We start from the raw sequence: 56,714 nt of genomic DNA, 5'->3' as shown, positions 1-56,714 counted from the left end.
CTGTTCAAGCAGGTCTCGCGTACCGGTGACATTGATTTTTTCGAGCGCTTCCCAGTGGCTGCCGCCTTTGTAGTTGTCGCGAAAGAACGCTGCCGTATGAAACACCGTATCGCAGCCGCGCAACGAGGGGGCGAACGCGTCGATGTCGGCCATGTCGCCAACCACTAGTTGCACCGTGGGGAGGTCATTGAACTGCTGTTCACCTTTGGCTTTTGAGCGGACAAGCGCTTTGACGGCGTAGCCCCGTGCGACCAGTTCCCGCACCAGGTTGTTTCCCAGCAAGCCGGTTGATCCCGTAACGAATACGTTGCGCATCACCGCGTGTTCTGCGTCATGGTCGAGGCCCTTGGTCATACATGTCATTCCAGTCGTTTCGAAGGGCGGTAGATATACCGCTGAGGCCACGCCTGAAAAACAGCGACTGTTGCATAATGGCTTTGCATATTTGCAGACCATGGAGGATCAGGGGTATGGCGGTGCAGGCAAATTGGGATGATCTTCGTCTGCTGTTGGCCGTCTCGCGGCGTGGCAGTTTTCTGCAGGCGGGCCAGTTGCTGGGTATCGCGGCGTCCACCGTGTCCCGTCGCCTGACCCAGCTGGAAGCGGCCCTCGGTGAGCCGCTGGTGGAGCGAGGTGTTGAAGGGTGTTGGTTGACTTCGCGTGGCCAATCCCTGGTGGAAGTCGCCCTGGCTGCGGAGGAGGGCTTGCGGCGTCAAACGGCGGTGGACCTGTCCGGGGCGCACACAGCGCTACAGGGCAGTGTCCTGGTCAGTGCCGGTGAAGGGTTTTCTGCCGGTGTGCTGGAGGCCGCACGGCGTTTTACGGCCCTGCATCCGCGCTGCTCCGTGGAGTTACAGGTCACCGCCGAGTTTCACAAGATCGTCCGTGGCGTGGCGGATATCGCGATCCGCACCGTGCACCTGGGCGAGCCATCGCTGATCTATCGGCCCATCGGCAAGCTTGCCTACGGCGTCTTCGCGGATGCCGGCTACCTGAAGCGATCGCCACCGGTGACCCTGGAGACGGCGGTCAATATCGCCTTGCTGCCTCCGCTGGATATGTTGCCGCAAATGCGTGCCGCAAAGGCGGCGGGCCTGGACCGTGCGCAAATCAGCGTGAACTCGTTTGCCGTACAGCTGGAGTCGGTGCGCCAGGGGATGGGTGTGGCTGTCCTGCCGCGTATCCTGGCCAAAGACCTGACCGAGTTGTTCCCCGAGCTAGAACTTCCCGATATGGAGGTTTATCTGGTCACCCGGCCCCAGGCGTTGAAGCAGGCGCAGATCCGATGTTTCTTCGGCATCCTGGAGCAGGTATTGCTCGAGCTTTTTCGTGATTTGCCGCAGCAAAGCGGCCCACCAGGGCCGCGAACATCGACCTACCAGAGCGCGATGTCATAGGTGAGGTAGAGGCGGTTGCTGTCGCGGCCCCGGGAGAATTCAGAGCGATAGACGTAGTTGCGCAGGCGCACCCCCAATCCCTTGAACGTGCCGGCTTGCACCACGTAGGCCAGCTCGGTATCACGCTCCCACTCCTTGACCGTCGTCGTGGACTTGCCGTCGTCGCCGCTCAGGTAGCGTGTCGAGAAGGTCAGGCCGGGCACCCCGGCGGCGGCGAAGTTGTAGCCGTAGCTGAGCATCCAGGTCTTCTCGTCTTCCTCGATGAATTTGCCGATACCGGCGTTGCTGAACGAGTACACGGTTGCGCCGCTGATGTAGGGCAACCCGGCATCCCCGTGTAGGGCCTGATAGCCGCCGCCGAGTGTATGGCCGGCGATGGCGTAGGATAACTGGCCGCTGAGCATGTCATTGTCGATTTTGCCGGCGTAGGCAGAGCCGCTATCAACGCTATTGAAGTAGCGCAGGTCGCTGGTCAGCACGCCACCGGCCAATGGCAGGTCGTACTGGATGCCCGCGAAGTTCTGCCGGTAGAAGTTCTCGAGTTCCCCGTAGAAATAGCTCAAGCGAATGTTTTTACCCCATTTGTACTCGGCCCCGGCGTAGTTGAAATCCCCCGATTTTGCCCCGCTGTAGCCATCCGGCACGATCGGCACGCTGTTGGTGGAGTCGCGTAGTTTGAAGCGGTCCAGGTGCCCGCCGGTGACGCTCAGGTTCTCGATGTCGTTACTGCTCACTTGAGTGCCCTGGTAGGTCTGGGGCAGCAAGCGTGCATCGTTGTAAATCAGCACCGGGGTTTTGGGGAGCAAGGTGCCGTACTTGACGGTGGTTTTGGCGAACCGGGCTTTTGCGGTCGCGCCGGCGCTGGCAAATTCGCCGGCCGCCCGCCCGTCATCGTGCACCGGCATCAGCCCGGTGCCGCTGCGGCCGCGGCCTGAATCGAGCCTTACGCCATACAGCCCCAGGGCATCCACGCCGAAGCCGAGGGTGCCGGCGGTAAACCCGGACTGATAATCCAGCAGGAAGCCCTGGGCCCACTCCGTGCGTTCGCTTTTTGCGGTTCTTGCAGCGCGTGCGCTCATGCCGTGCTCGTCACGAAAGTTCTCGTTGAAATACACATTGCGCAGCTGCAACTTGAGCTTGCTTTCATCAATAAAGCCTTCGGCGTTGGCACCGGTGAAGGGCACCAGGCCCAACGCGCAAAACAGAGCCCGACGGGTATACACAGGGTTCATGGCAACTCTCTCATTGTTGTTATTGGGGTGCAGGGCAGCACGCGCCCCTTGAGCGAGGCGCGTTGGACGGCAGCAGTGGCGGTGGGGTCTCAGATGAACAGGCTGATGGCGCCGGTCAGCAGGGCCAGCGCGGTGACGACTAGGGAGGTCAGCACAGCCCACTTGACGGTGGCTTTCTGGAAGTCACCGATATCGCGATCCACCATGCCCACCAGCAGCAGGGTCGAGGCCACCAATGGGCTCATCAGGTGCACGGGTTGCCCCAGGATCGAGGCGCGTGCGATTTCGACCGGGTCGATGCCATAAGCCGCGGCGGCATTGGCCAGGATCGGCACCACGCCAAAATAGTAGGCGTCATTGGACAGTACGAAGGTCAGCGGCATGCTGGTGATTGCCACCACCAGTGGGAACAGGTGGCCCCAGGACGGCGGGATCCAGTCGACCAGTGTCTGGGCCAGGGCGTCGACCATCTTGGTGCCGGAAAAGATCCCGGCAAAAATCCCGGCGGCGAATACCAGCAGCACCACCGTCATGGCGTTGCCCGAGTGCGCCAGGATGCGTTCTTTCTGAATGTCCAATTGCGGGTAGTTGATCATCAGTGCGAGCACAAAACCGATCAGAAACAGGATCGCAGAGTGCATCAGCCCCATCACCAGGGCCGCCATCACCGCAATCACCAAGGCCAGGTTGACGTACGCCAGCTTCGGGCGCTTGTGCGGCGTGTCCTCAAGAATCGCGTTGATATAGCAATTGCCGCCACCGCTTTGCAGTTGCACGTTACCGATGCGCTTGCGCTCGGCTCGCCCGAGTAGAAAGGCCGTGAACACCACCCACAGGGCGCCGCCGATCATGGTCGGCAGCAACGGCACGAAGTATTCGCCGGCATCCAGGCCCAGCGCGGCGATCGCCCGTGTTGCGGGGCCGCCCCAGGGTGTCATGCCGCTCATGATGCTCAGCGACAGCATGGAGATGGTCGCCAGGATCATCGGGTTCATGCCGATGCGTTTGTACAGGGGCAGCATGGCCGCGCAGGTAATCATGTAGGTCGTGGTGCCGTCGCCGTCGAGTGCCACCAGCAACGACAGCAGGGCGGTGCCCACCGCGATTTTCATCGGGTCTCCATTGACCCGCTTGAGGATCTTGCGGATCAGCGGGTCAAACAGGCCCGCATCGATCATCAGGCCGAAAAACAGGATCGCAAACAGCAGCAAGGCGGCAGACGGTGCGACCATTTTCAGGCCATCGAGCATCATCTTGCCGGTGGTGCCGCCGAAACCGCCGATCACCGCGAAGACGATAGGTACCACGGTGAGCGCGACGATCGGCGACAAGCGCTTCGTCATGATGAGGACGGTGAATACGACCACCATGGCCAAGCCAAGGAAAGCAAGCATAGGACGATTCTCTTGTTGTTATCGTAATAATGGCTGACGCCGAGGCGCACGAGCCCTGGCCCGCCGGGCGGGCAAAGGCGCCTGGCGGGGGAGGGAGTCAAGTCAGGAGGGGCGTTGCCCGGGGGAGTACTAAGCGCGTTTGGGGACTTTCAAGTCTTCCCAGGCTTCTACCGGTGCCGCAGAGGGTTTGGCGTCGAGCATCCGGTGCAGCGTTTCGCGATCGCAGGCATTTTCCGATAGCGACATCACCACCGTCGCGACGGCGTTGCTGGCCAGGCTGGTCAGGGCCCGCGCTTCAGACATGAAGCGGTCGATGCCGATCAGCAACGCCAGGCCGGCCAATGGGATGTCGTGAATGACCGTCAGGGTCGAGGCCAGTGCGACGAACCCGCTGCCGGTGACGCCCGCAGCGCCCTTGGAGGACAGCAGCATGATTGCCAGCATGGTGATGATCTGCGTCAGGCTCAGGTCGATATTGCAGGCCTGGGCAATGAAGATCGCCGCCAGCGACAAGTAGATCGCGGTGCCGTCCAGGTTGAACGAGTAGCCGGTGGGCAATACCAGGCCCACGACGCCTTTTTTGCAACCCAGCGCTTCGAGCTTCTCCAGCATGCGCGGCATGACCGGCTCGGTGGAGGAGGTGCCCAGCACCACCAGGAACTCTTCGCGGCAGTAGCGCAGCAGTTTCCACAGGCTGAAACCGTTGGCGCGGCAAATGCTGCCCAGTACCACGAACACGAAGAAACCGCAGGCGATGTACAAGGTCATGATCAGCTTGGCCAGCGAGCCCAGCGACGTGATGCCGTACTGGCCGACGGTGAACGCCAAGGCACCGAAGGCGCCGATCGGAGCGAAACGCATCAGGTAGGCGAAGATCTTGAACACCATCTGCGAGGCGGCCTCGAGCACATCGAGCACCGGCTTGCCACGCTCGCCCAGTGATGACAAGGCAAAGCCGGACAACACCGCAATAAACAGCACCGGCAGCACTTCACCCTTGCTGAAGGCGCCGATAAACGTCTCCGGGATGATATGCATGAAAAATTCCACCACCCCAAGCTTGGCGGCCGACTCGGTGTATTGGGTCAAGCCTTTGGTGCTCAGTTGGCTGGGATCGATGTTCATGCCCGCGCCCGGCTGGAACACAAATACCGCCACCAGGCCGATCAGCAGGCTGATCACCGTCAAGCCCAGGAACAACAGCAGGGTCTTGCTGAGCAGGCGTCCGAGCGAGCGTTTATCGCTCATCCCGGCGATGCCCGTGACGATGGTGCAGAACACCACGGGCGCAATCATCATCTTGATCAGCTTGATGAATGCATCACCCAGCGGTTTGAGTGCAATGGCTTGCTGAGCCCAGAAATGCCCGACCACGATGCCCAGTACCACGGCGCAGAGAATCTGGAAGTAGAGCGATTTAACAACTTTCATGGCATCACCCATTTTTAGAATTGTGCGGATGCAAAAAATGCCAACGACCGCCGGAATTATCCGGCGAGGCGCTGTGAATCTGTGGCGTAGACGTAGCCGGAAAAAAGCCTGCGCGCAGTACGAACGACGGATGCCTGGATTGTCTCACTGTTAAGCCCGGTGTAGGACAATACGACATCAATCCCGCCGCTGGGGTGCTCGATACGCACCGCTTGAGGGCGCGGCGTACTGATCCCGCCGAGCATCTGCGCAACGATGCTGCCTTCTATCACGCACGCGGTGGCCAAGCCAATCGAGCCGGTAATGGCCAGGGCCCGGTGGCAGTTGTGCGGCATGAAATAGCGAACCTGGATCGTACCGCCGGCTTTGGCAGGCGAGACCAGTACCGGCTTGGGAATCACTTTGTGGCTGACATCGCCCAGGCCCATGGCCTTGCCGGCCTGCAGCCGCAATGACTCAAGCCGCCGCAGGAAGTCTTTGTCGGCGTCCAGTTCCGCCGGGCTTTCATCACCGCGCTTGCCCAGTTGGCCAGCCTCGATCAGCACCATCGGCATCGCCATATCGATGCAGGTGACGGCAATACCGTCGATCACATCCTGCGTGTTGCCGGTGGGGAAGAGCTTGCCAGTCTTGCTGCCGGCCGCATCGAGGAACGTCAGTTGCACCGGTGCTGCGGTGCCCGGCACGCCGTCGATGGCGGTGTCGCCCTCGTAACTGACGTTGCCATCCGGTGTGTACACCTGCGAATGGATAAGGGTCCCGGTGTTCACATTGCGAATACGTACCCGGGTACGCCCTGGCGTGCCTTTGACCAGGCCCTGTTCGATGGCGAAAGGGCCGACGGCGCACAGCATGTTGCCGCAGTTGGGTGCGCTGTCGACGCGGCGTTGCGAAACCATGACTTGAACGAACAGGTAGTCAACGTCCGCATCGGGATGCAGTGAGGGGCTGACAATCGCGACCTTGCTGGTTTGCGGGCTGCCGCCACCAATGCCATCGATCTCCAGCTCGTGGCCGGAACCCATCAGGTTGAGCAGCAGCTCGTCACGGGCCTCAATCGCTGCCGGCAAATCCCAGGCTAGAAATACCGGGCCTTTGGAGGTGCCACCACGCATCAGCACACAGGGAATTCTTTGCATGATACTGACTCTTGTTGATCAATCGAGTTAATTGATGCTCTGCGAACAAGAGTCTCAAGCTTTAAAAGATCTATCAAATGCAAAAATTGACGAGATTGTTGCGTTTTACGAATGATAAATTTACGCTGGATGTTCTTTTCAAACCTTGCAGCGGATGAGGCATAACGTGGACTATGAGCTTAACGACATTCGATCTTTCGTGAAGATCGCCGAACTTGGCAGTTTTCACGAAGCTGCCGATGCCCTGCACCTGTCTCAGCCCGCACTCAGCCGCCGGATCAAAAAACTTGAAGAGGGCTTGGGCACCGCGTTGCTCGATCGCACCACGCGCAAGGTCAGCCTCACCAGCGTCGGCCGCGATTTTCTGCCCAAGGCACGCCGCCTGCTGGACGACTTCGACGAGTCCATTCTCAATATCCGTGAACTCGCCGAACGCCAGATCGGCCGGGTCACCCTGGCGTGCATCCCGACGGCGGCGTTCTATTTCCTGCCCTCGGTGATTCGTCTGTACAACGAACGCTACCCCAAAATCCGCATCCGCCTGCTGGACTTGAGTGCCAACGAGGGGCTTGAAGCGGTCCTGCGTGGGGAAGCTGATTTCGGTATCAACATGATGAGTGGGCAGCACCCGGACATCGAGTTCGTGCCCTTGGTCAGCGAACCGTTTGTGTTGGCCTGCCGGCGTGATCATGAGTTGGCCAAGCGCAGTGCGGTCACCTGGTCTGAACTGAGCGATTACCGCCTGATCGGCGTCGGGCGCCTGAGCGGCAACCGCATGCTGCTCGATCATGCCTTGTCTGGCTTGAGCTGGCGGCCGCAGTGGTTCTACGAAGTCCAGCATCTCTCGACCTCGCTGGGCCTGGTGGAGGCTGGGTTGGGGGTGTCGGCGATGCCGAGCCTGGCCATGCCGGCCGAGGACCATCCCACCTTGGTCAGCGTCCCGTTGATCGAGCCGGTGGTGAACCGCTCGTTGGGTCTGGTCTACCGCCGTGGGGCATCGCTTTCGCCGGCGGCGGAAAAATTCGTGTCGATATTGCTTGAGCAATGGCCGCAATAAGCCATTGACCGTCTGGTCGGCCGGCGTGGTGTTAATAAGAATGTTTTTTGATTGCACCGCGCCGTTGTGGAATAGTACCCGCCGTTTTCCCCGGCCTGCCTGGGCGGGGTGTGTCAACGCCGAGGTGCTTCATGCGATTACTGCGCTCCATTGCGACCCTTGCCGCCTGTCTCCTGGCGTTCTCTTCAAGCGTGTTATGCGCCGCTCCCATCGACCTCAATGACGGCCAGCACGCCGTGCATCTGCCGGATGCGCCCAAGCGCGTGGTGGTACTGGAGTTTTCCTTTCTCGACAGCCTGGCGGCAGTCGACGTCACGCCTGTCGGGGCGGCGGATGATGGCGACGCCAACCGCGTGTTGCCCAAGGTGCGCCAGGCGATCGGCCAGTGGACGTCCGTGGGCTTGCGCTCGCAGCCGAGCATCGAGGAAATCGCCAGGCTCAAGCCTGACCTGATCGTCGCCGACCTGAACCGCCACCAGGCGCTGTATAGCGACCTCTCCAGTATCGCACCGACCTTGCTGCTGCCCTCGCGCGGTGAGGATTACCAGGGCAGCCTCAAGTCCGCCGAACTGATCGGCAAGGCGTTGGGCAAGAGCCCGCAGATGGAGGCGCGTATCGCGCAAAACCGTGAGCACCTGAAGGCGATTGCACAGCAGATCCCCGCAGGTGCCAGTGTGCTGTTCGGCGTTGCGCGTGAAGACAGTTTTTCCGTGCACGGCCCGGACTCCTATGCCGGCAGCGTATTGCAAGCCATCGGCCTGAAAGTGCCGTCGGTACGTGCCAAGGCGGCGCCGACGGAGTTTGTCAGCCTGGAGCAACTGCTGGCGCTGGATCCGGGCTGGTTGCTGGTCGGCCATTACCGCCGCCCGAGCATCGTCGACGCCTGGAGCAAGCAACCGCTGTGGCAGGTGCTTGGCGCGGTGCGCAACCAGCATGTGGCTGAAGTGGACGGTGACAGTTGGGCGCGCAATCGAGGGGTATTGGCCTCCGAGCAAATCGCCGAAGACGCCCTGGCGATTCTCAAGGGCGGCAAAGCCGTACTGAGCCAATAACCGTGCAGCGCAGTTTAGCCGCCGCCGGCATCGTGCTGTTGGGAGGCGGGTTGTTCTGGCTTTCGCTGTATAGCTGGTCGCCGTTTGTGATCACCCCGGCGGATGCGTGGAATGGCCTGGTGCACCAAGGTCACTCGGGCGGCAACATGGCTTATATCGTCGCCCAGCTGCGGGTGCCGCGTGCGGTGTGCGCGGCGTTGGTGGGCGCCTGCCTGGGCCTGGCGGGGGCATTGATGCAAGGCATCACGCGTAACCGCCTGGCCTCGCCGTCTCTGTTCGGCGTAACCGCCGGGGCGGCGCTGGGCCTGGCGTTGTTTTCCACCGGCCTGGTGGCGCTGCCCTTTGCCGGTGGCGCCTTGTTGATGACGTGCGTGGGGGGCGCGCTGGCCTGGGTCACGGTGTTCAGCCTCGGCGGCGCCTGGTCGCCCACCACGTCCCAAGGGCGCCTGGTGTTGGCCGGAGTGGCCGTGGCGGCGTTATGCGCGGCGTTGACGCGGCTCACGGTGATTCTGGTCGAGGCCCAGGCGCAAAGTGTCCTCAACTGGCTGGCCGGCTCCCTGGCCAACGTGGGCGCCGCGCAGGTGCAACTGCTCTGGCCCTGCACCCTGGTCGGCGGTCTGTGGGCGTTGTGGTGCGCGCCGCGCTTGAACTTGATCAACCTGGGCGAGGAGGCCGCCCGCTCGTTGGGCGTGGGCATCGCCAGCCTGCGCCTGCAGGTCTTCGTCGCCAGTCTGTTGTTGGTGGGCGCCAGTGTCTGTGCCGTCGGCCCCATCGGGTTCGTCGGGCTGATTGCGCCCAATATCGTGCGGCAGTTTCTCGGTAACGACTATCGCTGGCTGATCCCGCTGAGTGCCGCCTTGGGCGCCGTGATTGTGCTCGGCGCCGACCTGCTCAGCCGCGCCGTGGCGTTCCCCGTGGAAACCCCCGCCGGGGTCGTCACCGCCTTGATCGGTGCGCCATTCTTTCTCTTTCTCGCCAGGCGCGCCTTATGACTCGGCCACGCTTTCGCCTTTGGCTGCTGGCGGGCCTGTTGCTGCTGGTGACGTTTGTCAGCCTCAGCGCCGGCACCCTGTGGCTCACGCCCGAAACGGTAGTGGAGCGCCTGTTGGCCCACGACGCCGTCGATTTTGAAGTGTGGAACCACCGCCTGCCGCGCAGCCTGATCGCGATCTTTGCCGGCTGCGCTTTCGGCCTGGCAGGCGCGATAGTGCAGGGTGTGATACGCAACCCGCTGGCCTCGCCGGAGATTCTCGGGGTGACCCAGGGCGCAGGGTTGGCGCTCACCGTGGCGATCATCACCTGGCCGCAATTGCCGATTGCCTGGCTGCCACTGGTGGCGTGCCTGGGTGGAGCGGCCGGGGCTTTGCTGTTGGCGTTGTACAACAGCGGGGTGAGTTTTTCCGGGGTGCGCTTTGCGCTGTCCGGGGTGGCGATTGCGGTGACCCTGTCCAGCATTACCGAGTTCCTGATCCTGTCCCACCCGCTGGATATCAACACCGCATTGCTCGCGCTCACCGGCAGCCTGTGGAGCCGCAACTGGCACCATGTGGGGTTGGTGCTGCCATTTCTCGTTTTGATCCCACTGGGGTTGTGCCTGGCCAAGCCACTGAACCTGATCGCGCTCGGTGATGAGGCGGCGCATAGCCTGGGCACCGCGTTGAACCGCACGCGCGGGTGGGCGATGGCCTGCGCAGTGATGCTCACCAGCCTGGGCGTCGGCGTGATCGGGCCGATCGGTTTCATTGGGCTGGTGGCGCCGCATATGGCGCGGCGCCTGGTGGGCGGGCATCACCACTACCTGATGCCGGCGGCGATGTTGATCGGCGCGTTGCTGCTGGTGCTCGCCGATACCCTCGGGCGCACCTTGATCGCACCCAGCGAGATCCCGGCAGGGGTGCTCACGGCGGTGATCGGCGCGCCCTATTTTCTTTGGTTACTGGCACGCTTCAAGGGCTGATGACATGAGTATTCTGAAGGCACACCAGCTCGATATCGGTTATGGCGCAACGCGCATCGTGCAGGGCTTGTCGTTCGCGCCGCCGACGGGCAAGGTCACGGCGTTGATCGGTCCTAACGGCTGCGGCAAGTCCACCTTGCTCAAAGCCTTCGCGCGTATCCTCAAGCCAACCCAGGGCGAACTGACCCTGGAGGGGCAGCCCTATGCCAGCTTGTCCGCGCGGCAACTGGCGCGGCAGATCGCGTTCCTGCCACAGGTGTTGCCCGTGCCGGAGGGGCTCAGCGTGCGCCAGTTGGTTGCCTATGGTCGCAGCCCACATAACTCGCTGTGGGGGCGCCTGAGCGGCAATGACCAGTCCCACGTGACCCAGGCCCTGCAGCGCCTGGAGCTGGACACCCTGGCCGAGCGTGCCTTGGCCGACTTGTCGGGCGGCCAACGCCAACGCGCCTGGCTGGCGATGGTGCTGGCACAGAATGCGCCGGTGGTGCTGCTCGACGAACCCACCACCTATCTCGACATCAGCCATCAAGTCGAACTGCTGGACTTGATGGGCGAACTGGCTGCCGAAGGCAAGACCGTCATCACCGTGCTGCACGACATCAACCAGGCCTGTCGCTACGCCGATCACCTGGCGGTGATGCACGGCGGCAGGTTGGTGGCCGATGGCGCGCCAGCGGCGGTAATCAGTGCCGAGTTGATGCACCAGGTGTTCGATGTGCATGTGCAGATCATCAATGAGCCGGTGGCAGGTACACCCATGTGCGTGGTGCAGAGGAGCGCACGCACGCATTGATGCTCGGCCCCCTCAACCGGCCGGGGGCTTGCACACCAGCGCCTGGCGCTCATAGTTCAGCGCCTTGTTCTGCGGTGGCAGCGCGTAGCTCGCAGTGCATTGCTGTTCACCCCACTTGATGATCAAGGTGCCGTGATCCTGCTCCACCAATGCCAGGGCGTTGCCGTTCGGATCGGCGATCGCCAGTTGCTTGCCTTGGGTATCTTCCAGTGACGCGCCAAACGCCAGCGGTTGGTGCTGGGCATCGAACAACTCGAACAGTACTCGCCGTCCGGTGGTGCCGCTGTAATGCGCCACGACGATGGCGCCACGGCGCGGCACCAATTGTTGCGTGGCATTGCTGATTTCGACATCGCCACCCAGGTTCCGGGTGTCCAGGCTCACCCAGTTCACCCGGTAGGGTTGGGCCGTGGGGATCACCGCATAGCCGTTGTAGCCGGTTTCGACGCCGCTGTAGCTGCCGATTTTTGCCCCGCTGATACCGGGCACTTCGGCCAGCGCGAAGGTTTCACTGACGGTCTGCCCCAGGTTGATCCCGCCCGCGTGGGCCACCACGGAGCCTGCGAGGTTGAGGTTCTGCGAGTTGTAGCCCTGGCCCTGGCTGTAACCCAGGCTGACGTCCGCTACCGAGGTCCGGCTGTTGATGTTCACCGAGCCCGAATCGCCGCTGGTGTCGCTGTGGCCGGCTTGCACCGAATAAAAGGTGTCGCTGGTGTCGGCGACGTAGCCGTTGATACCGGCTTGGGTGGTGGTGTCGCCGCGGTTGCTGCTGGTGGTGACGAACGCTCGTGGCGCACGCGGCTGGCTGCCCAGCGGGAAGGAGATGGACAGGTTCACTTGGGTGTCATCGCTGGGTTCGCCCCAGGTGACGATTTGCTTGGTACGCGTGACGCCGAGGTTGTAAGTCACATCGCCCCAGTTGCTGGTATAGCCGGCGGAAAAACTCTGGGAGCCGCCACGGTTCCAATAACGCTGATCGCTGGCGTTCACGTAGAGGCTGCCGTATTCACGATGACGCCCGAGGCTTTGGTTGATCGTCAGGTCGGTACGGGTCTTGGAGTGGCCGGTGCGTACACGCGCGCCTTCGCTGATGTCTTCGACGTGGTCGGTGAAACTGCGGTAGCCCTCGGTGGAGTAGCGGTAGGCTGCCAAGGTGAAGTTGGTGTCGGTGCCGGCAAAGGTCTTGGCATACAGCGCACGCACGCTGTTGCCCTGGGTGGTTTGCCCCCGGGCCTTGCTCGATGAGTGCGTGACATCCAGCGATACCGCACCCAGTGCGGTATTTTTACCGGCTCCCAGAGACAGCGCGTTATACGCCTCGCTGGCTTGTACACCGACGATGCCGCTCAGGCTGCTGGTCAAGCCATACGCCACGGTGCTGCTGACAAATCGGGGGCTCGCCAGGCCCTCGGCATTGCTCTTGAATGTGCCCGCCGAGACGCTGTACTTGACCTGGCCTTCACGCACCATGATCGGCAGGCTGGAAAACGCCTGCATCGTCACGCGGCGGCTGCCGTCGGCTTCGATCACGGTGATTTGTAAATCACCGTTGGAGCCGCTGGGGTAGATGTCGTTGATCTCGAACGGGCCTGGCGCTACGTTGGCGGTGTAGAGGATGTAGTCGTTCTGGCGGATTTCCACGGTCGCGTTGGTCTGGGCCACGCCACGGATCACCGGCGCATAGCCGCGCTCGCTGTCGGCGCGCATGCCTTCATCCGAGGCCAGTTTCACGCCGCGATAGCGCACGCTGTCGAACAGGTCGGTATCGGAGAAGATCTCACCGGCGCTGAACTGGCCTTTGATCGCCGTCACGTCATGCTGCACATAGGTACGGTTGCTGGTGAAGGTGTTCGAGCGCGCGGTGCCACCACTGAAATTCGACTCGTTGCGCAGGCGCCAGGCACCCAGGTTGATGCCGTTGCGCAAGCCCAGGTTATGGTTGACGCGGGTTTGATAGTCGCCGGCCGTGCGGCTGCTGTTGAGTTGGTAGTTGATGAACGCCGCCGGCACGCCGTCATCCCATAACTGCGGGTCGACATAGCCACGCAGGCCACGTTGCATAGCTATTTGTGGAATGCTCGCCATCAGGCGCAGGCGGCTGCTGTCGTACCGCACGCTGGCGTCTTCGATCAACTGCGCCAGTGAGTAGCAGGGCGCGGGATGTTCAGGGTCGATTTTGCCTTGAGCCTGCAGGCGAGCCATGTCGATTCCCAGTTGCTTGAGCAGGTCGAGGGTCAGGCAGGCTTCGACCTGGCCGTTTTGCGGGTTGCGCAGGAAGTCGATATCACGCCGCCCGACCAGCACTTCGTTGCTGAACAGGTCCACCCGGTAATTGCCCGGAAGCACACTGTTGGCCGCGAGCAATTGCTGCAGGTCGACCGCCTGCCCACCTTGTAAAAACGTGGTATTGAAGGCTTCGGTGGCCTCATCGGCCATCACCCAGGCCGGCAAGCTGGCGGCGATCGCCAACGACAGTGTCTTGAATTTCAGTGCGCAACGCACGGGCCTGTTGCTGGAAAGAGAAGACATGCGAAGACCTTTGACGTCCCCCGGCAGCGAACAGGCAGGCACGCAAATGCGCACCCGGCATTCGCCTGGGGGTTAGAGAACAGGCTTAAGGGGCCAGTCGTGATTCAGTGGCGTGTGCAGGGGCCGAAACGCCGCTTGAAAGGGCCGTGGTGTAGTGATTCTGCGCGCCGTAGTCATTGATGCTGTAGAACGACAATTGCACCGGGCCGCTGGTGGGCAGGGCACCGAGCGCAAATTGCTTGTGCTCGCCGGGCGCGATCATGGTGGAGTCGCTCGCCAGTTGCGCCTGCACTTTGATGTCGGCCATCGACACGTGATACAGCGTCGGGTTTTTCACGCTCAGCAGCGTCTGCGCGCCTTGTCGGACCAATGTCCATTCAAGCTGTGCCGGGGCTTGCAAGGCACTGCCGGGCAGCCCGGCAGGCCGGTAAAAAATCTTGATGCGTTGGCGGATGGCCAACTGCAAGGTGTTCTCGGCCTCACTGGCCTTGGGGATTTCCTGGACGTTGAGCCACACCACCGACTCGCGGTCCGTGGGCATACCGGTGCCTTCATACAGCACGCGCAGCAGTTGCTGTTCCTTGGCAAACACGCGGGCCAGGGGCGGCGTGACCGCAAAGGGCGCACGGCTGGCGCCGGCGTCATTCATGTCGACCCAGGATTGCACCAATACATCCTGGTTACCGTTACGCACAGTGATGTTGGCTTCCTTGTGGTCGCCATCGAAGACGATGCGGGTGGCGTTCAGTGAAATGCTGGCGCCGGCCTGGGTCGCCATAAGCATGCCCAGCAGCCCCAGGCATGCGGCAATCGAACGAGGCAGCATGAGGTTTATCCAGTGTGATCAGAAGGAATGGCGAGGCCGCGGGGCCTCGCACGTCGGGTGCCAGAGCGCCGATTATTCGTATTGCAGGATGAACGGCAGGGTCGCATCACCACGACCGGCAACCGCCGAGCCGGCGGCTGCGGTGGTCACGTAGGCGGCTGCGAAGCTCAAGGTGGCGTCGCCGCCTTCGGTACCCTGGCCGTGAATGGTGCTTTCAATGCGCGCCGTGGACGGCGAGCTGAGGTCGATCAGCGCGCCGTTGCTGTCGAGCAGGGCGATACCGACGTTTTTCGCCGAAGCGGAGCCGGCGTTCAGCGCCAGGACTTTCTTGCCGGTGACCAGGCCCGAACCGCCGTTGTTGGCGTCAAAGATCATCGCGACCTTGGTGCCTGCGTTGCAGTTGACGTTCAGGTTGAAGTCTTTGGCGGTCACGCGACCGGCAGCCGGGTTTTCTGCGGTGCCCATGTCCTTGATCGAAACGTTGCCCATGTCGACCGAAATGGTGCGGTCGGAGTTGGCGCCGTCCACCGAGCATGCATCGTTGTTGATCACGCCGGTGAAGGTGATTTTGCCGCTGCCACCCAGGGTTGGAGTGGGGGTTACCGGGTCTGCGGCGAATGCACTGCCGGAAGCGGCGATAATGGCCGAGGCGATAACAGCCAGGGAAAACTTCTTCATGATGATGTCCGTAAGTGTTAGTTGGAAAATGCTGTTGTTGAACTGCCCGCAAAGAGTAAGGGGCAGTGGCAGGCGGGCAAATAAGACGATTCTTATAAGTGGCACGAGGGGCGGCAAGGTTGCGCGGGTTGAACAGCTTTTAGGCCTGTAAATAAAGGGCAAAGCCATTATCCAGGAATGGCTTGCAAGTGCTTGTTAGTTGAAAATGTTGCGGGCCAGGCAATAAGCCAACAAGTCTTGGTCGCTGCTCACTTCAAGTTTGCGCATGGCTGAAATCTTTTGCGCGCTGATGGTTTTGGAACTTCGGTTCTGGCAGCGTGCAATATCACTCACGCTCATGCCGGCAATAAATAAGCGCAAGATTTCGAACTCTTTGGGTGACAACGTGGAAACGCGCTCGTCGATCGCCGTCAGCGTCTCGATCACCGAGGTCTTCGGCGGCTCCAGGCTGTGATAGGCGCCTTGTTGCGCAATGGCTTTGAGCGCCAGTTGAATCTCGGTGTGCAATTGGCTTTTCTGGATGATGCCGACCACGCCCAGTTCCTGCAGGCGGGTGAGGATCAGGTGATTGGAAATCATCGTCAGGATCAGAATCTGCACCTGCGGGAAATGCCGTTTCAGGTACTCCACCAGTTTCAGCCCGTCACCGTAGGGCGAGTCGCCCGGCATGTTGTAGTCGGTGATCACGATGTCGACCACCTGGCGTTGCAGCAACTCGATCAAGCCCGCCGAACAGACAGCCTCGCCCACGACCGCAAAGCGCGTATCACGCTCCACCAGTTCGCGTACACCGAGCAGCACGATCGGGTGATCGTCCGCGATAACCACGTTGAATGTTTTCATAAGGGGCTGTCCGTAGTGCCAGTTCAAGTGAGTGAAGTGTGCCCAGGCTGGAGCGTCTCCAGGATGGCCGACATTCGCTGCATGACCGCCTTCACGTTGAGTACCAGTGCGGTATTGAGGCTGCTGCTGTTGAGTGCGCTTTCCAGTTCGATGCAGGCCTGGGACAACGCCAGTGCCTGCACCGCGCCCAGGGCACCGGCGACTGAATGCAGGCGCTGCCCGAGGCTGTGCGCATCACGTTGCTCAAGGGCTGCGCCGATCTGCTGCAGGTCTTGGCGCAACGTGCTGATGAACAGGGGGCGCATCGTGTCCGACAGTTGCACGCGGTCATCGAAAACCGCGACGGCGCGCTCCGGCGGCGGCTTGGCCTGGCAAAACTTGATCAACTGCGCACGCAAGGTTTGCAGGCTCAAGGGTTTAACGATCCAGGCGTTCATGCCCACCGCCAGGCAGCGCACGCCTTCTTCGCGCATTGCGTTGGCGGTCACGCCGATGATCGGCAGCTGCGGATCATGCTCGCGCAGCTTCCTGGCCAGTTCATAACCGTTCATCAACGGCATATTCACATCGGTCAGTACCAGGTCGAAGACCTGCGGTTGCCACAGCTGCAACGCCTGCTCACCGTTGACGGCCAGGGTCACCGAGCAACCCAGCGCCTCTAGCTGTTCCTTGATGATCGCCTGGTTGACCGGGTTGTCCTCGGCGACCAGGATGCGCAACCCCAAATGACCGGCGCTGCGCGGCTGTGCCGCTGCGGGTTGCTCATACTTGCCGTGCTGCGCCAGTGACACGGTGGCGGCGAGGGTGCGTACATCATGCAAATCGACTACCCAGCCTTGCGCCGTATGCAGTGGCGGGCTGTGCGCGCCCGGCAGGCAGAGTACACGTGGGCCGGTCCAGGGGCAGGGGGGCTCGCTGGGCAGCAGGTCGACCAGCACCGCGTGGCGGCTGTCTTTTTCCTGGATGGCCGCCGCCAGGTCGGCCGCAATGCCCAGGCGATTGAGCCAGTCACTCATCGACTGTGCCAGTTCGCGCACCGGTGCCTGCACGTACACCGGCGTGGGGCTCGGTTCGATCACTGGCGGGTGGGTCAGTGCCCCGCTGCACAAGGGCAGGCGGATTTTCAGCGTAAAACTGCTACCCAGGCCCGGCTCGCTGACCAGCCTGATTTCACCGCCCATCATCTGCGCCAGCCACCGGCATATCGGCAGCCCCAGGCCGGCGCCACCTTCGCTGGCCGTATCCGGTGCCTGGTAGAACAGGTCGAACAGCTTGGCCTGCTGTGCCTCGGGGATGCCGACGCCGGAGTCGGTGACTTGCCATTCCAGATCGACGCTGTCGCTGTCGCGCCCGATCACCCTGGCACGAATGACCACACGGCCGGTGTCGGTGAACTTGATGGCGTTGCTCACCAGGTTGTTGAGGATCTGGCGGATGCGCATCGGGTCGCCCATTACGCAGTCAGGCAACTGCGGGTCGATGCAGCTGTAGAGCTGCAAGCCCTTGCGCTGGGCGAACGCGGTGTAGGTGTGCAGCGTGTCTTCGAGTATGTCCAGGGGGCAGAAGTCCATGGCTTCTATCGCCATTTGCCCGGACTCGATCTTCGAGACATCCAGCACATCGCTGATCAGTTGGAATAGCGTGGCTGACGAGCGCTGGATGGTGTGCAGGTAGGTTTGCTGGTGCGGGTCCAGGTCGGTCAGGCCGAGTAACTCAAGGGTGCCTAGCACGCCATACAACGGCGTGCGGATTTCATGACTCATGGTTGCCAGGAACAGCGTCTTGGCTTCGTTGGCGGTGTCGGCGGCGTGACGTGCCTCCTCCAATGATTGCGCATCTTCGATGTGCCGGGTGATGTCGTTGAACGCGTACAAACGCACGTCCTCGGCCTGATAGCGGGTCGACACGAAGCCGATTTGCAGGTGCCGGCCTTCGATCTCCAGATGCGTCTCGCCATGCTCGGCAGGGTCATGTTGACCGGCCATGGCCGCCACCAGGCGGGCAGTGCCTGGCCATTGCTGGGCGCGCTGGTTTTCGATCAGTACCTTGCCGTCGCTGCGCCGCACCACGCACAGCCCGGTGGGGGCGGTGTCGATGATGACGCGGCTGAACGCCATGCTTTCGGCAATGCGTTCATGGGCCAGACGCGCTGGCGCGATGACCTGGCGTCGATACCAACGGCTGCCGGCCCAACCCAGGGTGATCAGGCTGGCCAGCAGCAGCGCCAGGGTACTCAGCGGCCATACGGCGGAGTGGAAGAAGTGCGAGTAGTTCAGGCCATAGACCGCGCTCCACGGCTGGTCGCCTGCGTGGGTGATCTTGAATTGAAAGCCATTGGCGGTGAAATGCACGCCATCACTGAGTGACGCCGGCGGCGGAGGCCCGATCAACCGCTCGCCGTCCGGCGCAATCAGCGTGAAGCGATCAAACGCCGAGTGATCGAGGGCACGCTGTACGTCGTCGACCTGCGACAGATCGAGCAAGGTGCCGACTACCGTCTGGCCCTGGCCTTCGAGTGGCAGGCCGATATAGGCCAGCAAGTGTTCGGGCTCGGGTCCGGTGTGCCAATACACGCGATCCTGCTCGAGCGGTTGCGGCGTTTGTGTGAGGATCTGTTGCACCGCATTGACCAACGTCACCAGATTGCCGGTTTCCTCGGTGCCTTCCCTTCGCTGGTAGCCCACCGACGGAATGGTGATGGTGTAGTTCGTCTGGCGATTGGACAGAAAGGTTTGCGGCGCCTCGTACGGCGACGAGGACCAGAAAGCGCTGTAGTAGCTGGTCAGGTGCGCGCCCAAGGCAAAAATCGCCGGCCTGGCGGCGACACCCACCTGCTGCTCATCGAACTTGACGCTGAACGGCACCGAAAACGAATACTTCTGGCCTTCGTACAGCGTGCGGCGATTGTCGACCATACGGCTTTTCAGGCTGACCTGGACGTGGGTGGCGCGTAGCAGTTCGGCCTGGATGCCCGGATGGGTCAGGCTCTTGAGGTAGGTTTGCTGCTCCGCGAGGTTTTCCATCAGGCGCGTGAAGTGAAAGCGCGTCGCGCCGTAGCGGGTTTCGATGCCTCGTTGCAGTGACCAGTAATTGGTGAGGACCAGCAGCAACGCGATTCCAATCAGTACCATCAGGCCTTTGTTCAGGCGCGCAGAGCTACGGGTAAAGGCTTCGAGGATCGCGTTGTTGTGCTTCATCAGGAGGGTCCACAGGCGCAGGATAGATCGGCACTGGAGGGCGCTTGCTCTTTAATAAAGCGCAAATGATCCGGGGCCGCCAGCTAGTGAGATGTCGCGGGGCCATCATTGTTCAGTAGTTGCTGAAATTGGTCTGAAGACACCGCGTGAGAAATCAGGAAACCTTGCACCTGATTGCAGTCGATCTTGCGTAACAGGGCCAGTTGCTGGGGTGTTTCCACGCCTTCGGCGACCACCGTCAGGCCGAGCTTGCGGCCCAGTGCGATGATGCTCGCCAAGGCCTGGGCGATGCCTTCGTTGTCGTGGCTGCCTTGCACCAGGGCCTGGTCGATCTTCAGTTCGGTGAAGGGCGTGGATACCAGGTTCAGGTACGAGCTGTAGCCTTTGCCGAAATCGTCCTGGGACAGCCCGAAGCCCTTGATACGCAGGCGGCACGCTCCGGCATAGAAGTTACTGATGTCCTGCGGTACCGAGCACTCCATCAGTTCGAAGCAAATCATTCCCGGGATCCCGTTGTAGTGCAGCACGAACTCCAGCAGGCGGTCGGCCAGGTCATGGCTGTTGAGCAGGTGGGTGGGCAAATTGATCGACACGGGTATTTCATAACCGCGCTGGCGCCAACGCTCCTGGGCATGGATGGCTTGCTTGAGGACCACCCACAACAGGCGTTCCTCCAGCTCGAATGCCTTGATCGCCGGCAGGAACGCGGCTGGCAATAGCACGCCTTGCTCAGGGTGCATCCAGCGCACCAGGGCCTCGGCGGCGACGATACGGCCGTTGGCCAGGGACTTTTTCGGTTGGAACCATGCCTGGAGCTGGCCGTTGCCCATGGCCTGGACCAGCGTGTGGCGGTCAATATCCAGGTACTCGGTCAGGGCGGGAGAGGGCCGGTGTACCTTGGTCTTGAGTTGCTCCACCAGGCTGCGCAGGGCGTCGACGGCGACCGGTTTGGAGATCAGTCCGATCACCTCGACATCGAGGTTTTTCGCCACCAGGCTGGCCGCCATCAGCATGCGCCGCGAAGCCGCGCTCATGATCGCCAGCGCCGGCTTGCAGCGCAGGTTGGCCAGGCACTGGATGAATTGCACACCGTCCATGCCGGGCATCAGCAGGTCGGTCAGTACCAGATCAAAATCCCGCTGGCGCAGACGCTCCAGCGCTTGTTTGCCATCTTCGGCGGTTTCGAGGCTGAAATCCCCCAACTCACTGAGCAGGTGCTGCAGGTAGATGTGCTGCAGGGGGTGGTCCTCGACGATCAAAATACTAAGGGGCTTCATGGGTGGTCCGTGCATAAGGTGCCAGGGCGTTCAACAGCGCCCGCAACGCAAAGGGTTTGACCAGGCAATGGTTCATGCCGGCGGCCAGGCACAGGTCGGCTTCGCCGCGCATGGCGTTGGCAGTGGCCCCGATAATCGGTAGCGTGCAGCCCTGGCGCCGCAATTCGCGCGCCAGCTCATAGCCGTTGATGTGGGGCATGTTGACGTCGCTCAGCACCACGTCGAAATGCCCGGCGCTGTACAACAGCAGCGCCTCCTGGCCGTCGGCCGCCAGTTCCACCGTGCAGCCGAGTTCTTCGAGTTGGTCGCGCAATATCAGTTGGTTGATGATGTTGTCCTCGGCCACCAACAGGTGCAGGTTGAGGGCGTCCACGTCGCTCTGGCGTGTCGGCTCATCGCTGCGGGCCACCCACAGCCCCTGGGCCTGGCTGACAGCCTGATGGATGGCACCGAGGTGGTTGAGGTTGACGTGCCACGCGCCGCTGTCAGCTTCTACGGTGGTGCTGGCGTGACTGCTGACATGGATCACCGGCCCCGGCCAGTCGGGTGCCAGCAGGGGATCGACGCTGCCGGGGTGCAATTGCAGCAGCAGGTTGTGGTCGGGCAGGTTCGGCAGGCCGGGCTGGGCCCGTGCGCCCCAGCGACGCAGCCAGCCGCTGATCGCGTGGGCGAGTTCCGGAATGGGCGAGGCGACGTAGACGGTGTCGGCCAGCAAGGCGCTCATCGGCAGGGTAGGCGCTTCTTCCAGCGGCAGCGTGAGGCTGAAGCTGCTTCCCAGGCCCAGTTCGCTGACCATGCGCAGCGAGCCGTTCATCAACTCGGTCAGGCGTTGGCAAATCGGCAGGCCCAACCCGGTGCCGGCCACCACATTGGTGTTGCCTTCGCTCTGGTAAAACGGCTCGAAAATCATCGCCTGGTCTTCCTGGGCGATGCCTTTGCCGGTGTCCGAGACTTGCCACAACACACTGGACCGCTCGCCGTCGCGGCCGAGCACCTTGACTCGCAGCACCACGCGCCCGTAATCGGTGAACTTCACCGCGTTATTGAGCAGGTTGTTGAGGATCTGGCGGATACGCGTCACATCGCCGATCAACCGTTCGGGCAACTTGGGGTCCAAGCACGCGTACAACTGCAAACCCTTGCCTTGGGCGGCTGCGGCATAGCCCTGGATGATTTCGTGCACCAGGTCCAATGGCGAGAACTCGCTCATCTCCAGTGCCAACTGCCCGGCTTCGATCTTGGACACGTCAAGCACGTCGCAGATCAGTTGCAGCAACGTGGCGGACGAGCCTTCGATGGCCTGCAGGTAGTCTTTTTGCTGGGCATCCAGTTGGGTTCGGGCCAACAGCTCCAGGGTGCCCAGCACACCGTACAGGGGCGTGCGGATCTCATGACTCATGGTCGCCAGGAACAGGGTTTTCGCGGCGTTGGCGGCGTCCGCCGATTGCCTGGCCTCTTCCAGTGCAGCCTCGACCTGCTTGCGCGCGCTGAGGTCGCTGAAGGCACAAAACAGCACGTCTTCACCCTTGTAGCGGGTCGGCGCGCTGCTCAAGTACAGATGCCGGCCGTCGACGGTTTCAAAGTAGTCGCTGCGTTCGCAAGGCTCGCCGGCAAAGGCTTGCTCGATCCAGCTGTCGCGCAGGGCTTCGCGCTCCGGGCCGTTGCCGAGCCACTGCTGGGCCAGGGTGTTTTCCAGCACTACCTGGCCGTCGGTACGGCGCAGTACACACAAGGCGACGGGCGCGGTCTGGATGACGTCGCGGCCAAAGGCTTCGCTCTCGATCAGGGCCTGGATGCGATGGATCGACGGGATGATGAAGCGCTGGTCAACCCGGCGCATCACCAGCCAGATCAGCGTGAGGCTGAACAGGCAGAACAACAATGAACCGAGCAGTTGTTTCCACAGACCGGTGACCACCGCGCGCAGATCAATGGAATACATCAGTTGCCAGTCGGAGGATTTCAAATGCTTGCGGATCACCAAGTGGTCGGGTAGCCAGCCATTGCCGACAAATCCGAAAAAACTGTCTTCGCCCGGCTTGAGGCGCTGTTGGCTCAGCCGTGTATCGGCACTGTTGGTGAAGACCAGCATGCCTTGGGAGTTGAGCATCATGAACTCGCCGGCACTCTGGTCGCTGAGCGTCGAGGAGACCTCGCGGCTCTCCATCTCCAGGCCCAGCCAACCTGAATTGACATCGCGCTCGTCCAGGCGGATGAACACGTACAGGTGCGAGTGGTGCTCGGTCCTGTCACTCAGCCATAGCTCGCCGAGGGTGCTCGGGTCACGGTATTGCAGGGCCTTGAGGCGGTTGAGCATGCACTTGGAGGTCGGCAGCACCTGTGCGGTCGAGTTGTAGAGGCGGGTCACCTGCGGGCTGGGGCCGGCGTTCACGTAGAGCAGGTTGAGTTGCCGGGCCTTCAGGTAGTCGCGCATGCGTGCGGTCAGCCAGATGCTCCATTGGTTGCCGGGGATATCGCCCAGTTGCAGATGTTCTTCTTCCGGGGACGGCGGATAGATCCGTGACTGTTTGCGTACCGCCGACAGGCTGAGGCTTTCCAGCAGGGCCTCGCGATTGGTGAAAAAAGTATGTGCCTCGGCGATGGCACTGCTCATGTAGCCGCGTCGTTGGGAGATATCGTTGTTGAAGGTGGACAACAGGAAGGTATAGACGCCGCTCAAGATGCCAATCAGTAACACGGTGGCAAACGTGCGAAGCAGCCTTCTGGCTGCTTCGGGTCGGGAGAGGACGGGGTTGATCTGGAGCAGATAACTTTTCAATCGCATCGGCAGAGAGTAGTGGCAGATCGCTGCCAGTGGCATAAGACGATCCTTAAAGTCGCCGGCTACTTGTAGAACATGTCGACCACCACAGCCGCCTCGAAAGCCCCGGGAATCGGCAGGGTGCGCCAGCTTAAGTCCGCACGGAAATCATTGCGCGCCTGGCCGGAACCCATCAACGTCTGCAAGGTGAACCAGTCATTGAACGGCAAACGCTGATCGCTTTCGGCACGCGACAACGAGATGCCGACCGAGCTGTTGTTGGCCGGCACCAGCAATCCGTTGATCACACTGCCGCCGCCCGGGGTGGTGGCGAAACGTGCGTTGACGGTGTAGGGCGTGTCGCAGGCTTTGCGCAGGCTCAGGTTGAAATTCGCGGTGCTGGCCACCGCGCCGATCTGCGCCGTGCGCGAAGGCGTGGGGAAGTTGACCACGCTGGGGGTGATAGTCAGCTCGGGCGCGCAGGGCACGAAACGGATGTCGTTCATACCGGTGACGATGTAGTTAAGGTTGCTGTTGGGGTTGGTGTTCTGTCCACGTACACCGTCGAGTTGAAATACGCGGTATTTGGCCAGGGTGCTGGCCTGGCCATTGGGCGGTGTCTTGCCATATTTCTCGATGAACACACTGAAGTTCAGGGTGAAGCGCGCCTTGTCCCAACCGGTGCAGTTAGACAAGTTGCAGCCATGGTCCGAGAAGAAGCCGGTACCGACCTTGCCGGTGCTTTGGGTGATTGGTGTGTTGTTGTAGCGAATACCCACGCGGATACCTTGGCCGATGCTGACACTGGCCGGGTTGACGTAGAAATACACTTCTTCGCGGCCGTGGTTGCGGTCATCCTTGCACAGTACATTCGTGGAGCGTGGGCCTGACTCCCAGATGATTGTGCCATCCGGCGCGTCGGCCGCCACCGCCAGCGAGGTACCCAGGGGGTTGATGTCCTCGTACGCGCCGCTGCCATCTTCCACGCAGGATAGGGCATGGCTGGTGACGGGCAGCGCGGCGCAGCCCCACAGTAAGAATTGGAGAACACGTTTGATGAGTGACATAGGTGCCAATACCCCGCGATGGATCAGTTGAGCGCCGCGCGGTGGCGGGCCTGCAAACCGATGTCGTTGATTTCGGTGAAGTGAAGGGTGGTGCCTTTGGGCAAAACGCCCGGCGTGGTCAGGGTGATGCTTTCGTGGGGCTTGAGCAGCAGGTAGTCGCTGAGCGCGTGGGTATCGGTGTGCACGTTCACCAGCGACAGGTGAAACGCGCTGGCATTACTCACGGTGATGCTCTGCCCGTCGTGGCGGCGCCACACCAACTGCTGCAGCGCTTCGGTCGAGCCGCCTTCGAGCGCGGGCGGCCGGTAGAACAGCTTGAGGCGTTGGCGGATCGCAAATTGCACGCTGCCGGGCTCTTTCGGCTTAAGCGGGACCTCCATGAGATTGAGCCAGAACAACGATTCACGATCGCTGGGCAGTCCGGCGCCTGCGTAGAGCACCCGCAGCCGGTGATGCTCCCCAGGCCCCAGTTTTACCAGCGGCTCGGTGGCGGCAAACGGCACGTCGCGGTTGGCGGTTTCATCTTCGGCGGTGATCCAGGTTTGCACCACCACGTCCTGTGACGCCTGGTTGACCACGTTGATGCCGGCGGCCTTGTCCTGGCCGAAATAAATCAGCCGTGTACCTTCGATTTTCAGTGCGGCGCGGGCGGGTGGCGCCAGGGCCAGCAACGCACCGGCGATCAGCAGGATTCGCAAAAGGGGCATCAACACAATCAATTCCATGGGGCATTTGCAGACGCAGACCATGGTAGAGGCAAGGCGGCGGCAGGGCTTTCAGGCGATTCTTAAAAGTGCGCTCGCGCTGCGTCTGCCGTTTCAGAATCGCCTTAAAGTCATAGCCGGGTGCCGACCGTTACCGTATTCACCGTTGAATGATCGACGTGGATGCCCAACTGTCAGGTTTACCCTATGTCTAATAAAGCGCTACGCCTTCTGATTGCCGATACCGACCTGCTGCAACGGATCAAGATCGAGAAAATGCTTAACCAGCTGGGTTATCACCGTATTGCACCCATCAGTTCATTCGACGAACTGCAGGGGCTGACACGTTCGGTGGGGGTAGCGTTCGACCTGTTGATCATCAACACCGCGCTGGTGCATTCGCGAGAGGTCAACCTGCTCAAGTACTGCCACGACAATCCGCTGATCCGCCACACCCTGATCTATGACGGGCAATGCGCATTGAGCTCGGTGGTGTCGGTGTCGGTCAGCCAGACCCTGCACCTGTCCCTGTCGCAGTCGCCCGACTTCAACTCGCTGCGCCGCTGCATGGAAATCGTCGACCCCGCCCACAGCCCACCCGTGGTCGAACGCCCCACGTTGCGAGCGGTAGACACGCGAAACCCGCAATCACCGATAAGACTGCGCCCCCATGACCACGGCGATTCGGCGGTGGTGGCGTGTGCGGTGGGGTTGACGCCCAAGCGGTGAGGGGCGCAACCGCTGTTTGCGGAAGATCGCGTAGAGGGCGCCTGACGGGAAATAGACTGCGCAAGGCGACCCTCGGCGGGAGAGTCGCCCCTCCATCACTTGCCCTTGCGGGCATCCATGGTTTTTTGGTGCTCGGCCAAAAACGGCTGCTCTGCCGGGTCGAAGCGGTCGATCCCGGCGGTGAAGCGGTGCCAGTACGGATACAACGGCTGGCGCCGGGTGACGGCTTCGATGCGCGAAGACTGCGCCTCGGTGAGTTTCAATTCAGTGGCGGCGAGGTTGTCGCGCAGGTGCTCTTCGGTGCGGGCGCCGACGATCAGCGCGGTGATGCCGGGGCGGTCCTTGAGCCAGGCCAGGCAGGTGCGCGCCACCGACACACCCAGCTCATCGCCGACGGCCGCGAGGGTTTCGATGATATCCAGGGCGCGCTCGCGGTCATGCACATAGGGTTCCGGCCAGTCGCTGCCTTGGCGTGTATTGGCTGGCGGGTTTTGCCCGCGTCGGGTCGAGCCGGTCAGCAGGCCTTCGCCCATCGGGCCCCACACCAGTGTGCCGACGGACTGGTCCAGCGCCAGGGGCAGTAACTCGTACTCGGCCTCACGGGATTCCGGGGTGTAGTAGATCTGTTGGGTGATGGGTTTGAGCATGCCGTGCAGCTCGGCTTTGCCCAGGGTTTTCATCATTTGCCAGGCGGTGAAGTTGCTGGTGCCGAAGTAGCGGATCTTCCCCGAACCGACTAACAGCCGCAGCGCTTCGAGGGTCTCTTCGATGGGCGTCAGGCCATCCCAATTGTGCAATTGGTAAAGGTCGATGTGATCGGTGCCCAGGCGCTTCAAACTGGCCTCACACGCGCGGATCAGATGGTAGCGCGAGGCGCCGGAGTTGTTCGGATTGTTGTCCACGGGGCTGCGGCCCTTGGTGGCCAGCAGGATATCGTTGCGCTTGTCACCCAAGGCTTTGCCCACCACTTCCTCGGCCAGGCCGTGGGAGTAGAGGTCAGCGGTGTCGACCATGTTGACCCCGGCCTCGAACGCGATGTCGAACATGCGCCTGGCTTGGGGCACGTCCACCGCGCCGCATTTTGCAAACTCGGCGCGACCGCCGAACGGCACGGTGCCGAGGATGATTTCAGATACCAGCAGGCCGCTATGGCCCAGTTGTCGGTATTGCATGTCGCCTCCTACCTAACGTTGCACGTGAAGGTGTGAACGACGTGAGGGGCGATAGTTTGAATTTTTTCATGAAAACTTTGTGCGGCTGCCGCACCATGTCCGCCAACCGGATCAAGAGGAACACCCTGTCCATGAGCGCACTGATAGAAACCCGCGCCCTCACGCGCCAGGACGAGCGTCGCCAGGCGATTTTGCTGCAACCCACCGACTTCAGCTTGAACCGCGCCGACCGCGTGTCGATCACCGGTTCCTCAGGCTCCGGCAAAAGCGTATTCCTGCGCGCACTGGCCCTGCTGGACGCGCCCAGCTCCGGGCAGATCCTGTGGAACGGTCAACCGATTGCTAACTCAGAGATTCCCCATTACCGCAGCCATATCAGCTACCTGTCCCAGCGCCCGGCGTTGATCGAGGGGACTGTGGAGGACAACCTGCGCTTCCCGTTCAGCCTCAAGACCCTGCGCAAGCGCAGTTTCGATCGGCAAGCCGTGATCACGTTGCTGGAGCATGCCGGTAAGCAACCGGACTTCCTGGCTAAAAACGCCGGCGATCTGTCGGGGGGCGAAGCCCAGGTGGTGTCGTTGATCCGCACCCTGCAATTGAACCCCGAAGTGCTGTTGCTGGATGAGCCCACCGCCGCGCTCGACCCCACATCCTCCCGGGATGTCGAAGCGCTGATCGATGCCTGGTACGCCGCCGATAAGGCCCGCGCCTACCTCTGGGTCTCCCACGACCTGGAGCAGGCCCGACGCATGAGCGACCTGCATTTGCAGATGAGTGCCGGTGTTCTGAGCGGAGTCGCCCAACCATGAATTATCAAAACCTGACCGCACTGGACATGGGCATCGCCGCCTCGCTGATCCTGATCAACGGCGCCTTGTCGCTGTTGTTGCGCCTGGGCCTGGAGCGCCAGTTGCTGTGGGCCGCCGTGCGCACGGTGGTGCAGTTGATGGCCATCGGGTACCTGCTGGGCTGGGTGTTCGAGTTTGCCTACTGGTACGTGGTGTTGCCGTTGATGTGCGCGATGACTTTGATCGCCGGCATCTCGGCGGCGGGACGTGGGCGGCGCACTTATCGTGGGCAGCGGGTCGACAGCATCGTGTCGGTCTGGGGCAGCTCGTGGCTGGTGACGGCGGTGGGCCTGTTTGCGGTGATCCGCATCCACCCCTGGTATGAGCCGCAATATGCGATCCCGATCCTCGGCATGATCCTGGGCAATACGTTGACCGGCGTGTCGTTGGGCATTGAGCGCATGACCCAGGAGCTGACCTCGGGGCGCAATACCATCGAGATGATCCTGGCCCTGGGCGGCTCACGCTGGGAAGCCGCCCAGGAGGCGATCCGCCAGGCCGTGCGGGCGGGGATGATCCCCACGCTGAACCAGATGACCGTGGTCGGTATCGTCAGCCTGCCGGGCATGATGACCGGCCAGGTGTTGGCGGGGGAGAGCCCGCTGGACGCGGTGCGCTACCAGATCGTGATCATGTTCCTGATCGCCGCATCGTCGGCGCTGGGCACGGTCGGCGCGGTGCTGCTCACCTACCAGCGGTTGTTTTCCGCCAGCCACCGGTTTCTGCGTGACCGGCTGGAGGAGCGCTGAGCACCCTGGCGGTATTGTTTCATGCGGTGAAATGCTGGATTGTAAATCCTGGTGATTCCAACGATTTGCACTGCGGTGGAACATGACCGGCGTCGAAACCCCCACCTTTGGAGCGTCTCAATGTCCCAGCCTGCGATCAAACTGTATGGTTTCCCGTTGTCCGGCCACTCGCATCGGGTCGAGTTGATGCTGTCCCTGCTGGGTCTGCCCATGGAATTCATCCTGGTGGACCTCAAGCACGGCGCGCACAAAACCGCGGAATTTCTTAGCGAGGTCAACAGCTTCGGTCAGGTCCCGGCGATTGATGACAACGGCATGGTGCTGGCGGACTCCAACGCCATCCTGGTCTACCTGGCCGCCACCTACGGCAAAGGCCAATGGCTGCCGAGCGATCCGGTGGGGCAGGCTCGCGTACAACGCTGGCTCTCGGCCGCGGCCGGTCCCTTGCATGTCGGGCCGGCGTCGGCGCGCCTGGCCGTGGTGTTTGGTGCCGAGATCGACACCGCCAATGCCATCGCGCGTTCCCACGCTTTGCTCAAACTGGTGGAACAGCAACTCAGCCAGACGCGGTTTCTTGTCGGTGAGCAACCGACCATCGCCGATATCGCGTTTTACTCCTACGTGGCTCACGCGCCGGAAGGCAATGTGTCGCTGGCCGACTACCCTAAAGTGCGGGCCTGGCTCGCCGGCATCGAGGCGTTGCCGGGCTTTGTCGGCATGCCTCGCACGGTAGCGGGCCTGCAAACACCGTAACGTCCACAAGGGGCGCCGATGGACCGATTTCATGAGATGCAGGTGTTCCTGGCGGTGGCCGAGGAGGAGGGCTTCGCCGCCGCCGCCCGCCGCCTGAATACCTCACCGCCCAGCGTGACCCGGGCCATCGCCGCCATGGAGGCGCGCATCGGTACCCAATTGCTGGCGCGTACCACACGCAGCCTGCATTTGACGGAGGCCGGCCAGCGTTACCTGGAAGACTGCCGACGCATCCTGGCCGAACTGGATGAGGCCGAAGAGGCGGCGGCAGGCAGTTACTCCAGCCCTTGCGGGCATCTGACGGTGACCGCGCCGGTACTGTTCGGCGAGCGGTATGTGGCGCCGGTGCTGGGGGATTACCTGGATCGTTTTCCGCTGGTGACGCTCAACGCGTTGCTGGTCGACCGTGTGGTGAACCTGACCGATGAAGGTGTTGATGTGGCCGTACGCATCGGTCATCTGTACGAGCCGGGGCAACAGACAATCAAAGTCGGCGAGGTACGCCGGGTGGTCTGTGCGGCGCCGGCCTTTCTCGATCAACACGGGCGGCCTCGGCATCCCGCCCAATTGCGTGACTTCAAGATCGTCACCTCGTCCGCCAGCCAACGGGTGAACGAGTGGGCGTTTGTCGACCAGGGCCAGCCGGTGACGGTGCCTATCGAACCGCGCCTGGTGGTTACGGCGAATAACGCGGCGATCAACCTGGCGTGCCTGGGCTGGGGCGCGACCCAGGTGCTGTCCTATCAGATCGCGGCGCAGGTGGCGGCGGGCGAGCTGGAGATTGTGCTGGAGGCGTTCGAACCGGCACCGCTGCCGATCCAGGTGGTGTTTCAGCAAAGTGCCCGCGTACCGGCCAAAGTCAGCACCTTCGTGGATTTCCTCAGCCAGCGGCTGGGCCAGGACGCCGCGCTGAACCCGGCGATGACGCGGCGCGGCTGATGGAGCGTTATCGCGATATGCAGCTGTTTGCCGCGTTGGCCGGGCACACGAGCCTGGCCGCGGCGGCACGTGCAACCTGTGTCTCCGCGCCGACACTGGTACGTGCGGTGGCGCGGTTGGAGACGCGGTTGCGCGTGCCGTTGCTGCTGCGCAGTACCCAGGGTGTGCGCTTGACCGACGCGGGCCAGGCGTACCTGGCCGATTGTGTGCGCTTGCTGGCGGCCGTGGACGCTGCTGAAGCTTCGGCCAAGGGCTTGCAGACTCAGGCTCAAGGCAACCTGCGGGTGTTTCTGCCGTTTCTGTTCAGTCGCTACGTGATGGCGCCGGTATTGGCCGCTTACATGGAGCGTTATCCCGACGTGCGCCTGAAAGCGTGCTATCACGATTACTACCCGAACCTGCATGAAGAAGGTCTGGATGTAGCGATCCTTGTCGGCCACTTGCCCAACTCGTCGCTGATCGCACGGTCGGTGGGGCAGGTGCGGCATATCCTGTGCGCCAGCCCCGACTACCTTGCAGCCCACGGCGAACCCCAGCACCCGGAGGATCTCAAGCAGCATCGGCTGATAGCCGGAGGCGACCAGGTGGCTTGGGATTTCTACGGCTACCAGCTCAAGGCCCGTGCCCGCCTGGGTTGCACCACGGTGCAGGGCGCGATCAATGCCGCCGTGCATGGGGCGGGGCTGATCCGCTGCCTGAGTTACCCGGCGCATGAGCATTTGCGCAGTGGGCAACTGCGTCGGGTATTGGCCGGCTACGAACAGCCGCCACTGCCCGTGCAGGTGGTGTATCGCGAAGGCCGCAACGCACCGATGCGCGTGCGCAGTTTTGTCGAGCACTGTGTGGCGCAGCTGCGTGAGCATCCGGCATTTCAGTGAGTGTAATAGTGGATTGCCTGACGTGGTTATTCGCACACGGGCTGTCAGGGCGCAGCATAGGGCTCTCCAGCATGAGGTGCTCAGCATGAACCCCATCGAACCATCCCTCCCGCAGACATCCCCCTGGCATGTCGGCGAACGGTACCTGCAAGCAGCGGTTGGCGTGGCCGACCGCATGGCCGTGGTCGGGCCCAAGGTGATTCGCGATCACCTGCCGGAACAACACCGGGACTTCTATCCCTTGTTGCCGTACCTGGTACTGGGCGTGGTGGACGAGCAGGGGATTCCCTGGGCGACGATGCTTGAAGGCGCCCCCGGCTTTGCCCACTCGCCGGACCCGCAGACCTTGCAGATCGACAGCCTGCCATCCACAGGCGACCCGGCCCGCACGGCACTGCACGTCGGCGCCTCGGTCGGTCTGCTGGGTATCGACCTCAATACCCGCCGCCGCAACCGCATGAACGGCCGAATCGAGGCGCTTGATCACGATGGCTTCTCGGTCGACGTCGTGCACACCTATGGCAACTGCCCCAAGTACATCCAGTTGCGCCCGGTCGACGCGATTGCACGTAAACCCGGCACGCAGGTTGAGCGTCTCGACGGCCTGGATGACGCGGCGCAAATGATGATCCGCAACGCCGACACCTTCTTCGTCGCCAGCTACGTCGAAGTGGACGGCCAGCGTTCGGTGGACGTTTCGCATCGGGGCGGTAACAGCGGTTTTGTGCGGGTCGAGGGCAACGTGCTGACCATCCCTGACTTTGCCGGCAACCTGTTCTTCAACACCCTGGGCAACCTACAGGTCAACCCGGTGGCGGGCCTGTTGTTCATCGACTTCGAGTCGGGAGAGGTGCTGCATCTGGCCGGGCGCACCTCGCTGATTCTGGAGGGGCCCGAAGTGGCCCGCTTCGAAGGCGCACAACGGTTATGGACGGTGACGGTGGAACAGGTGATACGTCGCCCAGCGGCACTGGCCTTGCGCTGGCAGTTCGCGGAGTTTTCGCCGTTCAGTCTGGCTATGGGAGCCTGGTAGGCGGCGACTGCTCGATGTCGCACACGATCTTCCACCCGCCGCTCCCACAAGGGGTCTGCTTCGATTGCCGGATTTGGGTCAGCCATAGGTGCTGGGAAGGAACCTCAATACCGAATCATCACCGACTTGAGCTCGGTGTAATCCTCGATAAATGCACTGCCAAACTCGCGGCCTACCCCCGAGGATCGATTCCCCCCGAATGGCACCGCCGGGTCGAGCAGTGTGTGCATATTCACCCACACCGTGCCCGCCTGGATGGCCGGTACCATGCGCAGGGCTTTGCCCAGGTCATGGGTCCACAGGCTGGCGCTGAGGCCGAAGGGGCTGTTGTTCATCAGGGCGAGCAGCTCGTCTTCGCTGTCGTAGGGCAGGAAGGTGGCGATAGGGCCGAAGGTTTCTTCATTGAGCAGGGTGTCGTTGATATTGTTGGCCAGGATCACCGTGGGTTCGACGTAGCAACCGGGGCGATCGAGCAGGGTGCCGCCATGGATGATCGTGTTGTGCTCTGCGCGGGCCTGGGTGAAGTAACCGAGCAGTTTGAGTTGGTGCTGGCGGTGGGTCACCGGGCCGAATTCGGTGCGTTCGTCCAGGGGCGAGCCGATGGTCAGGCGGCGCAGGCGCTGGCTGAGTTTTTCCAGTACCACGTCGATCTGCGAGCGATGCACGAAGAAGCGTTCGGCCGCCGCGCAGATTTGCCCGGAGTGCAGAAACCCGGCCTCGATGATGCCTTCCACCGCTTTGTCCACGTCCACATCGGGCAGGAACCCGGCGGCGTTCTTGCCGCCCAGCTCCAGGGTCGTGCGGGTCAAGCCTGCCCCCATGGCGCTGCGGCCCACGGCGATGCCGGTGGGCACCGAGCCGGTGAACGACACCTTGTGGGTGCCGGGGTGCTCCACCAGGCCCTTGCCGACGTGGCCACCCCCGGTCAGCACATTGAGCACGCCTGCCGGCAACCCGGCTTCGATGGCCAGCTCAGCGATGCGCAGCAGGGTCAGCGGTGTGAATTCGCTGGGTTTGATGATGATGCTGCAACCGCACACCAGCGCCGAAGCGAGTTTCCAGATGGCGATCATGGTCGAGAAATTCCACGGCACGATGCCCACCACCACACCCACCGGTTCGCGCAGGGTGAAGGCGGTGTAGCGCTCGCCATTGAAGGAGGGCAGCGATGGCGTGATCGTCTGGCCGCTGATCTTGGTGGCCCAACCGGCGTAATAACGCAGGAAGTGCGCGGCCTGGTCGACCTCGAAGGCGCGCGCAATCTGGATGATCTTGCCTGACTGGCAGGTTTCAATCTGCGCCAGTTCTTCGCGGTTGTGTTCCAGCAGGTCGGCGAGTTTCAGCAACACATTGCCGCGTATCGCCGGTGCGGTCTGGGACCACCGCGCAAAGCCGCGGGTGGCGGAGCTGACGGCGGCGTCGATATCCGCAAGGTCCGCGTCGGCAACCTGGGCGATGACCTGGCCGGTGGCAGGATTGGTCACGGCCAGTGTCTGGTCGGCATGGCTCGGCACGTTGATGCCGTCGATGAACAACCCATGGCGGCGACGCAGAAAAGCTTCGACCTGAGGCAGCAGCGGGATATCGCTCATGAAAGATTCCTGGCAGTTCACTGAGAAAAACCGAGGGTAACCAACGGCTATCGAGGTGGCTTGACTGTGCCTGCCAGGTTTTATGCCTGTGCCTGCCGAACTTGTGAAAAGTACAACCTTGCCTGTGGAACGTGCATTTTGCGCCTGGGCCATGCGGTCGATACTGGCCCTGCATCCAGCGTCGTTCCTCGATCCGGAGCGTGTGCCGGACCTCCAATAATAAGCAGGGCCATCCATGAAAAAGCCAAACCCACTGCTCGAAGACCTCAAGCCCCTCCTGCCCGCCATCGCCGCGAATGCGGTGCGCGCTGAACAACTGCGCCAAGTGCCGGATGAAAATATCGTCTTGCTCAAAAGCATCGGCCTGCACCGTGCATTTCAGCCCAAGGCATTTGGTGGCCTGGAGCTGTCGCTGCCCGAATTCGCCGACTGCATCGCCTTGCTCGCCGGCAGCTGCGCCAGCACCGCCTGGGCCATGAGCTTGCTGTGTACCCACAGTCACCAGTTGGCGCTGTTCTCGGCGAAGTTGCAGCAGGAGATCTGGGGCGAGAACCCGGATGCCACGGCCAGCAGCAGTATCGCGCCGTTCGGGCGGGTGACGGAGGGCGAGGGCGGTGTGTATTTCAGTGGCGAGATGGGCTGGAGCAGTGGCTGTGACCATGGCGAGTGGGCGATTGTCGGCTGCCGCCGCGAGAACGCCGAAGGCACCCAGGATTACTGCTTCGCGGTGCTGCCGCGCAGCGACTACCAGATCCGTGATGACTGGTACGCCGCCGGTATGAAAGGCAGCGGCACCAAGACCTTGCTCATCGACAACGCCTGGGTGCCCGAACACCGTATCCAGAAGGCCAAGGACATGATGGAAGGCAAATCCGCAGGTTTTGGTCTCTACCCCGACAGTCAGATTTTCTATGCACCGTATCGGCCGTACTTCGCCAGCGGTTTTTCCACCGTCAGCCTCGGCGTGGCCGAACGCATGCTGGAGGTGTTCCGTGAAAAAACCAAAAACCGCGTGCGCGCCTACACCGGTGCCGCAGTGGGCGCCGCCACCCCGGCGTTGATGCGCCTGGCCGAGTCCACGCACCAGGTGGCCGCTGCCCGCGCCTTCCTTGAAAAAACCTGGCAGGAGCATGCCGAACACAGCGCAGCGCAGCGTTACCCGAGCCGCGAAACCCTGGCGTTCTGGCGTACCAACCAAGCCTACGCAACTAAAATGTGCATTGAGGCAGTCGATCGCCTGTTTGCTGCGGCGGGGGGTAATGCCTGGTTTGAGCACAACGAAATGCAGCGCCTGTTCCGCGATTCCCATATGACCGGCGCCCATGCCTACACCGATTACGATGTCTGCGCGCAAATCCTCGGTCGTGAGCTGATGGGGCTTGCGCCGGACCCGAGCATGGTGTGACACGTTCTTCACTCATAACGATGAGGGTGCCCCCACGGGATGCGCCCGGGAGTCTTGCATGTCTGACAACTGCCTTTTCGACCCACGGGCCTTTCGCCGTGCCCTGGGCAACTTCGCCACCGGTGTGACCGTGGTCACCGCGGCCACCGCCTCCGGGCGCAAGGTCGGCGTGACCGCCAACAGTTTCAACTCGGTGTCCCTCGACCCACCGCTGGTGCTGTGGAGCATCGACAAACGTTCCAATAGCCATGAAGTGTTCGAGGAGGCCAGCCACTTCGCGGTGAATGTACTGGCGGCAGACCAGGTACACCTGTCCAATAATTTTGCGCGCCCCCGTGAAGACCGTTTTGCCCTGATCGAGTACGAACCGGGCGAGGGCGGTTCGCCGGTATTCGCCGATTGCAGTGCACGCTTTCACTGTGAGAAATACCAGCAGGTGGACGGCGGCGACCACTGGATCATGATCGGCAAGGTGGTGGCTTTCGATGACTTCGGCCGTGCGCCGCTGCTCTATCACCAAGGTGCTTATGCAGAAGTCCGGGCGCTGCGTCCGTGCGCGCCCGAGGAGGTTCAGAAGGGGACGGCGACCACCAACTGACTGTAGACATTGGTGCCGTTGCCACCGACCTGGTTGCCGCCGGTCTCTGCCCCCTTGTTGGGTTTATACAGGCCCAGCAGGGGGGTGATGATCAGGTGCTCGTTGACTGCCCACTCGGCGTACAGGTCCAGCTCGCGGCCATCCAGGTTGAGTTGGCCACGGGTGCTGACGGTGTTGTAGTCGAAAAACAGTGCGCCGAGGGTGACGTTGTCCAGCGGCTTGACCTTGAGTGCCACGTGTTGCACCGCCGTATTGGTGTTGTACGGCCCGGAATAGTTGCCCGCCACTTCGCCTTGTACCCAGGTGCCGTAGCCTCGGTTGAAGCCTGAGAACATACCGTCCCAGTTTTTCGAATAACGCGCGTAGCGATACGTCAGGTCGGGTGACCACGGCAGGTCGGCGAAGGTGTAGCCGGCTTCGGCGTAGCCGGCGTTTTCCTGGCTGTCGCGGCGGTCCTGGCGGGCCAGTTCGAAGGCGAAATGTGCATGCTCGATACCGGCATTGCCGGTGCCGCGCAGGCTGTAGAGGTTCATGCCTTTGCGTTGGCGTTGTACATCGCTGGCGAAGCGTTCATCCACATCGATTCCGTGAAGATAGGTGAGCCCCAGGGTGCCCGGCGCGCCGCTGTATTCCAGGGTGCCGGCGGCCATTTCGGTCATGGCCTGGGCCGGGTTATCGGATTTGATCCACATCAGGCTGCCATGCACGCCCTCCTTGCCGCCCAGGCGGATCACGGCGGTCTTGTCGAAGGCATGGCGCGCCGCGACGTAGTAGGCGCCGCCCCGGTTGAACTCACCATCACCCACGCCTTTGCCCAGGTTGGGCCCGTCGTCGTTGACGATAAAACCGTCGCCCAGGGTGATGACCTGTCGGCCGAACGAAAGGTCCACGCCGTCTTTGCCCAGGGCCGGGAACAGGTCGCCGGAGCGCCAGCCGGCAAAGGCTTCGTCAAACTTGGTGGTGCGTTCCTGGCCGGTGGTGACGCCGGAGGCATCGCCGTCGCCCCAGGTACCGGAACTCACCAGGTTGGCAGTGCCATACACCCCGCCAAAGCTGCCCAGGCTCTGGTTCACGCTCAGGCCATACTTGATGAAAGCCTCTCGCCAGGTGGAACCGCCGCTGCGCCCGTCGTAGTTCTTCGGGCTGTTGAACATGCCGTACACGGCAAGGAAATTGCCGGTGACCTGGGTGTCGGCATCGGCGTACAACTCGATGGCGCAGGCTTTGCCCGCCAGCAAGGTGATGCCCAGCACGACCGCCTGGCGCAGGCGACGATTTTTCAGGGTGTGCTCCATTGTTATTGCCCCCATCTTGGTTAAGAGTGAGGGCGCATTAGGGCGAGCGCCTGGTGTTGAAGTCTTTCATTTGCGTGCCAGGGAATTGACCCTGGCCGCCAGACCCTGCGCCGTGGCAGGGAGCAACAAAACCGGCGGCACACAGGGGCAAGACGAGCAACTCGGGTGGGGCGCAGAGTGCCGATACATTAAAAAAACCGTTTTCGAGGGCCCCACCATGTCGAGCAACGACCCACTCACCGCGCACCTCAACCGGGGTACGGTAGGTTTTCCCACCGCGTTGGCCAGCACCATCGGCCTGATCATGGCGAGCCCCGTGATACTCACCGCAACCATGGGGTTCGGCATCGGCGGCAGTGCGTTTGCCCTGGCGATGCTGATCGCGGTGGTCATGATGCTGGCCCAGGCGACCACCTTCGCCGAAGCCGCCGCGATCCTGCCCACCACCGGTTCGGTGTACGACTACATCAACTGCGGCATAGGGCGTTTTTTTGCGATCACCGGCACCTTGTCGGCCTACCTCATCGTGCATGTGTTCGCCGGCACCGCCGAGACCATCCTCTCCGGGGTCATGGCCTTGGTGAATTTCGAACACCTCAATACCCTGGCCGAATCCGCTGGCGGTTCATGGCTGCTCGGCGTGGGCTTCGTGATGGTCTTCGGCGTGCTGAATGCCTTCGGCGTCAGCGCGTTCGGCCGTGCGGAAATCATCCTCACCTTTGGCATGTGGACCACCCTGATGGTGTTCGGCGTGCTCGGCCTGATCGCCGCCCCGGCGGTGCAGTTGGACGGCTGGTTCGGCGCCTCATTGGTGGGCACGGACCTGATCACGGTGCTGTCACTGGTGGGCATGGCGATGTTCATGTTCGTCGGCTGCGAGTTCGTCACACCCCTGGCGCCGGACCTGCGCCAATCGGCCAGGGTGATGCCCCGTGCGATGATGCTGGGGCTGATGGGGGTGGCCACCTGCATGTTCATCTACGGTGCGGCGATGAAGCGCCAAGTGGAAAACGTGGTGCTGGATGCGGCGTCCGGCCTGCACCTGCTGGACACCCCCATGGCCATTCCCAAATTTGCCGAGCAGGTGATGGGGCAGGTCGGCCCACTGTGGCTGGGCATCGGCTTTCTGTTTGCCGGGGCGGCGACCATCAATACCCTGATGGCGGGTGTGCCGCGCATCCTCTACGGCATGGCGGTGGACGGTGCGCTGCCCAAGGTCTTCACCTACCTGCACCCGCGCTTCAAGACGCCGCTGCTGTGCATCCTGGTGGCGATGCTGATTCCCTGCCTGCACGCACTGTACCTGGGCGGTAACACCGACAACATCATGCACCTGGTACTGGCGGCGGTGTGTGCGTGGAGCTTTGCCTACCTGCTGGTGACGGTATCGGTGGTGATCCTGCGCATTCGTCGCCCGGATTTGCCGCGTGCCTACCGTTCGCCATGGTTTCCGTTGCCGCAGATCGTATCGAGTATCGGCATCCTGTTGGGCATGTGGTTTATCACACCGCCCGGCATGCACCCGGCGGACATTTATGTGCCATTTGGCGTGATGCTGGGCTTGACGGCGGCGTATGCATTGTTCTGGACCCTCGTGGTGCAGAAGGTCAACCCCTTCAAGCCGGCCTCCGTGGAGGAGGTGCTGGCCAAGGAATTCAGCAATGAACCGGGGCATCTCCATGACGGCTATGGCGACTTTGCGGCAAAAACTGTTTGAGCTGTTGCGCGCCGACCGCGCCCCGAGCGGCTATCGGCCAGGGGTGACCCTGGCGCATTTGCGGCGCAATCTTGGGCTGGCCACACTCGAAGTGGACGGCTTCGCGTTTGAGATCGTCGAGCGCACCGAGGCGCAGCTGTTGATGCACTTGGTCATGACCGAATTTGTCCTGCAAGTCCCCGCTGGGGCTGGCGGCGCTGGGAGTTTTGAGGTGCAGCATGGAGGCGCGATTCGCCGCACTGGTCTTCGTGTGCGGCGCCGCTGCGGCGACCCGGCGCTGGGCCGTGAGTTGCAGGCGCGGTTGCAGGCCGACGAGGCGCTGTACCAGGCGCTGATGCCACTGGATTTCAAGCGCTTGCGCCTTGAACTGCGCGACCGGCAATGGACCGTGCGGCTGGAACATATGGGCGGCAGTGAAGTGGTCAATCGAATGCCGGCGTTTCGGCGTTATATCGCCCTGAGCCCGGTACAACGCGGGCATTTGCTCGCGACGTTGGCCGGGTTGCCACGCGTGTTATCGAACCTCTGATTGGCATCATTAGTGCTTCTGCAATGGCAGACAGGTTGTTGTTGCGCGCATATAGATAACATGTTAACTATTGCGCCAGAACAACAAAAAGAAGCCATTGCGGAGACACCCCATGAGCATCCCACAGCATGCACACGATGGACTCGACAGCTGGAACAGCGAACTGCGCGCTGCGTGCGGCCACTTCGATACCGAACTGGCCTTCAACCGCTCGCTGTTCATCGGCGAGATCCATAACCTGCCGCGTGGCCTGGCCATCCTGCGCACCAATGCTGGGCTGATCACGCGCCCGGCGCACCACGCCGACCACGATAACGACCAGGAGTGTTTCCTGGTCAGCCAGCGCAGCGGTTACTCGCAAATCGTCCAGAACGGCCAGACCCTGCAACTGGCCCCCGGCGAGATGCTGCTGATGGATTCGGTGGGCTCTATTGAAATCCCCCCCTTCGGCCTGATTGAACATGCCTCGCTGTCCCTCGCGCGCGCCGAGGTCTGCAAACACGTGGGCGGTGATGCACGTGCCTTTGGCAAGATCTCCTCGACCAAGGCCTGTGGGCGCATGCTGCACGTGCTGATGGATCAACTGTGCAAGGACGACAGCGAAGACGGCGGGGGTGAAGTCGAGGCGTTGCAAGCGGCGTTCGTCTCGCTGCTGGGCTCGGCCCTGGAGCAGGGCGATGAGTGCTGCGAAGGCGTGGCGGCGCTGCACGGCAACAACCTGCGCAGCTATGTGCAGAAGGTGATTGATGAGTCACTCAGCCAGCCGGGCCTGAGCCCGATCGGCCTGGCCAATCGGCTCAACATTTCCGTGCGCCAGTTGTACCGGTTGTTTGAAGAACAGGACGACAGTGTCTGCCGTTATATCCAGCGGGCGCGGCTCAAGCGCAGTGCGGACGACTTGACCAACCCGTTCCTGCGCAGCGAGTCGATCACCTCGATTGCCTACAAGTGGGGCTTTACCGATTCGGCGCACTTCAGCCGATCGTTCAAGAAGCAGTTCGAGGTGTCGCCGAAGGATTTCAGATCAAGCCGGATGCAGGCGGTGGGAGCATAAATCTGCAAACCCAGTCCGCTCCCAATGTGGGAGGGGGCTTGGCCCCCGATGGCGGTGGGTCAGTCAATCCATGTGCTGACTGACCCACCCCTATCGGGAGCAAGCCCCCTCCCACATTTGGATCGGGTTTCAGACCTCCGGCAAGGTCGAGCCACCGTCCACCACCAGGGTCTGCCCGGTGATGTAGCTGGCCAGATCCGAGGCCAGGAACAGCATGGCCCCGGCAATATCCGCCGCCACACCCAGGCGCCCCAGGGGCACGCGACGGGCGATGCTGTCAGTCACCGAAGTGTCGCCCAGATTACCCATCGCCGGAGTGGCGATCATGCCGGGCTCCACGCCATTGACCCGCACGTTCAGCGGTGCCAGCTCCAGCGCGGCATTGCGGATAAAACCGTTGACCCCGGCCTTGGACGCCGCGTAATGACTCAGCCCCGGGTAGCCGACCCGATTGCCGGTAACGGACGACGTGACCAGCACACAGCCCCGGCCTTGTGCGCGGAACATCGGCAACGCCGCCTGGGTCAGCCAGAACAGCGCCGACAGGTTGACCGCCAAGGTGCGCTGCAGCAGTGCCGGGGTGATGTCTTCCAGGGCGGTCAATGGAAAATACCCGGCGTTGTGCACCACGGTATCCAGCCGGGGCAGCGCCTGGACGCAGTCCCGCACCGCCTCGGCCTCCGCCAGGTCCACACCCAGCGCTTGGACGTCATAACCCTGCGTGCACAGTGTCGCGGCCACTGCCTGGGCCTGCGCCAGCAGGCGGTCGGCAATCACCACCCGTGCGCCGCGCCGGGCAAAAGCCTCGACGATGCCACACCCGATGCCTTGGGCGCCGCCGGTGACCAGCACCACTTGCCCGCTGAATTCCAGGTCATTCATGGGCGCTCTCCAAGTGTGCGAAAGCCAGCGTGGGAACGTCGACGATGCTGGAACCACCGTCGGCCACCACGGTGGCGCCGGTCATGATCGAGGCATCGCTGGACGCCAGGAAGCGGCACACCTTGGCGATTTCCTCCGGCTGGGCGGCCCGTCGCAAAGGGACGTCGGTGCATACGCGGGCATAGGCCTGCTGCAAGGTATCGCCATAAGCGTCCATCAACGCTTGCATCTCCGCATCGGCCATGGGCGTGTGTACCCAGCCCGGGCACACCGCGTTCACCCGCACGCCGTACGGCCCGTAATCGCGCGCGAGGGAGCGGTTGAGCCCGAGCAACGCATGTTTGGCCGTGGTGTAGCCGCACACTTCAGGCCCTGCGGCCAACGAGGCGATGGAGCCGATCAGCACGATGTTGCCCGTGCTCGCCTGCAGCAACGGCAAACAGGCGCGGGCACTGTAGAACGCGCTGTCGAGGTTACTGCGCAGGGCGTCTGCCCAAGCGGCGGGGCGGGTCTGGGTCGCGCTGCCCAGGCCATGGCCACCTGCACAGGCCAGCAGTACGTCGAGGCGCCCGTAATGCTCGTGGATCTGTCGGATAAAGCCGTCCCAGGTGTCCGGGCAGGCGGCGTCGCCCACCAGGATCAGCCCACCGGTTTCGCGTGCCACCTGCTCCAGCGGCTCACGACGCCGGCCGACCAGCACCAGGCGTGCGCCGTCCTCGGCATACATCCGCGCGCAGGCCGCGCCGATGCCGCTGCCGGCGCCGGTGATCAGCACCGTGCGCGGCTCATTCACGGGGGTACTCCGTGCGGTTGAGGACCTGGCAGTACGAGCTGACCGGGAAGTTCGACAGCGCATCGAACGACGTCCCGGCATAGCCGAAAATCTTACCGTCGCTGCGGTGCTGTTGCAGATCAATCAGCACCAGGCCGAGGGTGGGCACGATCTTCTCCTGCCATACAAACAGGTACAGCTGTTCGGCGATCTTGTAGTAATGGCAGCGGTCGGTGTCGCACAGGCCTTGCTCCACGCCTTTGAGGCACTGCCACGCGTAGAAGCGCTCGTTGAGGTAGATGTGCTCATAGACTTCGCTGGGGCTGTAGCGATATTGGTTGCGCAGCCCCACCAGCTCGGCGGTAGGTGCGTGCAGGCAATGGCCGTCCTGCCAGGGGCGGTCGAGGCTGCCGTGGAGGAAGTCGACCTGCACCGAGGTCAGCGGTTTGCCGGCCAGGGCACGATGGTAAAGGCCTTCCTGGGTCTGCTGTGGACTGGGCAGGCTGCCGATCACGGCCGTGAACGACGCTCCCGCAACATCCAGCACCAGGCTGATCGACCAGCTTTGCCCGGCTTCGTGCTTGATGAAATCCACCAGGTACAGCCCTGGACGGATCGAGGTGGCGCGGTAGGGCGCGCTGCCGCTGGAGTGACCATCGGCGGCATGCCAGGCCAGGCGCTCCGGCTCGAAGCGGTGCTCGATCTGCCAGCCATTGGCGAAGTGCAGGGTGAAGGTCTGGCCGGCCAGCTCGGCCAGGTTCGGCAGGATAAAGGCGTGCGGGGCGAAACCGTCGGCCAGCGCGCCGACGGTGATCCAATCGGTAGAACTCGTCATGGCAACGCCTCCTTACACGACGGCGAAGTAGTGTTTGACGAAACTCGCGCTGACCACTTCCCACAACACCGGCGTGCCCTTGGTCACGAACCAGCTGTCTCCGGCCTTGTAGCGCGCCGACTGGCCGGTGGATTCATCGGTCAGGATCACCTCGCCGGTCAGGAGGGTGGCTTGTTCGGCGAACGGGTAGATCATGCGGAACTTGCCTTGGGTCGTGCCGAAATAGGCGCTGCTGACGGGGTCGGTCGGCGCGCCGAATGTCATCTTGCCGAAGGCGCGTACTTCGTCTTCGAGAATCTGCGAGCCGAGGTCGGCCACACTGCCCCAGGCGTCGAGTGCCGATAGCTGGACGTCGTGTTTGAGGGTGGTAAGGGTCATGGCAGTTGCTCCTGATGAGTAAAAAGGGGGATTAGCGGCGCCCGTTCCAGTAACCGGAAAGTTGGTGCCAGGATTTGCCCGCCGTCAGCAGCAATGGGCGGATAGCGTCCTTGCCGATGATGGTGGGGCGATGAATGGAACTGACCAGGTCATAGCGCGCCGAGCCTTCGCTCATGCCTTCGGCCAAAACCTTGCAGATGATGTGGCTGGGCGTTACGCCAAAGCCTGAGTAGCCCTGCACGAAAAACGCATTGCTGCGCCCCGGCAGGGTGCCGATCTGCGGGAACAGGTTGGGGCTGCACGCCATCGGGCCGCCCCAGGCCAGGTCGATTTTCACGTCCTTGAGGTAGGGGAAAATCTTCAGCATCAGCTGCCGGTTCCAGGCCTTGAGGTCGCCGGGAATATGCTCCACCAGCGGGGTGGCGGCGCCGAACAGCAGGCGGTTCTCGTTGGTCACGCGGTAGTAGTCGATCACCGGCCGAATGTCGCTGTAGGCCCCGCGAATCGGGCTGATGCGCTGGATCAACTCTTCGGACAACGGCTCGGTCATCATCTGGAACGCGTAGGTGTTGATGGTCGAGCGATGCAGCTCCGGTTCCAGCTTGTTGAGGAAACTGTCGCAGGCCCACAGCAACTTGCTGGCGCGCACCGAACCGCGCCCGGTGCGCACGGTGATGCGCTCGCCATAGCGGACTTCCAGCGCCGGGCTGTTCTCGAAAATCCGTACACCATGGCCGGCCAGGGCGGTGGCTTCGCCCAGCAGCAGGTTCAGCGAGTGCACATGCCCGCCGCCCATGTGCAGCAGGGCGCTCGTGTAGGCGGTGGAGCCGATGATCTGTTGCACATCGCTGCCGCCGAGAAAGCGGATCTCGTGTTGGCTGTTGATCGACTTGAAGTCTTTTTCCCAGGCGCGCAGGGTTTTTTCCTGGCGGGCGTTGAAGCCCATGTAGCCGTAGCCGTGGCAGAAATCCGCATCGATGTTGTACTTGGCGATACGGTTCTTGATGATGTCGGCACCCAGGTCGCTGATCTCGAACACTTGGCGCAGGCCGTCTTCGCCGACATCCTTTTTGATCTTCTCCAGGTCGTGGCCGATGCCGGCCATGATCTGCCCGCCGTTGCGGCCAGTGCCGCCGAAGCCCAGGTAGCGTGCCTCCAGCACGACGATGTTGGTGATGCCTTTTTCCGCCAGTTCCAGGGCCGTGTTGATGCCGGAGAAACCCCCGCCGATCACCACCACATCGGCGTCGATATCCTGTTCCAGGGTGGGGAAGCTGAGGTTGTATTTCTTGGTCGCGGTGTAATACGTCGGGGTTTCGATGTTGATCATGGCGTAGCCTGAAAAAGTGAAGGAAGGCTCTAAAGCGGATGCCTCCATTAGGGCCCCAGACGGGATGGAAGTCTTGACGCTGCGTGCCCAGGCATTTGATTCAGAGCGCCATGGGCGGTGCGATCAACAAGTTATAGCGCGCTCGTCGGCAGGGAATGCTAGAGTTTCGTTAAATTATTAACTAAATACCTCGTGACCCTGATCCCTATGTCCAAACCTCGCCAGTCCCTGACCTTGACCCTGCTGCAAGCCCGCGAAGCCGCAATGAGTTTCTTCCGCCCGTCCTTGAATGAGCACGGCCTGACCGAACAGCAATGGCGGATCATCCGCATCCTTGAGCAATATGGTGAGCTGGAGATTTACCAGTTGGCGGAACTGGCCTGCATCCTCAAGCCGAGCATGACCGGCGTGCTGGTGCGCATGGAAGCCGCCGGCATGGTGCACCGGCGCAAAGCCGAGCAGGACCAGCGCCGCGTACTGGTGACGCTGGCCGACAAGGGCAAAGCGAGTTTCGAGTCCATGAGCCAGTGCATGGAGGCCAACTATCAGCGCTTGCAGGATCAGTTGGGCGAAGAGAAGTTCGAGGCCCTGTTGGGGCTGCTGGAAGACTTGAAGAACATCAACCTCAAGCGCTGAATCATTGCCCCTCCCACTGAGAAGCAAAATGTGGGAGGGGGCTTGCTCCCGATGGCGGTAGTTCAGCCAAGCACCCGGTGCCTGACACACTGCTGTCGGGAGCAAGTCGAGTCGTCGCACCGCCCCTCCCACACGGGATTATCAGTACACCCCGCCAAGCGTTGCGACCGCTGGAATGCTTTTGAATTTTCCGGCCAACGCCTGCAACCCGCGCATCAACACCGTGGTATCCACCCCCACCGCCACAAACGTAGCGCCCAGTTCGATATAGCGTCGCGCCAGGCGTTCATCGGCACTGAGAATCCCCGCCGCTTTACCCGCCTGCACGATGCGGACGATGGCGTCTTCGATCGCCGCCTGCACCTCAGGGTGCCCAGGATTGCCCCGATGCCCCATCGAGGCGCTCAAGTCCGCCGGGCCGATAAAGACACCGTCGACTCCGTCGACGGCGGCAATCGCGTCCAGATTGGCCAGGCCCTCGCGGTTTTCGATCTGCACCAACAGGCACATTTGCTCATCGGCTTTGTCGAGGTAGTCGGGGATGCTGTTCCAGCGTGACGCCCGGGCCAAGGCACTGCCGACCCCGCGAATACCATGAGGCGGGTAGCGCATGGCGCGTACCAGTTCCCGGGCCTGGGCGGCACTTTCCACCATCGGCACCAGTAACGTCTGGGCGCCGATATCCAGTAGCTGCTTGATCAGCGCGCTGTCACCGATCACCGGGCGAATCAACGCCTGGCCAGGGTAGGGCGCCACGGCCTGCAACTGGCCGAGCATGCCCTGCAAGGGGTTGGGCGCGTGTTCGCCGTCGATCAACAGCCAGTCGAAACCGGCGTTGGCGGCCAGTTCCGCACAGTAGGCGTCGGCGAGGCCGAGCCACAGGCCGATCTGTACTTCGCCGTTGAGCAAGCGGTGTTTGAAGCGGTTGACGGGCATGTCCATGGCAATCCTCCAGGGCTCAGACGAAACGGCAGGCAATCGACCCGAGCAGGTCGTAGTCGACATGAAAGGTATCGCCAGGGTTGGCCGCCACCGGCCGGGTAAAGGAGCCCCCCAGGATGACTTGCCCCGGCAGCAGCGTGACGTCGTACGGCGCCAGTTTGTTGGCCAGCCACGCCACCCCCTTGGCCGGGTGGTTGAGCACCGCCGCCGATACGCCGGACTCCTCGATCACGCCATTGCGGTACAGCACCGCCGGCACCTTGCGCAGGTCGATCTCTGTGGGGCGCACGGCGCGGCCGCCAAGTACCACACCGGCATTCGCGGCGTTGTCGGAAATGGTGTCGAACACCTTGCGGGTCGTGTGGGTGTGGGGGTCGACCTGCTGGATGCGTGCGTCGATGATCTCCAGGGCCGGGATCACCCACTCGGTGGCGTCGAGTACATCGAACACCGTGCAGTTCGGGCCTTTTAGGGGCTTGCCGAGGATGAATGCCAGTTCGACCTCCACCCGCGGCACGATGAAGCGTTCGAAGGGGATGTCACTGCCTTCGTCGAAAAACATGTCATCGAGCAGCACACCGTAGTCGGGCTCGGTGATGTTCGACGAGACCTGCATGGCGCGCGAAGTCAGGCCGATCTTGTGACCCTTCAAGGTGCGCCCGTCCTTGATCTTCTGCGCGACCCAGGCGCGCTGGATCGCGTAGGCATCCTCGATCGTGATGCCCGGGTAGTCGAGGGAAAACTGGCGTAGCTGTTCACGGCTGCGTTCGGCTTGGTCCAGGCGGTTGGCCGCCTCGAGGATTTGCTGGGAGTCGAGCATGGCAACGGTCTCTAGTGTGGGTTGACGATGGCGGCGTGGGTGCGCAGCACCAGCAGGCCGCCGAAGGCGATAAACAGGGCGAGTCCATACAGGGCCAGGCTGGCGCTCTGGGTGGCGTCGCGCATCCAGCCGATCAGGTAGGGCGCGAGGAACGCGGCGATGCTGCCGAACGAGCTGATCATGGCAATGCCGGCCGCCTGGGTGGTGTTGGACAGAAACGCCGGCGGCAACTGCCAGAACATCGGCAGGGCCGCACTGGCGCCCATGCCGGCCACCACCAACCCACCCATCACCAGTAACGGGTTGCCCGGCGCCAGGCCGGCGACGGCAATGCCGACGGCGGCCATCAGCAGCGGTATGCACAGGTGCCAGCGGCGCTCGCGATGACGGTCGGAAGACCGCCCGCAGCCGATCATGAAACAGCAGCCCGCCAGATACGGCACGGCACTCAACAAGCCGACCTGGCTGTCGCGGCCAATACCGGCGCCGTGGATCAGGGTGGGCATCCAGAACGCGAGGGTGTTCACCGCGAGCATCACCGCAAAATACACCGCCACCAGCAGCCACACTTGCCGGTCACGCAGGATGCCGCCGAATGAGGTGATGGTCTTGCGCTGTTCTTCGCTGCTGAGTTGGGCACGCAGTTGTTGTTTTTGCTCGAGCGTCAGCCAGTCCACCGAATCGAAACCCTCCGGCAACCACTTGAGTACCACCAGCCCGAGGAGCACCACCGGCGCGCCTTCGATCAGGAACATCCACTGCCAGCCGCGCAGGCTGCCTACGTCGTGGAAATTTTCCAGGATGGCACCGGAAATCGGCCCACCCAGGACTCCGGCCATGGGCACCGCAATCGCAAACAGCGCGGTGACCTGAGCGCGACGGCGCGCCGGATACCAGCGGTTGAGAAACACCAGGATGCCCGGGAAAAACCCTGCCTCGGCCACCCCCAGCAGAAAACGCAGCACATAGAAGCCACGAGCACTCTCGACCCACAACATGCCGGTGGACAAAAGCCCCCACACGATCATCAGGCTGGCGATCCAGCGCCTCGGGCCAACCCTGTCCAGTGCCATGTTGCTCGGCACGCCGAATAGCGCGTAGGCGATAAAGAACAGCCCGGCGCCGAAGCCATAGACCGTATCGCTGAAGTGCAGGTCGCTGCTCATCTGCATCTTGGCAAAACCGATGTTGATGCGGTCCAGATGGGCGAACAGGTAACACACCAGCAACAGCGGCATCAGGCGCCAGGTGACTAAACGATGGGTGCGGTCGTGCTCGGCCAGTACGCGGCTGGCAGTGGAATGGGCTGTGCTCATGATGTTGTACTTTTTATTTGTAGGAGCGAGCTTGCTCGCGAAAAACCTCAACAAAACGCAGTACCCCTGGTTACCCACGGTGCTTGTGGGATCTTCGCGAGCAAGCTCGCTCCTGCAAGGACTGCGTCCGTTTCAGTTCGCCGGGTTGTTCAGGAACGCATGCACGTTGTTCTGCTTGAAGTTGAGCTGTGGGTGCAGCTCGACCATCTCGAACGACAGCGCCAGCAAGCGCTGCGCCTGCAGCTCGGCGAAGTGCGCGGTGATCAGCGCAAAGACCGCCTCGGCCACCGCCTGGCGCGTGGCCAAGTCGCGGCCGTGGCCAACCTTGAGCGTCATGTGCACAAAGGCGTAGTCGTGCTTGCCATCGGCCATGCGCCAGGTGTCCAGGCGCACACCCCGGCTGCGGATACCGCCGAGGGGAAACACGCCACTGTCTCCCAGCACGCGATGGACTTTTTCAAACAGGCCGGGCAGGTCTGCCTGTTGTTCGAGGTTGTCGGTGTACTCGGCGATAAAGTGCGGCATGGCTTGCTCCCAGGTTTACAGCGGGAAAATCGCGTTGATCTGGCCGGTGCCCGAGCTGCCGAACGGCGGCGTGATGATCTCGGCGGGCTGGGCATATTCCGGTCCGCCCAGCAGGCCCAGGAGCATGGCGGTGTCGTGCATCTTGCCTTCGCCGAAGCAGTGTTCGGCGTAATCGGGCAACATCGCGCAGAACTCCTTGAAGCGGCCTTGCTTCCACATTTCCACGACATGCAGGTCCATCTGCTTGTCGAATTCGCGGGTCCAGTTGTGGATATTCGCTTCGGCCTCGCGGTCGTCCGAGAAACGGTGCGACAGCGAGCCGGAGGCCAGCACCAGGACCTTGCGGTCACTCTTTTCGATGGCTCGGCGCACGGCGGCGCCGAACGTGAAGCTGTCCTCCAGGCGATGCCAGGCGCACCAGGCGGCGATGGAAATGACCTGGAGTTTTTCAGCCTCCGGCACGTCCATGTGCATGTAGCGCATGGGCACCAGCGTGCCGTATTCCAGTTCCAGGCTGGGGATGTTATGGGCCATGCTGCGCACACCGGCCAGGTTGGCCTCGGCGGCGATCAGCTCTCCCAGCTCAGGGCAGCCGGGGTAGGCGTAGTCCATGTTCTTGATGAAGTGCGGCAGCTCGTTGCTGGTGTAGGTCCCCTGGAACTGTGCGCCGCAGTTGACGTGATACCCACTGTTGACCAGCCAGTGCACGTCGAATACCACGGCGGTGTCGGCGCCCAATGCTCGAGCGCGACGGCCGATTTCCTTATGGCCGGCAATCGCCGCTTCGCGACAGCCATGATGTTTGCCGGGCAGTTCCGACAGGTACATCGACGGTACGTGGCAGATTTTCGCTGCCAGAACCACTTCGCCCATGATGATTCTCCTGAGTCATTATTCTTGTTGGAGTGCAAACGTCGGTGGTCATACGCCCCAACGCGGGATGTGATGGCTGCCCATGGAAATGCACACGTTCTTGATTTCGGCAAACACTTCAAAGCTGTACTGGCCGCCTTCGCGGCCGGTGCCGGAGCCTTTGACCCCGCCGAACGGCTGGCGCAGGTCCCGCACATTCTGGCTGTTGATAAATACCATGCCGGCCTCGATTCCGTGCGCCAGGCGATGAGCCTTGCCGATATCCTGGGTCCAGATGTAAGAGGCCAGGCCGTATTCGGTATCGTTGGCCAGTTGCAGCGCCTCGGCCTCATCCTTGAAGGGAATCAGGCACACCACCGGGCCGAAGATTTCTTCCTGGGCGATGCGCATCTTGTTGTGCACATCGGCAAAGACGGTCGGCTGGATAAACTGGCCTTTGCTCAAATGCGCAGGCAAGTTGGCCGGACGCTCCAGGCCTCCGGCGAGCAGGGTGGCGCCTTCTTCGAGGCCGATCCGGATGTAGCCGGTGACCTTGTCATAATGCGCCTGGGTGATCATCGAGCCGACCTGGGTCTTCGGGTCTTGTGGGTCACCGACGATCAAGCGCTTGGCACGAGCGGCAAATTCGGCGACGAATTGCGGGTAGACGCTTTCCTGGATAAAGATCCGGCTGCCGGCGGTGCAACGTTCGCCGTTCAGGGAAAAGATGGTGAAGAGCGCGGCGTCGAGGGCACGTTCAAGGTCGGCATCTTCAAAGATCAGTACCGGCGACTTGCCGCCCAGCTCCATGGAGTACTTTTTCAGGCCGGCGGTCTGCATGATTTTCTTGCCGGTGGCGGTGCCCCCGGTAAAGGAAATCGCGCGCACGTCCGGGTGGCGCACCAGCGCATCGCCGGCAGTCGCGCCATAACCCTGGATCACATTGAGCACCCCGTTGGGAATCCCGGCTTCCACCGCCAGGCGCCCGAGTTCATTGGCGGTCAGCGGTGACAGCTCCGACATCTTCAACACCGCCGTATTGCCCAGCGCCAGACACGGTGCGGTCTTCCAAGTGGCGGTCATGAACGGCACGTTCCACGGCGACACCAGCCCGCACACGCCCACCGGCTGGTACAGGGTGTAATTGAGCATCTGATCGTCGACGGGGTAGCTGTGGCCGTCCATGCGTGTGCAGACTTCGGCGAAGAAGTCGAAGTTATGCGAAGCGCGTGGGATCAGCACGTTCCGGGTCTGGTGGATCGGCAGGCCGGTGTCGAGGGTTTCCAGCTCGGCCAGGCGCGGCACGTTCTGCTCGATCAATTCGCCGAGCTTGCGCATCAACCGGGCGCGCTCCTTGGCCGGGGTGTTGGCCCACTTGGGGAACGCCTCTTTGGCGGCCGCCACCGCTTGGGCGACCTCTGCGGCCCCGCCACTGGCGACTTCGCCAATGGCCTCGCCGGTGGCCGGGTTGTAGTTGATGAAGGTGTCTTTGCTTTCGACCTCACGGCCGTTAATCCAATGTTTGATCATGCGGTTCACGCCTCTTTCCGGGCGGAGAAAAAGTCCGCCTCGTTGACAATTCGGTTGACCAGGCGGCCTACGCCTTCGACTTCCACCACCACTTCATCACCTGGCACTACGTCGGCCAGGCCCTCGGGCGTGCCGGTGGCGATCATGTCGCCGGGCTGCAGGGTCATGAAGCTGGACAGGTATTCGATCAGGTAGGGAATATCGAAAATCATGTCGCGGGTATTGCCGGTCTGGCGCAGTTCACCGTTGATCCAGGTGCGCAGGGTCAGGTTGCCGGGGTCGGGCACGTCGGCCACATCGACGATCCACGGGCCGACCGGCGTGGTGGCGTCGCGGTTTTTCACGCGCAGGTTGGGGCGGTAGTAGTTTTCCAGGTAGTCGCGGATCGCATAGTCGTTGCACACCGTGTAGCCCGCGAGATAGTCCAGGGCGTCGGCGCGCTTGACGTTGCGCGCGGTCTTGCCGATGACCGCTACCAGCTCGCACTCGTAGTGCATGTAGGCGATGTTGTCCGGGCGCCAGGTGACCTCACGATGGCCGGTGTAGGTGCCCACGGACTTGATGAATACCAGGGGTTCGGTCGGCGGCTTGAAGGCCAGCTCGGCGGCGTGGTCGGCGTAGTTCAAGCCGAGGGCGAACATGGTGCCGGTAGCCGGCGGCAGCCATTGCACCTGATCTTCCGCGACCCGGCGGCCATCGTTCAGGCGCACGCTGTTATCGGCCTCGACCTGGACGGCTTGGGTTTGACCTTCAAAGCGGATGCGGGCGTGTCTCATGCTTGATTCTCCGCTTGGACATGGCTGACCAGGTGGCCCACGCCCTCGATCTCGACTTCAACCCGGTCGCCTGGCTGCACATCCACACGGCCTTGCGGGGTGCCGGTGATCAGCACATCGCCCGGGTGCAGGGTCATGAACTCGCTGATCTCGGCGATCAATTGCGCAATGTCCCGCACCCAGTTGGACGTGGAGTTTTCCTGGCGCAGCTCACCGTTGACCCAGAGTTTGAGACTCAACTGATTGGGGTTGGCGATTTGATCCCGTGGCACCACCTGCGGCCCCAAGGCACAGAAGCCATCGCGGCATTTGGCTTTGACGGCAGGGCGGTAGTAACTGTCTTCCGGCAAGCTGAACTCATTGACCACCACATACCCGGCCACATGGGTCATGGCGTTTTCCAGGCTGACGCGGCTGGCAGGTCGGCCGATCACCACACCCAGCGCAGGCCCCGGTTGCAGGCGCTCTCCTGCGGGGTGCAGGACGACACCGTCGTGCTCATTGCGCGTATTGGGGGTTTTGATGAATAGCACCGGCTTGGACGGCGGCTTCTGGTAGGGCGCCTGTTCGAAGGCGGCGAGATGCTGGTCCAGCAGGCCCTGGTAGTTCAGCGCAACGCCGAACAGGGTGCCGCTGGCAACATCATGCAGGGTACGGCTCATGCGTTTCTCCTGACGGTGGCGACGGCTGCATTGGTCGTTCGTTAATTTGTTAACGTTATAATTAATATGTTAACTACCGTCAAGCGTGGCAAAATCCAGTGACCGCTCAATAACAAGAAGAGAGCAGCGTGAAGCCGATTCCCAATATCAATATCGGGCAGGTCTACGACCAGCGTTACAGCGATGCCGAGGTGCATTACGACAAGCTCGCCAACCTGGCGGGATTTTTCGGGCGCAACATGCCTGTGCATCGGCATGACCGGTTTTTCCAGGTGCATTACGTGAAAAGTGGCGCGGTGCGGGTGTATCTGGATGACCGTCAGTACGTCGAGTCGGGGCCGATGTTTTTCCTCACGCCGCCCACGGTGCCCCATGCCTTTGTCACTGAAGCCGATGCCGATGGGCATGTGTTGACGGTGCGCCAGCAATTGGTCTGGGCCTTGATGGAAGCCGACCCCAGCCTGGCTTCAGGTGCCGCCTGCGTCACGTTGACGGAGGATGCCCAAGGGCTGGATCAACTGTTTGAAGCCTTGAGCAGCGAAATCAACGCCGAATGGGCAGGGCGCGCCGCCGCGCTGGATAGCCTGACCCGCCTGATCATGATTCGCCTGCTGCGCCTGTGCGCCCACTCGCTGCCGGCGCGCCCGACGCGGCATGAGGATCTGCGCATCTTCCATCGCTTCAACGAACTGATCGAAGCCCACTATTTGGAGCACTGGCCGTTGGCGCGTTACGCCGAGGGGATCGGCGTCACCGAAGCGCGCCTCAATGAGGTCTGTCGGCGCCTGGCCGACCTGCCGTCCAAGCGCCTGATCCTGGAGCGCCTGATGCAGGAAGCCAAGCGCCTGTTGCTGTTTACCGGCAGCTCCGCCAATGAAATCTGCTACCAGTTGGGGTTCAAGGACCCGGCCTATTTCAGCCGGTTTTTCCTTCGTTACGCACAGCTGACTCCGGGGGAATACCGGTTGCGGCAGTTGGGTTTGCGTTGACGCTTCACGCGCCATGCCCAGCGCGGCGAAAGTCCATCAGCTCATCAGGCGCCAACCATCCATTTGGCCAGGCCATGGCGGCCACTGACGCCCAACTTGGCGGCGGCACGCTTGAGGTACGTTTCGATCGAGCTGTTTTTCACGCTGAGTTTTTCCGCCATTTGCGGCACGGTGCCGCCGGTCAACAGGCCAAGGCAGACTTCCTGCTCCCGGGCGGAGAGGGTGATGTCACTGAGCGACAAGCGCTTGTAGAACTCACGCTGCAACTGTGACTGCTCCATCAGGTTGTGGCTCGGCTCGGCCTCGGTGTCGGGTGCCTGGCGCAGGAGTTGCGCATGCCGCTCCATCAGCGGTAGCAAGGTGTCTGACAGACTCTTGAGAAACGACAATTCGGCCAGGGAAAATCCACGCTGGGTCGCTTGGCGATACAGTGAAATCACGCAGCGCCGATTGCCCTGGCGCGATACCAGGTTGCACTGGTGCGAGGTGCCCAGCGGATGAGTGCTGTCGGCCTTGGCCTTCAACTGGATCAGCAGCGGGTCTTGCATGCGCAGCATCTCGCGTAGCAGCGGATGATCCTTGAGCGGCTGCAAGGGCTGGGGCGCGCACAGGTTTTGTTGCAGGCCGGCGCTGCCCAGCAACGTGATATCCAGCACGTTGTCGCGCAGTTCATCGAGGGTCCATTCACTCAGGTCTACCATGTGAATCGGTACCCACTTGTCCAACAGGTGCAGCATGTTGGCGGCGAAGTTCGTGTGGCCGCTGTTGGAAATCAACTCACCCAATTCAGCATAGAAATGCGGGTTTTCCGTGTTGCCAATACTACGGGGCAGACTCATAGCCATCTCATCCTTGATGTCGAAAACCGTCAACGGACGCCCCGGGTCTGGAGGGACGTGCCGTACTCATTGAACGCAGCTCGGAGTTCGAGATTTTATTTAGCCATAGCGAATTGTCCTACGTATGTAGCGGAAACGAGGGACACAACCTGCCATAAAAACGGTGTCATTAATTCGACGTTTCTGAAGGTGTATTCCGACAGAAAAAAGCCGGAGGTGATTTTTAGAGTTATTTAACTACTTGATATTTAAGTGAAATATTAATTTTAAATAGAAATTTTAGACAAGTGACATCGGCCGGATATAGCCAATGTCCTACAGAGCTTTAATCGTTTCAGTAATGAACCATCAGCGAGGTCCGTTGGCGTGCAGGAATGTCCGGGTTTGGGGTGACAGACGTGCCCGGCCCTGCGTGCTCCAATCCGGACAATTCGTCGTAATGGACTTCCTGCGCGGCCAGTGTTGACCCCATGAGAAGGATCTTATGAAGTATCTCGACAGCCTGCCGGTCAGTTACCCCCTCACCGCCGCCCAACAAGACATCTGGCTCGACCAGCTGCGGGTGGGCGACTCGCCGCTGTACAACATCGGCGGTTATGTCGATTTTGCAGGCCCGGTGGTGCCGGGTTTGATCCAGCGTGCCGTCGAGTTGCTGGTGGCCAAGCACGATGCGTTGCGTACGCAACTGCACAGCAATGGCAATGGCTTGCCCCGGCAAACCTTCGCCACCGCCTTGACGACCGAAGTGACGCTGCATGACTTCTCTGCGCTGCCCGACCCCAAGGCGGCGACCCAGGCCCTGATGCAGGCCACGATGTCTCGGCCCTACGCCATGACCGGCGAGCCGCTGTTTCGCTTTTTTTTGGTCAAGCTGGACGATGATCACTATCGCCTGGGCACTCAGGCGCATCACCTGATTCTCGACGGTTGGGGCTTTGGCCAGATGCTGCAATCCCTGGCTCGGCTGTACACCGACCTGCAGCACGGCCGGTCACCTGAGCTGCGAGCGCCGTCCTATATCGACTTCATCGAGGCTGACCTGCACTACCATCAATCCGCTCGCTACGCCCGTGACCGGGACTACTGGCTGGACAAATACCAACTGCTGCCCGAGCCGCTGCTCACCCCCCGGTTGAATACCCCGTCACCGAGCAACACCCTGCTGCAACCCTTCCCGGTGTCGCTGCTCGATCGTATGGAACGCGTGGCCAACCATTACCAGGCCTCGGCGTTTCACGTGTTGCTGGCGGCGTTATATGTGTATTTCACCCGCACCCATCAGCGTGATGACTGGGTGGTGGGGCTGCCGATTCTTAATCGTTCCAACGCACGGTTTCGTTCCACGGTGGGCTTGTTCACCCAGGTGAGTGCGGTGCGTTTTCAGTTCAGTGAGCAGTTGCCGTTCAGCGCACTGGTGCGCGGTGTGCGCGATCAGCTCAAGCGGGATTTTCGCCACCAGCGTTTCCCCTTGAGTGAAATGAACCGCGAACTGGGCCTGCGCCGCACCGATCGCGGCCAGTTGTTCGACCTGTCGGTGTCCTTCGAACAGGACGACCATGACCTGCGCTATGGCCAGGTCCAGGCCCGGGCGATCAAGGTCTCCAACCATCACGAACCGTTGCCGATCGCCATTCATCTGCGCAGCAACCGCTACCAGGACACGGCGTGCCTGCATTGCGTCTACAACGAGGCGTACTTCCAGCACGACGAGGTACAGGCGTTGGCGCAGCGCTTCACCTGGCTGCTGGAACAGGGGCTGGAAAACACCGAGTTGACGCTCGCGCAGTTCTCATTGGTGACGCCGGCCGAACAGGCACAGCTGCAACGCTGGAATGCCACCGCGCAGCCCAATACCACGCCGCAGAACCTGCACCGGCGTATCGAAGCCCAGGTGGCACTTACGCCCCAGGCCGTCGCGGCGGTGTGCCAAGGGCGGCAACTGAGCTACCAGCAGCTCAACCAGCAGGCCAATGCCTTGGCCCATCAACTGTTGGCGCACGGTGTG

51 protein-coding genes and 1 pseudogene (2 of these 52 running past the window's edge) are annotated in these 56,714 nt (G+C 62.1%); 21 read left to right on the top strand and 31 right to left on the bottom strand.

What is annotated here, in order from left to right; genetic code table 11:
- Positions 1–315 carry the start of an SDR family oxidoreductase gene (locus DK870_RS17710; protein ID WP_161549308.1) on the bottom strand. 726 nt of this gene lie to the left of the window's left edge, so 315 of the gene's 1,041 nt are visible here — the first part of the coding sequence; its start codon is at positions 313–315; its stop codon lies beyond the left edge, outside the window.
- A 155-nt stretch (positions 316–470) separates the two neighbouring features.
- Here DK870_RS17710 and DK870_RS17705 point away from each other — a divergent pair, with 155 nt between their 5' ends.
- Positions 471–1,397, top strand: coding sequence for a LysR family transcriptional regulator (locus tag DK870_RS17705; RefSeq protein ID WP_256679877.1), 927 nt, complete (start codon positions 471–473; stop codon positions 1,395–1,397).
- On the opposite strand, the gene DK870_RS17700 is transcribed toward DK870_RS17705, so the two are convergent.
- The 4 genes from DK870_RS17700 to DK870_RS17685 all read right to left on the bottom strand — a co-directional run bounded on the left by DK870_RS17700 (position 1,376) and on the right by DK870_RS17685 (position 6,593).
- Positions 1,376–2,629 (bottom strand): OprD family porin, encoded by a 1,254-nt coding sequence (locus DK870_RS17700; RefSeq protein ID WP_161549274.1) that lies wholly within the window; start codon positions 2,627–2,629, stop codon positions 1,376–1,378. The two genes, DK870_RS17705 and DK870_RS17700, sit on opposite strands and share 22 nt — an antisense overlap.
- Before the next feature lie 89 nt (positions 2,630–2,718).
- On the bottom strand, positions 2,719–4,023 hold the full coding sequence (locus tag DK870_RS17695; RefSeq protein ID WP_060756880.1) for a CitMHS family transporter: 1,305 nt from the start codon (positions 4,021–4,023) through the stop codon (positions 2,719–2,721).
- Positions 4,024–4,152: 129 nt separating this feature from the next.
- The gene (gene dctA / locus DK870_RS17690; RefSeq protein ID WP_060756879.1) at positions 4,153–5,466 is read right to left on the bottom strand and encodes a C4-dicarboxylate transporter DctA; all 1,314 of its coding nucleotides are present in this window, start codon (positions 5,464–5,466) and stop codon (positions 4,153–4,155) included.
- A gap of 44 nt (positions 5,467–5,510) precedes the next feature.
- A complete protein-coding gene (locus DK870_RS17685) occupies positions 5,511–6,593 on the bottom strand; it encodes a 4-oxalomesaconate tautomerase (protein ID WP_104994276.1) in 1,083 nt (360 codons plus the stop codon).
- Positions 6,594–6,759: 166 nt separating this feature from the next.
- On the opposite strand from DK870_RS17685, the gene DK870_RS17680 reads away from it, so the two are divergent.
- The 5 genes from DK870_RS17680 (at position 6,760) to fecE (ending at position 11,452) form a co-directional block, all read left to right on the top strand.
- Positions 6,760–7,650, top strand: coding sequence for a LysR family transcriptional regulator (locus tag DK870_RS17680; protein ID WP_060756877.1), 891 nt, complete (start codon positions 6,760–6,762; stop codon positions 7,648–7,650).
- 131 nt (positions 7,651–7,781) lie between these two features.
- Complete coding sequence (locus DK870_RS17675; protein ID WP_161549273.1) at positions 7,782–8,702, top strand: Fe(3+) dicitrate ABC transporter substrate-binding protein FecB; 921 nt, start codon at positions 7,782–7,784, stop codon at positions 8,700–8,702.
- A gap of 2 nt (positions 8,703–8,704) precedes the next feature.
- Entirely contained in the window at positions 8,705–9,694 is a 990-nt protein-coding gene (fecC, locus tag DK870_RS17670; protein ID WP_161549272.1) for an iron-dicitrate ABC transporter permease FecC, read from the top strand.
- On the top strand, positions 9,691–10,659 hold the full coding sequence (locus DK870_RS17665) for an iron chelate uptake ABC transporter family permease subunit (protein WP_161549271.1): 969 nt from the start codon (positions 9,691–9,693) through the stop codon (positions 10,657–10,659). Before fecC ends, DK870_RS17665 begins: the two co-directional genes overlap by 4 nt.
- 4 nt (positions 10,660–10,663) lie before the next feature.
- A complete protein-coding gene (fecE, locus tag DK870_RS17660; protein WP_161549270.1) occupies positions 10,664–11,452 on the top strand; it encodes a Fe(3+) dicitrate ABC transporter ATP-binding protein FecE in 789 nt (262 codons plus the stop codon).
- A gap of 12 nt (positions 11,453–11,464) precedes the next feature.
- On the opposite strand, the gene DK870_RS17655 is transcribed toward fecE, so the two are convergent.
- The 9 genes from DK870_RS17655 to DK870_RS17615 all read right to left on the bottom strand — a co-directional run bounded on the left by DK870_RS17655 (position 11,465) and on the right by DK870_RS17615 (position 25,337).
- The gene (locus tag DK870_RS17655; RefSeq protein WP_161549269.1) at positions 11,465–13,981 is read right to left on the bottom strand and encodes a fimbria/pilus outer membrane usher protein; all 2,517 of its coding nucleotides are present in this window, start codon (positions 13,979–13,981) and stop codon (positions 11,465–11,467) included.
- Positions 13,982–14,066: 85 nt separating this feature from the next.
- On the bottom strand, positions 14,067–14,807 hold the full coding sequence (locus DK870_RS17650; protein ID WP_104994272.1) for a molecular chaperone: 741 nt from the start codon (positions 14,805–14,807) through the stop codon (positions 14,067–14,069).
- 72 nt (positions 14,808–14,879) lie between these two features.
- Positions 14,880–15,485 (bottom strand): fimbrial protein, encoded by a 606-nt coding sequence (locus tag DK870_RS17645; protein ID WP_104994271.1) that lies wholly within the window; start codon positions 15,483–15,485, stop codon positions 14,880–14,882.
- 195 nt (positions 15,486–15,680) lie between these two features.
- Positions 15,681–16,328, bottom strand: coding sequence for a response regulator (locus DK870_RS17640; RefSeq protein ID WP_060756869.1), 648 nt, complete (start codon positions 16,326–16,328; stop codon positions 15,681–15,683).
- Between the two features lie 23 nt (positions 16,329–16,351).
- A complete protein-coding gene (locus DK870_RS17635) occupies positions 16,352–19,525 on the bottom strand; it encodes a hybrid sensor histidine kinase/response regulator (RefSeq protein ID WP_161549268.1) in 3,174 nt (1,057 codons plus the stop codon).
- 83 nt (positions 19,526–19,608) lie between these two features.
- Entirely contained in the window at positions 19,609–20,802 is a 1,194-nt protein-coding gene (locus DK870_RS17630) for an EAL domain-containing protein (RefSeq protein ID WP_060756867.1), read from the bottom strand.
- The gene (locus tag DK870_RS17625; protein ID WP_161549307.1) at positions 20,789–23,587 is read right to left on the bottom strand and encodes an ATP-binding protein; all 2,799 of its coding nucleotides are present in this window, start codon (positions 23,585–23,587) and stop codon (positions 20,789–20,791) included. Before DK870_RS17625 ends, DK870_RS17630 begins: the two co-directional genes overlap by 14 nt.
- 59 nt (positions 23,588–23,646) lie before the next feature.
- Positions 23,647–24,630 (bottom strand): fimbrial protein, encoded by a 984-nt coding sequence (locus DK870_RS17620; protein ID WP_161549267.1) that lies wholly within the window; start codon positions 24,628–24,630, stop codon positions 23,647–23,649.
- A gap of 23 nt (positions 24,631–24,653) precedes the next feature.
- On the bottom strand, positions 24,654–25,337 hold the full coding sequence (locus DK870_RS17615) for a molecular chaperone (protein ID WP_256679876.1): 684 nt from the start codon (positions 25,335–25,337) through the stop codon (positions 24,654–24,656).
- A gap of 204 nt (positions 25,338–25,541) precedes the next feature.
- On the opposite strand from DK870_RS17615, the gene DK870_RS17610 reads away from it, so the two are divergent.
- Positions 25,542–26,063: a chemotaxis protein CheY gene (locus DK870_RS17610; protein ID WP_090369905.1), complete on the top strand. Its 522-nt coding sequence runs from the start codon at positions 25,542–25,544 to the stop codon at positions 26,061–26,063.
- A gap of 95 nt (positions 26,064–26,158) precedes the next feature.
- Here DK870_RS17610 and DK870_RS17605 read toward each other — a convergent pair whose 3' ends face one another.
- The gene (locus tag DK870_RS17605; protein WP_161549265.1) at positions 26,159–27,235 is read right to left on the bottom strand and encodes an aldo/keto reductase; all 1,077 of its coding nucleotides are present in this window, start codon (positions 27,233–27,235) and stop codon (positions 26,159–26,161) included.
- A 131-nt stretch (positions 27,236–27,366) separates the two neighbouring features.
- Between DK870_RS17605 and DK870_RS17600 the strand changes: the two genes are divergently transcribed.
- The 6 genes from DK870_RS17600 (at position 27,367) to DK870_RS17575 (ending at position 32,435) form a co-directional block, all read left to right on the top strand.
- A complete protein-coding gene (locus DK870_RS17600; RefSeq protein ID WP_161549264.1) occupies positions 27,367–28,044 on the top strand; it encodes an ATP-binding cassette domain-containing protein in 678 nt (225 codons plus the stop codon).
- Entirely contained in the window at positions 28,041–28,832 is a 792-nt protein-coding gene (gene fetB, locus DK870_RS17595; protein ID WP_090369910.1) for an iron export ABC transporter permease subunit FetB, read from the top strand. Before DK870_RS17600 ends, fetB begins: the two co-directional genes overlap by 4 nt.
- A gap of 120 nt (positions 28,833–28,952) precedes the next feature.
- Positions 28,953–29,585: a glutathione S-transferase family protein gene (locus tag DK870_RS17590; RefSeq protein ID WP_161549263.1), complete on the top strand. Its 633-nt coding sequence runs from the start codon at positions 28,953–28,955 to the stop codon at positions 29,583–29,585.
- Positions 29,586–29,603: 18 nt separating this feature from the next.
- The gene (locus tag DK870_RS17585; protein WP_161549262.1) at positions 29,604–30,524 is read left to right on the top strand and encodes a LysR family transcriptional regulator; all 921 of its coding nucleotides are present in this window, start codon (positions 29,604–29,606) and stop codon (positions 30,522–30,524) included.
- Complete coding sequence (locus DK870_RS17580; protein WP_161549261.1) at positions 30,524–31,402, top strand: LysR family transcriptional regulator; 879 nt, start codon at positions 30,524–30,526, stop codon at positions 31,400–31,402. Before DK870_RS17585 ends, DK870_RS17580 begins: the two co-directional genes overlap by 1 nt.
- Before the next feature lie 85 nt (positions 31,403–31,487).
- Positions 31,488–32,435, top strand: a complete 948-nt coding sequence (locus DK870_RS17575; RefSeq protein WP_161549260.1) for a pyridoxamine 5'-phosphate oxidase family protein — start codon at positions 31,488–31,490, stop codon at positions 32,433–32,435.
- Positions 32,436–32,539: 104 nt separating this feature from the next.
- On the opposite strand, the gene DK870_RS17570 is transcribed toward DK870_RS17575, so the two are convergent.
- A complete protein-coding gene (locus DK870_RS17570; protein ID WP_161549259.1) occupies positions 32,540–34,027 on the bottom strand; it encodes an aldehyde dehydrogenase family protein in 1,488 nt (495 codons plus the stop codon).
- A gap of 235 nt (positions 34,028–34,262) precedes the next feature.
- On the opposite strand from DK870_RS17570, the gene DK870_RS17565 reads away from it, so the two are divergent.
- Positions 34,263–35,432, top strand: coding sequence for a p-hydroxyphenylacetate 3-hydroxylase oxygenase component (locus tag DK870_RS17565; RefSeq protein ID WP_161549258.1), 1,170 nt, complete (start codon positions 34,263–34,265; stop codon positions 35,430–35,432).
- Positions 35,433–35,490: 58 nt separating this feature from the next.
- Positions 35,491–35,970, top strand: a pseudogene (locus tag DK870_RS17560) (flavin reductase family protein); the annotation flags it as partial.
- A gap of 32 nt (positions 35,971–36,002) precedes the next feature.
- Here DK870_RS17560 and DK870_RS17555 read toward each other — a convergent pair.
- The gene (locus tag DK870_RS17555; protein WP_161549257.1) at positions 36,003–37,325 is read right to left on the bottom strand and encodes a hypothetical protein; all 1,323 of its coding nucleotides are present in this window, start codon (positions 37,323–37,325) and stop codon (positions 36,003–36,005) included.
- 217 nt (positions 37,326–37,542) lie between these two features.
- Here DK870_RS17555 and DK870_RS17550 point away from each other — a divergent pair, with 217 nt between their 5' ends.
- The 3 genes from DK870_RS17550 (at position 37,543) to feaR (ending at position 40,625) form a co-directional block, all read left to right on the top strand.
- Entirely contained in the window at positions 37,543–39,042 is a 1,500-nt protein-coding gene (locus DK870_RS17550) for an APC family permease (RefSeq protein WP_161549256.1), read from the top strand.
- Positions 39,005–39,571 (top strand): DUF3156 family protein, encoded by a 567-nt coding sequence (locus tag DK870_RS17545; protein ID WP_060756853.1) that lies wholly within the window; start codon positions 39,005–39,007, stop codon positions 39,569–39,571. The genes DK870_RS17550 and DK870_RS17545 overlap by 38 nt, the downstream gene beginning before the upstream one ends.
- A gap of 112 nt (positions 39,572–39,683) precedes the next feature.
- Positions 39,684–40,625 (top strand): transcriptional regulator FeaR, encoded by a 942-nt coding sequence (gene feaR / locus DK870_RS17540; protein WP_161549255.1) that lies wholly within the window; start codon positions 39,684–39,686, stop codon positions 40,623–40,625.
- A gap of 129 nt (positions 40,626–40,754) precedes the next feature.
- On the opposite strand, the gene DK870_RS17535 is transcribed toward feaR, so the two are convergent.
- The 5 genes from DK870_RS17535 to DK870_RS17515 are packed head-to-tail and all read right to left on the bottom strand — an operon-like array spanning position 40,755 to position 44,822.
- Complete coding sequence (locus DK870_RS17535) at positions 40,755–41,507, bottom strand: SDR family oxidoreductase (protein ID WP_161549254.1); 753 nt, start codon at positions 41,505–41,507, stop codon at positions 40,755–40,757.
- Positions 41,500–42,300: an SDR family oxidoreductase gene (locus DK870_RS17530; protein WP_161549253.1), complete on the bottom strand. Its 801-nt coding sequence runs from the start codon at positions 42,298–42,300 to the stop codon at positions 41,500–41,502. The genes DK870_RS17535 and DK870_RS17530 overlap by 8 nt, the downstream gene beginning before the upstream one ends.
- Positions 42,293–43,114, bottom strand: a complete 822-nt coding sequence (locus tag DK870_RS17525; RefSeq protein ID WP_161549252.1) for a molybdenum cofactor biosynthesis F family protein — start codon at positions 43,112–43,114, stop codon at positions 42,293–42,295. The genes DK870_RS17530 and DK870_RS17525 overlap by 8 nt, the downstream gene beginning before the upstream one ends.
- A 12-nt stretch (positions 43,115–43,126) precedes the next feature.
- Positions 43,127–43,492 carry a cupin domain-containing protein gene (locus DK870_RS17520; RefSeq protein ID WP_161549251.1) on the bottom strand — a complete coding sequence of 122 codons (366 nt, stop codon included), beginning with the start codon at positions 43,490–43,492 and terminating at the stop codon, positions 43,127–43,129.
- Positions 43,493–43,523: 31 nt separating this feature from the next.
- Complete coding sequence (locus DK870_RS17515; protein WP_161549250.1) at positions 43,524–44,822, bottom strand: FAD-binding oxidoreductase; 1,299 nt, start codon at positions 44,820–44,822, stop codon at positions 43,524–43,526.
- Positions 44,823–45,029: 207 nt separating this feature from the next.
- On the opposite strand from DK870_RS17515, the gene hpaR reads away from it, so the two are divergent.
- Positions 45,030–45,458, top strand: coding sequence for a homoprotocatechuate degradation operon regulator HpaR (hpaR, locus tag DK870_RS17510; protein ID WP_090369939.1), 429 nt, complete (start codon positions 45,030–45,032; stop codon positions 45,456–45,458).
- 141 nt (positions 45,459–45,599) lie between these two features.
- On the opposite strand, the gene hpaI is transcribed toward hpaR, so the two are convergent.
- The 8 genes from hpaI to DK870_RS17470 form a co-directional block, all read right to left on the bottom strand.
- A complete protein-coding gene (hpaI, locus tag DK870_RS17505; RefSeq protein ID WP_060756845.1) occupies positions 45,600–46,400 on the bottom strand; it encodes a 4-hydroxy-2-oxoheptanedioate aldolase in 801 nt (266 codons plus the stop codon).
- 16 nt (positions 46,401–46,416) lie between these two features.
- On the bottom strand, positions 46,417–47,220 hold the full coding sequence (hpaH, locus tag DK870_RS17500; RefSeq protein ID WP_104994250.1) for a 2-oxo-hept-4-ene-1,7-dioate hydratase: 804 nt from the start codon (positions 47,218–47,220) through the stop codon (positions 46,417–46,419).
- 11 nt (positions 47,221–47,231) lie between these two features.
- Positions 47,232–48,536 carry an MFS transporter gene (locus tag DK870_RS17495; protein ID WP_161549249.1) on the bottom strand — a complete coding sequence of 435 codons (1,305 nt, stop codon included), beginning with the start codon at positions 48,534–48,536 and terminating at the stop codon, positions 47,232–47,234.
- A gap of 132 nt (positions 48,537–48,668) precedes the next feature.
- Positions 48,669–49,061, bottom strand: a complete 393-nt coding sequence (locus DK870_RS17490) for a 5-carboxymethyl-2-hydroxymuconate Delta-isomerase (protein ID WP_104994248.1) — start codon at positions 49,059–49,061, stop codon at positions 48,669–48,671.
- Positions 49,062–49,076: 15 nt separating this feature from the next.
- On the bottom strand, positions 49,077–49,934 hold the full coding sequence (gene hpaD / locus DK870_RS17485; protein ID WP_090369949.1) for a 3,4-dihydroxyphenylacetate 2,3-dioxygenase: 858 nt from the start codon (positions 49,932–49,934) through the stop codon (positions 49,077–49,079).
- Between the two features lie 48 nt (positions 49,935–49,982).
- Positions 49,983–51,443 (bottom strand): 5-carboxymethyl-2-hydroxymuconate semialdehyde dehydrogenase, encoded by a 1,461-nt coding sequence (hpaE, locus tag DK870_RS17480; protein WP_090369951.1) that lies wholly within the window; start codon positions 51,441–51,443, stop codon positions 49,983–49,985.
- A gap of 5 nt (positions 51,444–51,448) precedes the next feature.
- Positions 51,449–52,219: a fumarylacetoacetate hydrolase family protein gene (locus DK870_RS17475; protein ID WP_161549248.1), complete on the bottom strand. Its 771-nt coding sequence runs from the start codon at positions 52,217–52,219 to the stop codon at positions 51,449–51,451.
- A complete protein-coding gene (locus DK870_RS17470) occupies positions 52,216–52,881 on the bottom strand; it encodes a fumarylacetoacetate hydrolase family protein (protein WP_161549247.1) in 666 nt (221 codons plus the stop codon). Before DK870_RS17470 ends, DK870_RS17475 begins: the two co-directional genes overlap by 4 nt.
- A 128-nt stretch (positions 52,882–53,009) precedes the next feature.
- Here DK870_RS17470 and hpaA point away from each other — a divergent pair, with 128 nt between their 5' ends.
- Positions 53,010–53,870, top strand: a complete 861-nt coding sequence (hpaA, locus tag DK870_RS17465; RefSeq protein ID WP_161549246.1) for a 4-hydroxyphenylacetate catabolism regulatory protein HpaA — start codon at positions 53,010–53,012, stop codon at positions 53,868–53,870.
- 44 nt (positions 53,871–53,914) lie between these two features.
- On the opposite strand, the gene DK870_RS17460 is transcribed toward hpaA, so the two are convergent.
- Positions 53,915–54,709, bottom strand: a complete 795-nt coding sequence (locus DK870_RS17460; RefSeq protein ID WP_104994245.1) for a helix-turn-helix transcriptional regulator — start codon at positions 54,707–54,709, stop codon at positions 53,915–53,917.
- A gap of 484 nt (positions 54,710–55,193) precedes the next feature.
- On the opposite strand from DK870_RS17460, the gene DK870_RS17455 reads away from it, so the two are divergent.
- On the top strand, positions 55,194–56,714 hold the beginning of the coding sequence (locus tag DK870_RS17455; protein ID WP_161549245.1) for a non-ribosomal peptide synthetase. It continues 4,749 nt past the right edge of the window; 1,521 of the gene's 6,270 nt are visible here — the first part of the coding sequence; its start codon is at positions 55,194–55,196; the stop codon falls past the right edge of the window.

The sequence above is a fragment of the Pseudomonas sp. Q1 genome, from assembly GCF_009935975.1.
Taxonomy (GTDB): Bacteria; Pseudomonadota; Gammaproteobacteria; order Pseudomonadales; family Pseudomonadaceae; genus Aquipseudomonas; species Aquipseudomonas palleroniana.
This window is presented reverse-complemented; position numbering and strand designations above follow the sequence as displayed.

Excerpts from the sequence above, each read along its gene's own strand:
- DK870_RS17705 (WP_256679877.1), top strand. The coding sequence starts at position 471 with ATGGCGGTGCAGGCAAATTGGGATGATCTTCGTCTGCTGTTGGCCGTC.
- DK870_RS17700 (WP_161549274.1), bottom strand. The coding sequence starts at position 2,629 with ATGAACCCTGTGTATACCCGTCGGGCTCTGTTTTGCGCGTTGGGCCTG.
- DK870_RS17695 (WP_060756880.1), bottom strand. The coding sequence starts at position 4,023 with ATGCTTGCTTTCCTTGGCTTGGCCATGGTGGTCGTATTCACCGTCCTC.
- dctA (WP_060756879.1), bottom strand. The coding sequence starts at position 5,466 with ATGGGTGATGCCATGAAAGTTGTTAAATCGCTCTACTTCCAGATTCTC.
- DK870_RS17685 (WP_104994276.1), bottom strand. The coding sequence starts at position 6,593 with ATGCAAAGAATTCCCTGTGTGCTGATGCGTGGTGGCACCTCCAAAGGC.
- DK870_RS17675 (WP_161549273.1), top strand. The coding sequence starts at position 7,782 with ATGCGATTACTGCGCTCCATTGCGACCCTTGCCGCCTGTCTCCTGGCG.
- DK870_RS17665 (WP_161549271.1), top strand. The coding sequence starts at position 9,691 with ATGACTCGGCCACGCTTTCGCCTTTGGCTGCTGGCGGGCCTGTTGCTG.
- fecE (WP_161549270.1), top strand. The coding sequence starts at position 10,664 with ATGAGTATTCTGAAGGCACACCAGCTCGATATCGGTTATGGCGCAACG.
- DK870_RS17655 (WP_161549269.1), bottom strand. The coding sequence starts at position 13,981 with ATGTCTTCTCTTTCCAGCAACAGGCCCGTGCGTTGCGCACTGAAATTC.
- DK870_RS17650 (WP_104994272.1), bottom strand. The coding sequence starts at position 14,807 with ATGCTGCCTCGTTCGATTGCCGCATGCCTGGGGCTGCTGGGCATGCTT.
- DK870_RS17645 (WP_104994271.1), bottom strand. The coding sequence starts at position 15,485 with ATGAAGAAGTTTTCCCTGGCTGTTATCGCCTCGGCCATTATCGCCGCT.
- DK870_RS17640 (WP_060756869.1), bottom strand. The coding sequence starts at position 16,328 with ATGAAAACATTCAACGTGGTTATCGCGGACGATCACCCGATCGTGCTG.
- DK870_RS17635 (WP_161549268.1), bottom strand. The coding sequence starts at position 19,525 with ATGAAGCACAACAACGCGATCCTCGAAGCCTTTACCCGTAGCTCTGCG.
- DK870_RS17630 (WP_060756867.1), bottom strand. The coding sequence starts at position 20,802 with ATGAAGCCCCTTAGTATTTTGATCGTCGAGGACCACCCCCTGCAGCAC.
- DK870_RS17625 (WP_161549307.1), bottom strand. The coding sequence starts at position 23,587 with ATGCGATTGAAAAGTTATCTGCTCCAGATCAACCCCGTCCTCTCCCGA.
- DK870_RS17620 (WP_161549267.1), bottom strand. The coding sequence starts at position 24,630 with ATGTCACTCATCAAACGTGTTCTCCAATTCTTACTGTGGGGCTGCGCC.
- DK870_RS17615 (WP_256679876.1), bottom strand. The coding sequence starts at position 25,337 with ATGCCCCTTTTGCGAATCCTGCTGATCGCCGGTGCGTTGCTGGCCCTG.
- DK870_RS17610 (WP_090369905.1), top strand. The coding sequence starts at position 25,542 with ATGTCTAATAAAGCGCTACGCCTTCTGATTGCCGATACCGACCTGCTG.
- DK870_RS17605 (WP_161549265.1), bottom strand. The coding sequence starts at position 27,235 with ATGCAATACCGACAACTGGGCCATAGCGGCCTGCTGGTATCTGAAATC.
- DK870_RS17600 (WP_161549264.1), top strand. The coding sequence starts at position 27,367 with ATGAGCGCACTGATAGAAACCCGCGCCCTCACGCGCCAGGACGAGCGT.
- fetB (WP_090369910.1), top strand. The coding sequence starts at position 28,041 with ATGAATTATCAAAACCTGACCGCACTGGACATGGGCATCGCCGCCTCG.
- DK870_RS17590 (WP_161549263.1), top strand. The coding sequence starts at position 28,953 with ATGTCCCAGCCTGCGATCAAACTGTATGGTTTCCCGTTGTCCGGCCAC.
- DK870_RS17585 (WP_161549262.1), top strand. The coding sequence starts at position 29,604 with ATGGACCGATTTCATGAGATGCAGGTGTTCCTGGCGGTGGCCGAGGAG.
- DK870_RS17580 (WP_161549261.1), top strand. The coding sequence starts at position 30,524 with ATGGAGCGTTATCGCGATATGCAGCTGTTTGCCGCGTTGGCCGGGCAC.
- DK870_RS17575 (WP_161549260.1), top strand. The coding sequence starts at position 31,488 with ATGAACCCCATCGAACCATCCCTCCCGCAGACATCCCCCTGGCATGTC.
- DK870_RS17570 (WP_161549259.1), bottom strand. The coding sequence starts at position 34,027 with ATGAGCGATATCCCGCTGCTGCCTCAGGTCGAAGCTTTTCTGCGTCGC.
- DK870_RS17565 (WP_161549258.1), top strand. The coding sequence starts at position 34,263 with ATGAAAAAGCCAAACCCACTGCTCGAAGACCTCAAGCCCCTCCTGCCC.
- DK870_RS17555 (WP_161549257.1), bottom strand. The coding sequence starts at position 37,325 with ATGGAGCACACCCTGAAAAATCGTCGCCTGCGCCAGGCGGTCGTGCTG.
- DK870_RS17550 (WP_161549256.1), top strand. The coding sequence starts at position 37,543 with ATGTCGAGCAACGACCCACTCACCGCGCACCTCAACCGGGGTACGGTA.
- DK870_RS17545 (WP_060756853.1), top strand. The coding sequence starts at position 39,005 with ATGACGGCTATGGCGACTTTGCGGCAAAAACTGTTTGAGCTGTTGCGC.
- feaR (WP_161549255.1), top strand. The coding sequence starts at position 39,684 with ATGAGCATCCCACAGCATGCACACGATGGACTCGACAGCTGGAACAGC.
- DK870_RS17535 (WP_161549254.1), bottom strand. The coding sequence starts at position 41,507 with ATGAATGACCTGGAATTCAGCGGGCAAGTGGTGCTGGTCACCGGCGGC.
- DK870_RS17525 (WP_161549252.1), bottom strand. The coding sequence starts at position 43,114 with ATGACGAGTTCTACCGATTGGATCACCGTCGGCGCGCTGGCCGACGGT.
- DK870_RS17520 (WP_161549251.1), bottom strand. The coding sequence starts at position 43,492 with ATGACCCTTACCACCCTCAAACACGACGTCCAGCTATCGGCACTCGAC.
- DK870_RS17515 (WP_161549250.1), bottom strand. The coding sequence starts at position 44,822 with ATGATCAACATCGAAACCCCGACGTATTACACCGCGACCAAGAAATAC.
- hpaR (WP_090369939.1), top strand. The coding sequence starts at position 45,030 with ATGTCCAAACCTCGCCAGTCCCTGACCTTGACCCTGCTGCAAGCCCGC.
- hpaI (WP_060756845.1), bottom strand. The coding sequence starts at position 46,400 with ATGGACATGCCCGTCAACCGCTTCAAACACCGCTTGCTCAACGGCGAA.
- hpaH (WP_104994250.1), bottom strand. The coding sequence starts at position 47,220 with ATGCTCGACTCCCAGCAAATCCTCGAGGCGGCCAACCGCCTGGACCAA.
- DK870_RS17495 (WP_161549249.1), bottom strand. The coding sequence starts at position 48,536 with ATGAGCACAGCCCATTCCACTGCCAGCCGCGTACTGGCCGAGCACGAC.
- DK870_RS17490 (WP_104994248.1), bottom strand. The coding sequence starts at position 49,061 with ATGCCGCACTTTATCGCCGAGTACACCGACAACCTCGAACAACAGGCA.
- hpaD (WP_090369949.1), bottom strand. The coding sequence starts at position 49,934 with ATGGGCGAAGTGGTTCTGGCAGCGAAAATCTGCCACGTACCGTCGATG.
- hpaE (WP_090369951.1), bottom strand. The coding sequence starts at position 51,443 with ATGATCAAACATTGGATTAACGGCCGTGAGGTCGAAAGCAAAGACACC.
- DK870_RS17475 (WP_161549248.1), bottom strand. The coding sequence starts at position 52,219 with ATGAGACACGCCCGCATCCGCTTTGAAGGTCAAACCCAAGCCGTCCAG.
- DK870_RS17470 (WP_161549247.1), bottom strand. The coding sequence starts at position 52,881 with ATGAGCCGTACCCTGCATGATGTTGCCAGCGGCACCCTGTTCGGCGTT.
- DK870_RS17460 (WP_104994245.1), bottom strand. The coding sequence starts at position 54,709 with ATGAGTCTGCCCCGTAGTATTGGCAACACGGAAAACCCGCATTTCTAT.